The 56,191-nt window shown below is 57.8% G+C and carries 55 protein-coding genes and 3 pseudogenes (1 of these 58 cut by a window edge); 29 read left to right on the top strand and 29 right to left on the bottom strand.

From position 1 onward, the window contains the following. Positions 1-33: 33 nt before the first annotated feature. Complete coding sequence (locus ASE04_RS29535; protein ID WP_056826350.1) at positions 34-519, bottom strand: response regulator; 486 nt, start codon at positions 517-519, stop codon at positions 34-36. A gap of 441 nt (positions 520-960) precedes the next feature. On the opposite strand from ASE04_RS29535, the gene ASE04_RS30520 reads away from it, so the two are divergent. The 3 genes from ASE04_RS30520 (at position 961) to ASE04_RS29525 (ending at position 2,316) form a co-directional block, all read left to right on the top strand. Then, positions 961-1,164 (top strand): GMC oxidoreductase, encoded by a 204-nt coding sequence (locus ASE04_RS30520; RefSeq protein ID WP_082597580.1) that lies wholly within the window; start codon positions 961-963, stop codon positions 1,162-1,164. A 92-nt stretch (positions 1,165-1,256) separates the two neighbouring features. Further along, positions 1,257-1,589 (top strand): hypothetical protein, encoded by a 333-nt coding sequence (locus ASE04_RS29530; protein ID WP_056826348.1) that lies wholly within the window; start codon positions 1,257-1,259, stop codon positions 1,587-1,589. A gap of 109 nt (positions 1,590-1,698) precedes the next feature. Continuing rightward, on the top strand, positions 1,699-2,316 hold the full coding sequence (locus ASE04_RS29525; protein WP_056826346.1) for a flavodoxin family protein: 618 nt from the start codon (positions 1,699-1,701) through the stop codon (positions 2,314-2,316). Between the two features lie 142 nt (positions 2,317-2,458). On the opposite strand, the gene ASE04_RS30515 is transcribed toward ASE04_RS29525, so the two are convergent. After that, complete coding sequence (locus tag ASE04_RS30515; RefSeq protein WP_082597562.1) at positions 2,459-2,656, bottom strand: hypothetical protein; 198 nt, start codon at positions 2,654-2,656, stop codon at positions 2,459-2,461. Between the two features lie 321 nt (positions 2,657-2,977). On the opposite strand from ASE04_RS30515, the gene ASE04_RS29520 reads away from it, so the two are divergent. The 3 genes from ASE04_RS29520 to ASE04_RS29510 all read left to right on the top strand — a co-directional run bounded on the left by ASE04_RS29520 (position 2,978) and on the right by ASE04_RS29510 (position 4,351). Next, the gene (locus ASE04_RS29520; protein WP_056826344.1) at positions 2,978-3,193 is read left to right on the top strand and encodes a hypothetical protein; all 216 of its coding nucleotides are present in this window, start codon (positions 2,978-2,980) and stop codon (positions 3,191-3,193) included. Continuing rightward, entirely contained in the window at positions 3,190-3,423 is a 234-nt protein-coding gene (locus tag ASE04_RS32340) for a DUF6894 family protein (RefSeq protein ID WP_056826341.1), read from the top strand. Before ASE04_RS29520 ends, ASE04_RS32340 begins: the two co-directional genes overlap by 4 nt. A gap of 436 nt (positions 3,424-3,859) precedes the next feature. Then, positions 3,860-4,351 carry a YciE/YciF ferroxidase family protein gene (locus tag ASE04_RS29510; protein WP_056826339.1) on the top strand — a complete coding sequence of 164 codons (492 nt, stop codon included), beginning with the start codon at positions 3,860-3,862 and terminating at the stop codon, positions 4,349-4,351. A gap of 412 nt (positions 4,352-4,763) precedes the next feature. On the opposite strand, the pseudogene ASE04_RS30510 reads toward ASE04_RS29510, so the two are convergent. Continuing rightward, positions 4,764-5,612 (bottom strand): annotated as a pseudogene (locus ASE04_RS30510) (alpha/beta fold hydrolase); the annotation flags it as partial. 488 nt (positions 5,613-6,100) lie between these two features. Then, positions 6,101-8,281 carry a putative bifunctional diguanylate cyclase/phosphodiesterase gene (locus ASE04_RS29490; protein WP_056826330.1) on the bottom strand — a complete coding sequence of 727 codons (2,181 nt, stop codon included), beginning with the start codon at positions 8,279-8,281 and terminating at the stop codon, positions 6,101-6,103. Positions 8,282-8,702: 421 nt separating this feature from the next. On the opposite strand from ASE04_RS29490, the gene ASE04_RS29485 reads away from it, so the two are divergent. Next, positions 8,703-9,419 (top strand): Crp/Fnr family transcriptional regulator, encoded by a 717-nt coding sequence (locus tag ASE04_RS29485; protein ID WP_056826328.1) that lies wholly within the window; start codon positions 8,703-8,705, stop codon positions 9,417-9,419. Positions 9,420-9,446: 27 nt separating this feature from the next. Here ASE04_RS29485 and ASE04_RS29480 read toward each other — a convergent pair whose 3' ends face one another. Next, positions 9,447-10,160: a Crp/Fnr family transcriptional regulator gene (locus ASE04_RS29480; protein ID WP_056826326.1), complete on the bottom strand. Its 714-nt coding sequence runs from the start codon at positions 10,158-10,160 to the stop codon at positions 9,447-9,449. Positions 10,161-10,479: 319 nt separating this feature from the next. Between ASE04_RS29480 and ASE04_RS29475 the strand changes: the two genes are divergently transcribed. The 4 genes and pseudogenes from ASE04_RS29475 to ASE04_RS32330 form a co-directional block, all read left to right on the top strand. Beyond that, on the top strand, positions 10,480-10,758 hold the full coding sequence (locus ASE04_RS29475) for a hypothetical protein (RefSeq protein WP_056826325.1): 279 nt from the start codon (positions 10,480-10,482) through the stop codon (positions 10,756-10,758). Between the two features lie 480 nt (positions 10,759-11,238). Then, complete coding sequence (locus ASE04_RS29470) at positions 11,239-12,159, top strand: hypothetical protein (protein WP_056826323.1); 921 nt, start codon at positions 11,239-11,241, stop codon at positions 12,157-12,159. A 446-nt stretch (positions 12,160-12,605) separates the two neighbouring features. Next, positions 12,606-13,162 (top strand): annotated as a pseudogene (locus ASE04_RS32335) (chemotaxis protein CheB). Then, a pseudogene (locus ASE04_RS32330) lies at positions 13,111-13,332 on the top strand (hypothetical protein); the annotation flags it as partial. The pseudogenes ASE04_RS32335 and ASE04_RS32330, both read left to right, overlap by 52 nt. Positions 13,333-13,464: 132 nt before the next feature. Here ASE04_RS32330 and ASE04_RS32325 read toward each other — a convergent pair. The 7 genes from ASE04_RS32325 to ASE04_RS29425 all read right to left on the bottom strand — a co-directional run bounded on the left by ASE04_RS32325 (position 13,465) and on the right by ASE04_RS29425 (position 18,593). Next, a complete protein-coding gene (locus ASE04_RS32325; RefSeq protein ID WP_443216937.1) occupies positions 13,465-13,896 on the bottom strand; it encodes a DUF6328 family protein in 432 nt (143 codons plus the stop codon). A 146-nt stretch (positions 13,897-14,042) separates the two neighbouring features. Beyond that, the gene (locus ASE04_RS30500; protein WP_082597560.1) at positions 14,043-14,381 is read right to left on the bottom strand and encodes a hypothetical protein; all 339 of its coding nucleotides are present in this window, start codon (positions 14,379-14,381) and stop codon (positions 14,043-14,045) included. A 269-nt stretch (positions 14,382-14,650) separates the two neighbouring features. Further along, on the bottom strand, positions 14,651-15,190 hold the full coding sequence (locus ASE04_RS29450; protein ID WP_056826315.1) for a response regulator: 540 nt from the start codon (positions 15,188-15,190) through the stop codon (positions 14,651-14,653). Positions 15,191-15,489: 299 nt separating this feature from the next. Further along, a complete protein-coding gene (locus ASE04_RS30920; protein WP_156408922.1) occupies positions 15,490-15,801 on the bottom strand; it encodes a hypothetical protein in 312 nt (103 codons plus the stop codon). A 200-nt stretch (positions 15,802-16,001) separates the two neighbouring features. After that, positions 16,002-16,244 (bottom strand): hypothetical protein, encoded by a 243-nt coding sequence (locus ASE04_RS29440; RefSeq protein WP_056826311.1) that lies wholly within the window; start codon positions 16,242-16,244, stop codon positions 16,002-16,004. Positions 16,245-17,313: 1,069 nt separating this feature from the next. Continuing rightward, positions 17,314-17,592: an HU family DNA-binding protein gene (locus ASE04_RS29430; RefSeq protein ID WP_056826467.1), complete on the bottom strand. Its 279-nt coding sequence runs from the start codon at positions 17,590-17,592 to the stop codon at positions 17,314-17,316. 758 nt (positions 17,593-18,350) lie between these two features. Further along, positions 18,351-18,593: a hypothetical protein gene (locus tag ASE04_RS29425; protein ID WP_056826307.1), complete on the bottom strand. Its 243-nt coding sequence runs from the start codon at positions 18,591-18,593 to the stop codon at positions 18,351-18,353. Positions 18,594-19,543: 950 nt separating this feature from the next. On the opposite strand from ASE04_RS29425, the gene ASE04_RS30915 reads away from it, so the two are divergent. Both ASE04_RS30915 and ASE04_RS29420 read left to right on the top strand, forming a co-directional pair. Beyond that, positions 19,544-19,750, top strand: coding sequence for a hypothetical protein (locus ASE04_RS30915; RefSeq protein WP_156408921.1), 207 nt, complete (start codon positions 19,544-19,546; stop codon positions 19,748-19,750). A gap of 905 nt (positions 19,751-20,655) precedes the next feature. Beyond that, positions 20,656-22,005: a molybdopterin cofactor-binding domain-containing protein gene (locus ASE04_RS29420; protein ID WP_244490517.1), complete on the top strand. Its 1,350-nt coding sequence runs from the start codon at positions 20,656-20,658 to the stop codon at positions 22,003-22,005. Positions 22,006-22,060: 55 nt separating this feature from the next. Here ASE04_RS29420 and ASE04_RS29415 read toward each other — a convergent pair whose 3' ends face one another. Next, positions 22,061-22,723, bottom strand: coding sequence for a hypothetical protein (locus ASE04_RS29415; RefSeq protein WP_056826303.1), 663 nt, complete (start codon positions 22,721-22,723; stop codon positions 22,061-22,063). Between the two features lie 1,048 nt (positions 22,724-23,771). Between ASE04_RS29415 and ASE04_RS29405 the strand changes: the two genes are divergently transcribed. After that, positions 23,772-24,020, top strand: a complete 249-nt coding sequence (locus ASE04_RS29405; RefSeq protein WP_056826299.1) for a hypothetical protein — start codon at positions 23,772-23,774, stop codon at positions 24,018-24,020. 1,099 nt (positions 24,021-25,119) lie between these two features. Here the strand turns inward: ASE04_RS29405 and ASE04_RS31855 are convergent. Genes ASE04_RS31855 through ASE04_RS31845 form a run of 4 tightly spaced genes read right to left on the bottom strand, consistent with a single transcriptional unit; the run spans position 25,120 to position 29,105 of the window. Further along, a complete protein-coding gene (locus ASE04_RS31855) occupies positions 25,120-25,341 on the bottom strand; it encodes a hypothetical protein (RefSeq protein WP_244490516.1) in 222 nt (73 codons plus the stop codon). Then, positions 25,338-26,711, bottom strand: coding sequence for a sensor histidine kinase (locus ASE04_RS30485; RefSeq protein WP_244490515.1), 1,374 nt, complete (start codon positions 26,709-26,711; stop codon positions 25,338-25,340). Before ASE04_RS30485 ends, ASE04_RS31855 begins: the two co-directional genes overlap by 4 nt. After that, the gene (locus ASE04_RS31850; protein ID WP_056826297.1) at positions 26,659-27,984 is read right to left on the bottom strand and encodes a PAS domain-containing protein; all 1,326 of its coding nucleotides are present in this window, start codon (positions 27,982-27,984) and stop codon (positions 26,659-26,661) included. The genes ASE04_RS30485 and ASE04_RS31850 overlap by 53 nt, the downstream gene beginning before the upstream one ends. Positions 27,985-28,031: 47 nt before the next feature. Further along, the gene (locus tag ASE04_RS31845) at positions 28,032-29,105 is read right to left on the bottom strand and encodes a CheR family methyltransferase (RefSeq protein WP_443216936.1); all 1,074 of its coding nucleotides are present in this window, start codon (positions 29,103-29,105) and stop codon (positions 28,032-28,034) included. On the opposite strand from ASE04_RS31845, the gene ASE04_RS32320 reads away from it, so the two are divergent. Next, positions 28,992-29,378, top strand: coding sequence for a DUF6328 family protein (locus tag ASE04_RS32320; protein WP_443216935.1), 387 nt, complete (start codon positions 28,992-28,994; stop codon positions 29,376-29,378). The genes ASE04_RS31845 and ASE04_RS32320 overlap by 114 nt on opposite strands. A 116-nt stretch (positions 29,379-29,494) precedes the next feature. On the opposite strand, the gene ASE04_RS30470 is transcribed toward ASE04_RS32320, so the two are convergent. The 3 genes from ASE04_RS30470 to ASE04_RS29360 all read right to left on the bottom strand — a co-directional run bounded on the left by ASE04_RS30470 (position 29,495) and on the right by ASE04_RS29360 (position 32,478). Beyond that, positions 29,495-30,031, bottom strand: coding sequence for a BA14K family protein (locus ASE04_RS30470; RefSeq protein ID WP_244490522.1), 537 nt, complete (start codon positions 30,029-30,031; stop codon positions 29,495-29,497). A 151-nt stretch (positions 30,032-30,182) separates the two neighbouring features. Further along, positions 30,183-30,581, bottom strand: a complete 399-nt coding sequence (locus tag ASE04_RS29370; RefSeq protein ID WP_056826293.1) for a DUF1236 domain-containing protein — start codon at positions 30,579-30,581, stop codon at positions 30,183-30,185. 1,384 nt (positions 30,582-31,965) lie between these two features. Further along, on the bottom strand, positions 31,966-32,478 hold the full coding sequence (locus ASE04_RS29360) for a serine O-acetyltransferase (protein WP_056826465.1): 513 nt from the start codon (positions 32,476-32,478) through the stop codon (positions 31,966-31,968). Positions 32,479-32,583: 105 nt separating this feature from the next. On the opposite strand from ASE04_RS29360, the gene ASE04_RS30910 reads away from it, so the two are divergent. Next, positions 32,584-32,730 (top strand): hypothetical protein, encoded by a 147-nt coding sequence (locus tag ASE04_RS30910; protein WP_156408920.1) that lies wholly within the window; start codon positions 32,584-32,586, stop codon positions 32,728-32,730. A gap of 149 nt (positions 32,731-32,879) precedes the next feature. Here the strand turns inward: ASE04_RS30910 and ASE04_RS29355 are convergent, their stop codons facing one another. Next, on the bottom strand, positions 32,880-33,260 hold the full coding sequence (locus ASE04_RS29355; protein WP_056826291.1) for a hypothetical protein: 381 nt from the start codon (positions 33,258-33,260) through the stop codon (positions 32,880-32,882). A 152-nt stretch (positions 33,261-33,412) separates the two neighbouring features. Here ASE04_RS29355 and ASE04_RS29350 point away from each other — a divergent pair, with 152 nt between their 5' ends. The 3 genes from ASE04_RS29350 (at position 33,413) to ASE04_RS29340 (ending at position 36,304) form a co-directional block, all read left to right on the top strand. After that, a complete protein-coding gene (locus ASE04_RS29350; protein ID WP_056826290.1) occupies positions 33,413-33,856 on the top strand; it encodes a DUF2231 domain-containing protein in 444 nt (147 codons plus the stop codon). Positions 33,857-33,920: 64 nt separating this feature from the next. Further along, a complete protein-coding gene (locus ASE04_RS29345) occupies positions 33,921-35,198 on the top strand; it encodes a PQQ-dependent sugar dehydrogenase (protein ID WP_156408919.1) in 1,278 nt (425 codons plus the stop codon). Positions 35,199-35,494: 296 nt separating this feature from the next. Beyond that, positions 35,495-36,304 (top strand): mechanosensitive ion channel family protein, encoded by an 810-nt coding sequence (locus tag ASE04_RS29340; protein WP_056826289.1) that lies wholly within the window; start codon positions 35,495-35,497, stop codon positions 36,302-36,304. 1,672 nt (positions 36,305-37,976) lie between these two features. On the opposite strand, the gene ASE04_RS32120 is transcribed toward ASE04_RS29340, so the two are convergent. From ASE04_RS32120 to ASE04_RS29310, 5 genes are all read right to left on the bottom strand, one after another. Next, on the bottom strand, positions 37,977-38,405 hold the full coding sequence (locus ASE04_RS32120) for a hypothetical protein (RefSeq protein WP_338012507.1): 429 nt from the start codon (positions 38,403-38,405) through the stop codon (positions 37,977-37,979). Continuing rightward, positions 38,402-39,085 (bottom strand): hypothetical protein, encoded by a 684-nt coding sequence (locus tag ASE04_RS32115; RefSeq protein ID WP_338012506.1) that lies wholly within the window; start codon positions 39,083-39,085, stop codon positions 38,402-38,404. Before ASE04_RS32115 ends, ASE04_RS32120 begins: the two co-directional genes overlap by 4 nt. A gap of 335 nt (positions 39,086-39,420) precedes the next feature. After that, positions 39,421-39,993 (bottom strand): alpha/beta fold hydrolase, encoded by a 573-nt coding sequence (locus ASE04_RS29320; RefSeq protein ID WP_244490513.1) that lies wholly within the window; start codon positions 39,991-39,993, stop codon positions 39,421-39,423. Positions 39,994-40,600: 607 nt separating this feature from the next. Next, positions 40,601-40,960, bottom strand: coding sequence for a response regulator (locus ASE04_RS29315; protein WP_056826283.1), 360 nt, complete (start codon positions 40,958-40,960; stop codon positions 40,601-40,603). Positions 40,961-41,032: 72 nt separating this feature from the next. Then, positions 41,033-41,410 carry a response regulator gene (locus tag ASE04_RS29310; protein ID WP_056826281.1) on the bottom strand — a complete coding sequence of 126 codons (378 nt, stop codon included), beginning with the start codon at positions 41,408-41,410 and terminating at the stop codon, positions 41,033-41,035. A 468-nt stretch (positions 41,411-41,878) separates the two neighbouring features. Between ASE04_RS29310 and ASE04_RS29305 the strand changes: the two genes are divergently transcribed. The 10 genes from ASE04_RS29305 to ASE04_RS29260 all read left to right on the top strand — a co-directional run bounded on the left by ASE04_RS29305 (position 41,879) and on the right by ASE04_RS29260 (position 53,501). Next, positions 41,879-42,238 (top strand): response regulator, encoded by a 360-nt coding sequence (locus tag ASE04_RS29305; RefSeq protein ID WP_056826279.1) that lies wholly within the window; start codon positions 41,879-41,881, stop codon positions 42,236-42,238. Positions 42,239-42,470: 232 nt separating this feature from the next. Further along, positions 42,471-44,408: a methyl-accepting chemotaxis protein gene (locus tag ASE04_RS29300; RefSeq protein ID WP_056826277.1), complete on the top strand. Its 1,938-nt coding sequence runs from the start codon at positions 42,471-42,473 to the stop codon at positions 44,406-44,408. Positions 44,409-44,412: 4 nt separating this feature from the next. Continuing rightward, positions 44,413-45,843: a chemotaxis protein CheW gene (locus ASE04_RS29295; RefSeq protein ID WP_056826276.1), complete on the top strand. Its 1,431-nt coding sequence runs from the start codon at positions 44,413-44,415 to the stop codon at positions 45,841-45,843. 2 nt (positions 45,844-45,845) lie between these two features. Next, entirely contained in the window at positions 45,846-46,919 is a 1,074-nt protein-coding gene (locus ASE04_RS29290; RefSeq protein ID WP_056826274.1) for a protein-glutamate methylesterase/protein-glutamine glutaminase, read from the top strand. Then, positions 46,919-47,785 (top strand): CheR family methyltransferase, encoded by an 867-nt coding sequence (locus ASE04_RS29285; protein ID WP_056826272.1) that lies wholly within the window; start codon positions 46,919-46,921, stop codon positions 47,783-47,785. Before ASE04_RS29290 ends, ASE04_RS29285 begins: the two co-directional genes overlap by 1 nt. Continuing rightward, positions 47,786-49,744: a chemotaxis protein CheA gene (locus tag ASE04_RS29280; RefSeq protein ID WP_056826270.1), complete on the top strand. Its 1,959-nt coding sequence runs from the start codon at positions 47,786-47,788 to the stop codon at positions 49,742-49,744. After that, positions 49,741-49,995: a hypothetical protein gene (locus ASE04_RS29275; RefSeq protein WP_056826269.1), complete on the top strand. Its 255-nt coding sequence runs from the start codon at positions 49,741-49,743 to the stop codon at positions 49,993-49,995. The genes ASE04_RS29280 and ASE04_RS29275 overlap by 4 nt, the downstream gene beginning before the upstream one ends. A 91-nt stretch (positions 49,996-50,086) precedes the next feature. After that, a complete protein-coding gene (locus tag ASE04_RS29270) occupies positions 50,087-50,470 on the top strand; it encodes a response regulator (protein WP_056826461.1) in 384 nt (127 codons plus the stop codon). After that, on the top strand, positions 50,467-51,105 hold the full coding sequence (locus tag ASE04_RS29265) for a chemotaxis protein CheX (protein ID WP_056826267.1): 639 nt from the start codon (positions 50,467-50,469) through the stop codon (positions 51,103-51,105). The genes ASE04_RS29270 and ASE04_RS29265 overlap by 4 nt, the downstream gene beginning before the upstream one ends. Positions 51,106-51,134: 29 nt before the next feature. Further along, the gene (locus tag ASE04_RS29260; protein WP_056826265.1) at positions 51,135-53,501 is read left to right on the top strand and encodes a hybrid sensor histidine kinase/response regulator; all 2,367 of its coding nucleotides are present in this window, start codon (positions 51,135-51,137) and stop codon (positions 53,499-53,501) included. Positions 53,502-53,660: 159 nt separating this feature from the next. On the opposite strand, the gene ASE04_RS29255 is transcribed toward ASE04_RS29260, so the two are convergent. The 3 genes in view from ASE04_RS29255 to ASE04_RS29250 are tightly spaced (each overlapping or abutting the next) and all read right to left on the bottom strand, a layout consistent with a single transcriptional unit that may run on beyond the window. Further along, entirely contained in the window at positions 53,661-54,911 is a 1,251-nt protein-coding gene (locus ASE04_RS29255) for an HWE histidine kinase domain-containing protein (RefSeq protein ID WP_200960785.1), read from the bottom strand. Continuing rightward, a complete protein-coding gene (locus ASE04_RS31340) occupies positions 54,901-56,049 on the bottom strand; it encodes a PAS domain S-box protein (protein ID WP_200960784.1) in 1,149 nt (382 codons plus the stop codon). The genes ASE04_RS29255 and ASE04_RS31340 overlap by 11 nt, the downstream gene beginning before the upstream one ends. After that, positions 55,937-56,191: the final stretch of a PAS domain-containing protein gene (locus tag ASE04_RS29250; protein WP_056826263.1), read on the bottom strand. It continues 438 nt past the right edge of the window; the window shows 255 of its 693 coding nt (coding positions 439-693); the start codon falls outside the window, past its right edge; its stop codon occupies positions 55,937-55,939. Before ASE04_RS29250 ends, ASE04_RS31340 begins: the two co-directional genes overlap by 113 nt.

Here is a 56,191-nt window from a genome sequence, read left to right as displayed (position 1 = left end):
GATATAACCGAGTGCCTCTGACTGGCTATCTATTCAAGACGGAGCGGAAGAGGCTGAGACCCGATCTAAGGTAAGGTTTGCGCGTCTTCGACTGTGAGCAACAAGCATTGCGATCGTCTCCCAATCTGCCGGCTTGCTGCAGACGAGGGCGTCCCGGAAAAATCCAGGCAGCACGCAGTCATCATATCCGCTTACAAAGGCGAAGGGGATCTGTTTCATCCTGAGCAGCCCTGCCGCAGGATATGACATCTCGCCATTGAGGTTGAAATCCAGCAGCGCGCAATCGATTGCAGGGCCGTGTTCGATCATCTGCACAGCGTCTGCGACGGTTGTGGCTGGGCCAAGGACCTCCATGCCAAGTAGCGAAAGTCTCTCGACCGCCTCCATCGCGATGAGAAGGTCGTCCTCGACGACGAGAAAGCGATAACCTTCGATTTTCGACTTCCCTCGACGAAAGCGCTGCCGTTCGGCCGTGGGGTGAGGTTCGAATACACCATCGGACAGTGCGAGCGAGACCATGCAAACTCCTGCTGAGACGGCGTGAGAACCAAATCTGTCAGGATGGCGCGCGGGAATCAATGCGAAGCACCGCCCGTGAGTCGTTCTGTACGAAAACGACGAAACCCGAAGACTGAACGTTTGGACCAGTCATCGGATGTCAGGCTCGGCTCACTTGTCGCTGGCGGCCTAAAATTTGATGGAAAACTCGCGATGAACGATGTTGGAGCTATCGGAGGCTTCACGATGGCGATACCGGAACCGTTCGACGACAAGTAGCGATCAACGAAACTCGCACCAAAGGGTCCGCGGAGCGACAGGGTTTGGAACATCGCCTCCTCGGTCGGTGATCGCCGCCCATCTCGCCATGGATCGTTGCAAGCGTCGAACTGGCGAAAGGGGCCATTGGTTTTCTTTGGCTGCGGCGAGAGCTGCAATCTTTCGTCTGTGCACAAGCGCTCGATGATATCACCAGGTCGGCGTGACGCGCATGTCGAGCAATCGCCGAACGGGGTGGTGGATGGAAATTGCAAGGTCCACGACCTGAAGAACCTGTTCATTGCGAGAGGTTTGATCCTTCCGACATCCGGCCAGGCCAACCCCACATTGCCGGCTGTCGCTTTCGCGTTGCGCCTTGCCGACCACTTGACGGCACCTTGTTGTTGAGATCGCTGTGACGAATTAAATCGCGGTTGAGCGGAACAAGGACCCCGCGCCAGGGTTCGCATCTCGTAACATCCCAAACGAGGAGACACCTGATGAAGATGAACGTTCTGGCTGCAGCCATCCTGTCATTTGGAATGGCGTCCACAGCCTTCGCGCAATCCAATCCAGTTCCGAACAACATGGCTGGCGACAGGTCCACCAAGGATGCAGGCGGCGGCGCCTCCGGCGATGTCCAGATGCAGACCGGTACATCGGCGCCGGTGATTGACCCAAATTCCACCAATAGTACCGCCGGCGGCAACACGAATGCCACAGGAACGGTCGACCGCTCGCGCTGCCCGGTCGACCCGGCGCCCGGCGCCGTGGGTACTGAAGGCGGTAGCGGCGGCGCCTCGGTCAGCGACGCGTGCCCGGACAATCACTGACTTTCTCCCAGGCGGAGGCTCATCGGGCCTCCGTCCATTTCCAACGGACCAGTTACGCTGTCGTCCCCAGTTGCTGCCCGTGGACCGTATCGCAAGGAGGAAATCATCAATGGCTCTGAAGGCAATCGCATTGAACGCAACACTGAATCGCACCGATGCATCTGCGTCCTCCACCGAGCGGATGCTAGGCTTGGTTCTCGAGGCTCTGGAACAATATGGCGTGAGTCACGAGATTGTCAGGCTTGCCGATTTCAACATCATGCCTGGAGTAACGTCGGATGAAGGAGAGGGAGACGATTGGCCCGCCATTCGCAAGAAGCTTCTTGCGGCCGACATCCTAGTCCTTGGTACCCCCATCTGGCTTGGCCAGCCATCGAGCGTCGCAAAACGTGCGCTCGAAAGAATGGACGCGTTCCTCGAGGAGATCGACGACAAGGGCCGGATGGTTTCGTATGGCAAGGTAGGGGTGGTCTGTGTCGTAGGAAACGAGGATGGCGCTCATCACGTTTCGGCAGAAATCTACCAGGCGCTGAACGATGTTGGCTTTACAATCCCGGCAAGCGCCGTCGCCTATTGGGTTGGCGAGGCGATGGGTAGTACCAATTTTCGCGATCTCAAGACCGTGCCCGAAGCAGTGGCACAAAACGTTGTGCTTGCGATCAATGCGGTACACCTTGCGAGCCTACTGCGGAAGAGTGCCTATCCTGGCGTTACGTCGAACGCTTGATCTTGAGAGCCGAGGCAATCAACAAGCACGCTCGGCGCGAGAGTGTCGGTCTTCTGAATGTTGGGGATGTCTGAGGATTTCCGGCCGGTCGATGTTCGTACGGCGTTAATTGACCCTTTCCCACGCACACGGAGTTGAGGGCCTATGCGGCCCCCGCCGGATCGCCAATCGGGATAAGCGCCGGATTTCGCGGCGGATCGTTGGGATTTTTCGTGTCCGACGGATCTTGAACTGGGGTGGGCGGCGGATCCTCGCGCGTACGGTCCGGAATGCCGGGAGCAGGTATTGGTCCACGCGGTGTTTCGGCAGGATTGGGGACGGTCGGGACGGTCGTTGGCATTGCAAATCTCCTATGGCTTAGAAACGACGATGCCGTCCTGAAGTTCCCTTGGCAGCCATGACGATCAGCCCTGCGCGCAAGCAGAGACTTTCGCCAGGCAATGGCGCGGAGGTATCTAGGTCGTAGGATGCCGAGCCCATGAATCGTATCGCAAGTTTCACAGCTCGACGGACGCGCGCTCATGCGCGTGGCTCTGCCTTTGCCTTATCGTCAAGACGTCGCGGCGCGACGCGGGTTCCAGGGACCGGGTCCGCTTAAAAGGCACTCCGGGAACCTTTTAGGACGGTATCGATTAGACAAAGACGTTTTGTGGAGGAAGACATGCAAGGCGACCGCCCCTTCGAGCGGCGTCGCGCTCTACGCGGCGTTGCCTACTCACTCGCGGAATTCCAAGAGAAATATCGCCTTTCGCGCAGTACCGCGGAAGATCTCTTCTTTCGCTTCGGACCATCGGCAATTGAATTGGACATCTTGATGTCGGCGAAGAAGCACACTCCGACCATCCATTCGATTACACGCGATCTTTCGATCCGATGAACAACAACGAGGGAGGGCGCTTCTTCTTTAATGTTATGCTTGGCGACGACTGTGTGGTTGATCAAAGAGGTCTTGTGTTTCCCGACACCCACGCTGCAATTACCGCGGCTCTCTTCGGCTCAAACGCGATCCTCAAGGCGCTCGGTTGCCGCAGGACCGGGCGAGCGCCGCGCAGTTTCGAAATCACCGACGAAGATGGAAAAATAGTCGCGAAAGTTCCCCTTAGGTAGCAGGCTGGATATCGGCGAGGCCGGTACCGTTCCACCTTATTCGAGCTGGAGGTCGAACGGAGCTATCTCCAGGCGGTCCCTCCTGCGCTTCGCTTCAAGCTGGCTGACCGGGATGGTTCCGACGCGGCAAGATATCGGTTCCTCGCCGGTGCTCAGCATGGGGAAGCGAGGTCCAGGCCGCGCTGTGTCGCAGCCCTCGATAGGGTGAGCGTATTGGGGGGAGCCGTCAGTAAAGCTTGCAAAGGCACGGTCCGCAACTCAGGCCGGCTCTGGACGGAAGCCAAGTCGTAGCAGCGTCCGACCTGCAACCGGTGTCTTCGTTCGACCTTACGCGACGGCCGGCCGAAAGATTGATCGGTCATGGGAACATCCAGCACAGTTTTATGTTTGAAAACGCGGTTTGACAGTTAGAGCTCAACAATCAACGAGGACACAAATGGCCACGCCGAAGACACTTGAGGATCTCTTTCTCGATACTCTGAAGGACATTTATTACGCCGAAAAGCAAATCTTGAAGACGCTGCCGAAGATGGCGAGAGCCGCCCAGTCCGAAGAGGGACAGGCTGCCTTTCTGCAGCATCGCGATGAAACGCAGGGACAGATCGAGCGCCTAGAGCAGGTCTTCGAGATAGTTGGCAAGGCGGCGCGCGGAAAGACGTGTGAAGCCATCCAGGGGATCCTCGCCGAGGGCGAGGAGATCATCGAGGAATTCAAAGGATCGCCGGCCCTCGACGCGGGCCTGATCTCGTCTGCACAGGCGGTCGAGCACTATGAAATTGCACGCTACGGCACGTTGATCGCCTGGGCGAAACAGCTCGGAATGAAGCAAGCCGTACCGCTCCTCGAGCAGAACCTCGCCGAGGAGGATGCAACCGACAAAAAGCTGACGGTGCTGGCGGTCTCCGCTGCCAACGCAAAGGCTGCCTGACGCGATGTCGGCGGCCATCGGGCGGCCGACCATCGTTCACATAATAAGAAGGAGGATTTAAAAATGCCATATGTCGCTTCTCCAAGCTACTGCGAGACCGAGGAGGCCCGCGCCAGCAACCTCCTCGACTGCCTTGAGCCCGCCCGACGGTTTCTTGACGAGACCTCGCGGGCGTCTAATACGGAAAAGAAGGAAAAGCTGATCCTTGCAGCCACCGAAGCGGGTTGGAATGAGGACGAGGTTCGCAAAACGCTCGAACGGGAAGGCACCCCGATTTCACAGCAGCCGACTGGCGTGCAGGCCATGGCGACAATAGGGTTGATACCACGTTCGGCCAATACGCCCTAGCTGCCACTGGCTGGCCGAGCCATACACGATCGGCGAGGCCGTGTTTATGTTGTGCCTGCTTTGAAAAAATCCGAAGCGCCACAGCGAGTGCCTGGGGATTTTCCTCGGCCACGTGGTGTCCGCTCTCTATCGAATGGCCTTGAACGTCGGTGGCCCAATCACGCCAGATTTCGAGAGGATTACCGAAATGCTCCTCAAGGTCGTCGTAACGCGACCAGAGACAAAGGAGCGGACAGGCAAGGCGGCGTCCTCCGTGGCGGTCTTGCACATCGTGCTTCCAGTCAACGCTAAGCCCGGCTCTGTAGTCTTCGACCATGCCGTGAACAACGGCGGGATCGTTGATTGCATCCATGACGTCGTTGAAGGCGGCCGTTCCCATGCGGTCCGGCCGGATACTGTCATACCATTTGGATGCGTCTTGGTTGATGGCGGCCTCTGGCCGATCGTTCTGGGCGAAAAAGAACCAGTGGTACCAGGATCTGGCAAAGCGCCAGTCCATGCGCTCGAGATGTTCGACAATCGGAATGCTGTCGATGACTGCAAGCCTTGCGACAGAACCGGGTGAATCCATGGCAAGACGAAAGGCCACATAGCTCCCACGGTCGTGACCGGCAACGAAGAAACGCTGGTGACCGAGCCGCTTCATAAGCTCGATGCAGTCGACCGCCTTTTGTCGTTTCGACGATCCCTTGCTGTCGGGTTCATCCTTCGGTTGGAACGATTTGCCGAAGCCCCTAAGATCGGGACAGACGATGGTGAAATCATCAGCAAGCCGATCTGCGACGGCGCCCCAGGTCATGTGCGTGCGGGGGTGCCCATGCAGCAAGAGAAGTGGTGGACCCGAGCCGCCATGGCGCACCCTCAAGGCGCCCGGGCCGACATCAATCATCTCCAACTTGAAATCAGAAAACATAAACCACCTGAGAAATTGGAAGGCTGGGCGCTGGCTTGATGGTTGCACTCTAAGAGCTCGAGAGGCCGTTTTCACACGAGGGTTCCCCAGACACCGTTGCACCCCAGCCCTCCCCCAATTCGACGAAGGCAGGCTCCGTGTCGGCATAGAGATGTTGCCTCGCCAATCGACAGACAGCGTCAGCCGCCGATTCCCCACCCGGGAAGATCGTGTCCTTGCCGCCGGGCAGCAATTTTGCGGGATAGTCTCTAATTTGGTCACCAACTCGGTAGAGACTGACAGCGACCGATCCCGTGACCGGATTTTCTGGGTAAGGGCGCGATAGACGTGCATTTGCATGTACTTTCGGAGAGGGCCTAATGCGTTCCTGCGTCCGTGATAACCCTGGCTAAAGTGACAAGTTCCCGATCTCGTGGTCGCATTGATACCGAGAGGCGTTCGGCGCTGATTACTGAACCGAAGGCAGCCTCTCGCGTGAACCAAACCTGCTAGCGCCAGGCCGCTACCCGCTTTTCCTCTGCTTGCCGATAGATGTCGCCGATCTTGTCAGAGCCAACCGGGCGAGACAAAAGGAAACCCTGCAGGGCGTCGCATCCGAGTTCACGAAGACGATTTCGTTGTACGTCGGTCTCGATGCCTTCGGCCGTTGCTCGCATCCCCTGCGCGTGGGCTAGATTGATCATAGCTTGAACGATGGCTTCATTGCTGCCGACGGTTCCGCAGCCTTCGACGAAGCAACGGTCGATCTTGATGCGATCGACATCGAGTTTTTGCATGCGACCGAACGAGGAAAATCCAGTTCCAAAATCATCGAGGGCAAACTGCACGCCTCGCCCGCGAAGCACCTCGATATTGTCGCGACAAGCGGCCTCGTCTTCAAGTATCGCGCTTTCCGTGATCTCGATCTCAAGCTGCGTGGGATCGAACGAGAAGCGGTCGATAATATCGCCAACTCGTCTGCCATAGTCCTCGTCACGCAACTCAAGGGCCGAAGCGTTGACGGAAAGCGAAAGCCCCGGCCAACTGACTGCATCGGCCAGGGCTATTGTCAGGACCTGCTCGCCGAGCTGTGTGATCAGACCGGCCTCCTCCGCGATCTGGATGAAGACATCAGGCTGGACGAAACCTTTTGTGGGATGGCGCCATCTCGCCAGCGCTTCGACGCCAAGAAGCTGTCCTTCACGGGCCCCGAAGATCGGTTGATAGTGAACCTCGATCTGGCAGCGATCCTTGAGCGCTGAGCGGAGATCATATTCAAGTTCGCGGCGCGCCTTCATCATTTGATCCATCTGCGCGCCAAAGATGACAAACCGGTTTCGACCGGTGGCCTTTGCTTGATAAAGGGCGATGTCGGCGCGCCGCAGCACGTCTATGCCGTCCGAAGATCCGTCCGCTGAAAATGCGATCCCGATGCTGAGCCCGATTGCGATCGGTTGGCCATCGATATCGAAGGGCTGACGGATGGCGCCAATCAGGCTCTCGGCAAGCCGTTCAATCGCGGCTAGATCGGTTCCCGGAACGATCATCGTGAATTCGTCTCCGCCCATGCGTGAAACCATCAATGCGGTCTTGGCCGTTGCGCAGAGGCGTTGCGCTACGTGGCAGATCAGGCGATCGCCGACCGCGTGCCCAAGCGTGTCGTTTACTTGCTTGAAGCGGTCGAGGTCGAGGAAGAGGATCGTGGCATCGCAGTTTGCCAGTGTTTTCGAGACCATGGCCGTGAACGCGGCACGGTTCGGCAGCCCGCTCAAGGGATCATGATGGGCAAGGCGCAGAAGTTCGCTCTGGCTTTCCCGTAGTCGCCTGGATCGCCGCTGAAGCGCGAAGACCAATCCCGTCGCGGCGCAAAGGATAATGGCGCAGCCGACGGTCAGGATGGGTTCGGTCGCGCGCAACGCCATATGCCCGGGCCTGAAGGGTCGCCAGGTGAAATAGCCAATGACGACGCCGGACTTCGAGGAGACTGGAAAGGACCGAAGGAGTGGATTGTCTCCAGCTGACATGGCAAACCGCATATCCTTGAAGAAATACTCCTGTCCGAGGGAGGTTGCGAAGTCTCCGTCAAGGTAACGGACCGCGACGTGCAGGTACTCGCGCCCAGCAGCCTGGATAATATTTCCGGTGTCGGACATGATCGGCTTGACGCTGACGATGGCAGGCCGATCGCTGATGCGGAAGACGTCGACCTCGCCGATGCTGAGCGTATGGTCGGTAACCCCGGATGTATCATTCGCGGCCAGTCGCTTGCGCAGCGGTCCGATCAATTCTTGCGCGGCCCCTGAAACAGCGACATAGGCTCTCGTCTCATCTGCCTGATCAATCGAGAAGCCGTAGACAAGCCGATCGTCCGGGCCCACGATAAACGCCTGGTCATGTCCAAAATAGGAATGCATCCAGCGTCCGAGATTGGCGTCGAGCCAATCACGATCATGGGCGGTGACCCGCTCGACCGCGTCGTCCCAGACGGTCGCACTTTCCTGGTCGTGGGCGATCGATGCCTGCATCTTGCTGACTGCGAGCTCGACGAGCCTGTCCTGGCGAACGATCGCCGCCCGGTCAGATCGATCCGTCGCCCAGAACATTGTCAGGTAGATCGTCCCCATTACGAATGCGGCAAAGAGGACGGCAAGCGAGAAGCCAACAAGGAGCGGGGAAGATTTTAGGCGCATCGCAAGTCCATTCCGGTACTACTAAATGCAAGGCTATGGTCTCGCCGTTAAGAATATCAGAAGATTCTCAGGTACGTTTACGTACCAACCGCCGTCGATCGGCTAGTTCGCGACCATGGTTGTCTTGGTAGCTTCTCGACAAATGCCCACACCCTGTGCCACTTCCCCTCATCCTCGGGTTCGCACCACGACCGCATCGTTGGCGGGTGTGCCGATGGAACTTTTGCGCCACGATCCGGTTAGGTAGGCCGGCAAGTCTCAAGCAGCAGGCTTCAATGTCCGTCGTCGAATTCCGCGGCGCGGTCCCCTGTTTGATCCTTGTTGTCGGTGCGCGCCCGTTCTGCCCGTGTGACCGCTCTTCGCTTGATCAGGGACCAAATCTAGGGCGCAGACCGCCCGCCAGTACCAAGAGGATACGTCAATGGTTTCGCCGCATCAGTCCGAAATGACCAACAAGCTTTTGAACATCCTCCCCGAAGAGGACTACGTTGCAATTGCCGCGGATCTTGAATATGTGGATCTGGCGCGTGGAACGGTCCTCGCACACGCTGGCAAACCAATCGACCATATTTATTTCCTGACTACAGGCATTGGGTCTATCATTGCGACGACACCTGAGGGAAATCGCGCCGAGGCCGGAATTTTCGGCTTCGACGGTTATGTGCCGACCTCCGCGGTCGCAAGCGCCGACGATAGTCCGCACGACGTGATCGTCCAGCTGAATTCCCAAGCCTATCGTGTGAGCTACGACCGCTTCCGGGATTTCATGGACGACAATCGCAATTTTGCCAAGGTGATGATCCGCTCCATCGAGGCTTTCTCGGTACAGCTAACCTATACAGCCATTTCAAATGCGATTCATGACGTCACAGAGCGTCTAGCGCGTTGGCTGCTGATGTGCCACGATCGAGTCCCCGGCAATGAGATCGGCCTGACCCACGAGTTCATCTCACTGATGCTCGCTGTACGTCGTCCAAGCGTAACGACCTCATTGCACGTCCTCGAGGGCAACGGCTTTATCCGATCCGAACGCGGAAACATCATCATTCGAAATCGCGCGGCGATGGAGGAATTCGCTCATGACGCGTACGGCAAACCCGAGGCGGAATATCGCCGCCTGATGAAGGATCTTTTCTAGGGCAGCAATCCCTCTGACAAGACTATCTTAGATGTCGCCGATAAGCCTACGGTATTCTTCCTCTGGCTTCCCGTAGGCATCTCCAGCAAACTCTTCCATTCCCCGACGGTCGCGGATCGTTATGCGGCCACGCTCCGATAGGATGAACCTCCAGCCTTCGAGCACGTGGAGCGCGGTGGTGACGCTTGGCCGCCTGACACCGAGCATCAGCGAGATGAAATCATGGGTCAGGGCTATTTCGTCACCGTCGACGCGGTCATGCGACATCAGAAGCCACCGCGCGAGACGCGTATCGATCTGGTAGTTTACGTTGGAAAGCGCCGTATAGGAAATCTGAGAGGCGAATGTCTGAATGAAGCGCGCCAGGAGATTGGCGAAGGTTGGATTTTGCGAGATCGCATTCAGCGTTGCGTCAAGGCTCATGCGATAGCCCCAGCCCTCGACCTGCATCAAGACTTCGTGGACACTGATCGTGCCGCCGACACCAGCCGATGTGGGTGAAAATCCCTCGCGACCAAACATGCCAGCCTCGGCTTGGTGCTTGCCTGAGGACACCGTAATTACGGAGCCGATCCCCGCAGACAGAAAATAGACGTAATCGATTGGGCGATCAGCCTCGACGATGACAAATCCCTGCTTGAGATCGATCGGCTCAAGCAGCGGTGCGATGTTTGAAAATTCCTGATCAGGCAGGCGGGCCAGAAGGCGGTTTTTAATTATCGATTGATCGGGAAGGGACATCGGTACTCGAGGCTGGACTGAGGGTAGCGAGTCGTTGCCGCCCATTGAAGAAAGTCGGCTCTATAACACCGTGCTGTAGCGCATGTTTTTGGGTACGGTGGCGGACAATTTCGCTTGTTCGGCTCTTCCGGGACGAATACTTCGGGGACCAGCGCGCCAAGGCGCGTCGTCCTATCGCACCGTTGTTGCGTGGCATGGAACAAGGTCCGCTCCCGCCTGTTCTATTGGCATCCGCCACGCGGATGCTGATGAAGCGCGCTACGTGGAGCACGGCGATCGGACGTACCTTTCGCCGGGACAACAGACTTTCGGAGGTGGCATGATGCAGGGATCACAAAATCGGGACGGCTGGGTGTCCATCGAGGACGAGGAGCTGCAGACTGCGAATCCTCCCTCACACGCTAAATTTGAGCTGGCTGGCCGCGAGGCCGCGCTTGCCTATGCACGGGAGGAAGTGTCGCGGTTGCGCATCGAGGTAGACGAGATCGCCCATCTCGTAGAGATGGGCCCGAACCTTCAGTCAGAACCTGCCGCCAACCGGCGCCTGACCTATGGAGCCCTCCTCCTGATGGTCGCCGTCCACCTTCTCGCTCGGTAAAAGGCGGTCAGGCCTGGAGGTGTGTTGCTTCCAGTCACGGTAAAGCTCCAGGCCATCAATCAGGGATCTAAACCTAAGCCGCCGTTATCTCGGCGGCATGGTGAGATGAAAGTGACATGGTAATGTTCCAACTAGAGACGATAGCGCGCGGACGAGCGACAATTCTCGCCGGTGATGCAGACTGCACTGCCGGCGTGCCGCATCGCATAGCGTTGGTCTTCACTCCAGCCCTGAGTGCTCCAAGCGACATGCAAGATGGAGGGCGCTTGCGACAATGTGGCAGGGCCGAACCGGTCCGTTGTCGTCGCTAACTGTTGAAGTCAAGGCAGCGGGGAACAAATTTCTCGCGTTCGGGTTTGGAGGCCGCAACAGTTAGATAAAAGGAGTTTTCAACATGGGCCGAGGCCTTCTTCTATGGCTGCTTGGGGTACCGCTGCCGATTATCATCCTTCTTGCTCTCTTTGCCCGATAGGAGCCAACATGTCGTATTCTACAAATTCGTCGGCAGACGCTCTCCCAGTCGAATCTTCACGTTCCGCCACGTCCTGGGGACCAATAGTCGGCGGTGCCGTTGCCGCCACGGGCGTAACGCTGATCCTGCTGCTTCTCGGTTCGGGGGTCGGCCTGACGATGGTTTCTCCCTGGTCCGGTGAAAGCATGTCGGCGACAACCGTCGGCATGACGGCCGCGATCTGGCTCGTCGTTGTTCAGTGGTTATCGGCCGCTCTCGGCGGATATCTAACGGGACGCCTACGCACCAAATGGGCAGCGGTTCATACCGACGAGGTGTTTTTCAGGGACACCGCCCACGGCTTCTTGAGCTGGGCTCTGGCGACGATCTTTGTTGCCGGCTTCCTTGCATCTTCGTTGACATCGCTTGCTGGTGCTGGCGCCAGCGCAGTTGGGACTGCCGCCACCGTGGCGGGCACGACGGCCGGTGCAAGTGCTGCGGCCTCGGCGCAGGGCACTCCCGATCTTTCGACTGCCTATTTCACGGACGCCCTGTTGCGACCCGAACGCGTAAGCGCGGATGCCCGCAACGACGACGCGGCAGCGAGCGCGCAGATTTCCCGCATCCTGTTGCAAGGAGCGGCAGCAGGGAGCGTTCCTGATAGCGACAAGGCTTATATTGCCAGTATTGTGGCTGCTCGAACAGGCCTTTCGGAAGCCGATGCCCGCAGTCGCGTGGATACAGTTCTGAAACAGGTCGATGATGCAAAGACGGCGGCCAAGGCCGCTGCGGACAAGGCCCGAAAGGCGGCGGCCACGATTGCGTTGATCGGAGCAATTTCGCTGCTCGTTGGAGCGTTCATTTCAGCGACTGCGGCCGCGATCGGTGGGAGGCAAAGGGATGATGAAGAAGACCTCCTTGGTCGTGACCTGGCACATCGTCGGATCTAGGCGGGCATAGTCCTAAACCTTGATCGAGTTCATCAGCACAGAACGCCCCGGGCTCAACAACCGGGGCGGGACTGGGCAAGGGCCTGGCCGACAGTATGCGTGCTTGTTCGCATCAATTTGCCCCCGTCCGTTTATAAGATCACACCCTAGCAAAAAGAAGCCGACCTTCAGATTGAAGAGCGCCAGCAGCTTTTAGTGCCAGGTTTTATCTGGGCATCTTTAGCCATAACGAAGCGCGGCTAGCACATGCGTCTTGGGGAGTGCATTTGCGGCGAGACAGACTCCCCGGAAGACCTCGCCCTCCCCCAATGGAACATTGAGAGCCAAGCGTGAGTCGACGGGTCACATGCTTACAGGCTGAATTCTCTTGGTTGGAGCAATGAATGAGCGCGCCTTCGATGGATTTTTCGCTATGACTCGGATCTTCTACTCAGGAGCCAAGTCTTATGACGGACCACGCCGAACCAAGCTCAACCGCTCCGCGAAAGGTAGTGCCGATTTGCGCTATCGGAGCGTCGGCCGGCGGCGTTAAGGCACTACAGGACCTTTTCCGTAACCTGCCTGCCGATCTCGGCTTGGCCTATGTTGTAATTCTGCATCTATCCCCCGATCACCCGAGCGCCTTGAGCGATATTCTCGGTTCCTGCACACGAATGTCGGTGCTGCAAGTGGAGGACGGCCCCTCTTTGCAGCCGAACTGCGTCTACGTCATTCCCCGGATCGCGAACTGCTGATTGAGGACGATCACATTGTCACCCGGCCATTCAACGAGCCCCGCGGAAGGCGGGCGCCGATTGATATGTTCTTTCGCTCCATCGCTGCGGCGCGTGGCGACGGGATCGCCGTCGTGTTGCCAGGTGTGGGCGCCGACGGCGCAATTGGGGTGAAGGCAGTCAAGGAGGCCGGTGGCGTCTTCATGGTCCAGGAACCGTGGAGGCTGGGTTTCCCTCCATGCCTGAAAATGCGATCGCTGCGGGCGTTGCCGACTTCGTTGCTCCTTTGACGCGACTTGCCGAGCGAATTGTAGAGGTTGCCGGGAGCAAGGAGGCCGTCCGGTCGCTGGACATGAACGGCAGCGCGAATGATCTTAGGCGGATCGTCGCCTTCTTGCGGGCACGGATCGGCCACGATTTTGCAAGCTACAAGCGCGCAACCCTCATGCGGCGTGTCATCCGTCGGATGCAGGTCTGCCGAACTAACACGTTACAGGCCTATGCCGACTACCTCATGACGACGCCTGAAGAGGCACAGGAGCTACTATCGGACCTTCTCATATCCGTGACCATGTTTTTTCGTGACGCGCAGTCATTTGACCAGCTGACGCAAAAGGCGATCAAACCGCTCTTTTGCCACGTTCGTATCCTCGTCTCGATGCCAAATGAGCGGTCCGAACCAGAAAGCAATGGCAAGGCAGGTCACGAGGTCGCATGCCGTGATCCCCGCGGGCATTCCAAAGCTTGGACTGAAGGCGAGGCCCGTATCCAGACCGAGTGCAACCGCAAAAGGAAAGAGGACCGCGTAGCACGCGGTTGTCACCAGGCGATTGAACTCCGGCGTCGCTTCGCCTCGCTCGACAATCCGATGGCGAGCGCTCGGCGCGATCAGGATTCCCATTACCACGACCATGATACAAAGGACGCCAATCTCTCCTGTTTTCTCACCTACCGTTCGCTCGTTGAAAGCGTCCTGGAATGGCGCATGGAGCTGAAAACCCAGCAGTATCTGCGCGCCCAGCATCAGCATGCGCAATTCGTCTAACGCTGTCTTCGTCTTGTCTGCCAGGGGTCACGTTATCACCGTGAAAAGGCGGCGGCCGGCGACCGCCGCCTCCTTATGTGTTTCCGCCGCATGGACCGAGGTCAAAGTTACAGCGTCAACCTTGACTACTTGCAGGCGTTTGCCGCGTCTGTCGGGCTCGTTGAAGTGTTAGGCGACGGATTGGATGTATTGCCCGCCTGCTGCCGCTGGCAATCGTTCGCGTTTCCTCCGGAGGCGCCAGAGTTCTGGCCATTCATGTTCTTGTTGGCGCCGCCGGACTGAGTGTTCTGACCGGTGGCATCTCCATTGCTATTTTGGCCAGTTGATGTGCCGCTCCCGGCACTGGTGCCGCCATTGCTGGAACTGCTGCCATTTCCGCTGCCGTTTCCGCCGCTTGATTGCGCCATTGCGCCGCTAGCCAAGCCCATAGAGAGAACGGCAATACCTAGAATTTTCGTGATCATCGGTGCTTCCTTTTTTGCTTAACATACAGCGAACCTTGGGAGCGCACCGTTGTTCCCGAGATTTTCGCTGGCAGGATTGGCAACAGTCGCCAAGAAAATAACCAAGCGCGGAGCCGACCGGGCGGTGTGTCCATCCGGCTTGCAATTTCAGTGTCGAAGCCCGAGTCCCAGCGTCCTTGGGTCCGGTGCCCGACCCAGTCACTGGAGAGACCAGACCAATGATTTTCGGCTCCGGAACGAGCCAGCCGCCCGATTTCATCTTCGCTGACTCAGCTCATCAGCCCCAGCAACTCCAAGCTCGACGCGGGCTTCGAAATGAAAGTCACTCCACTCTCCATGTCTTGATGGGACAATTTGACCAGGCCGGACGTGACGATAATTCTGGTCGATGGCCAACGTAAACGTACCGTTCGTACCAGACCGAGCCCATCCATGCTTCCGGGCATATCGATGTCGGTGAACAGCGTCGTGATATCGTTGCTTCTTAAAATCACGAGGGCTTCGTCCGCGTTCGCCGCCTCAAGCGTCTTGTAGCCGGCATTTTCGAGAAAATCGACAGTCGCGTAGCGAAGTTGGGCCTCGTCCTCGACGATGAGCACGGTGGAGTTGGTCTCCACTTTCTGGAAGGATGGCAGTCGGATGCGGTTGAGAACTTCTTCACCATCGGCCGAGGCGCACGTCTGCTCTAGAAGATCCCGCTCGAGGACCGCTTGGCGCCAATGCACCCCGTCTTGCCAGAATGGGCGGCCCGCCTGTTCCCACAAAGCGTAGGCCCTCTTGGCAATCCACTGCTGTCGGTCATCGGACATCTCGCGCTCTCCTTGGCTTTCGATTGCGCCGACTAACGATGGGAACAGCGCGGGGTTCCCGCTTCAAGCGCACACATTCAGGTTATTTGGGATCACGTTCGTCGGCACCAGCTCCCCAAGCGCGAAGCCACATGGGAATGGAACGGCTATCAGCGAGACACCGAGCGCCGCTTTGCGCAATCTCCTTGCCACTTCGAGATCAGTTCCATTCCAGCAGCAAGAGAAGGAAGAGGATGCCGAACTGAGCGATCGCCTCAATCGTCGCATGCTCCCCCTTCCGCAGATGGAAAGAGATGGTGCTACAGTTTCGGACAGATAAGACCCAGGGCGGAGGGCCCGAGCATGACACCGCCGATGACCTGGCCCATTATGCCGGTCGGCGGGTCCGAACCATCAGTTCTCCAAGCAGCCGCCCGATAATCACAAGCAGAACGATCTGTACGAGAAATGCCCTTCGGACGGCCTCCGACGCGAAAGCCGGCGTCGATACCATGGTCGCCGTCGTGATGCAGATGATGCATGAGTATCGGGAAAAGAGGGTCGCTGACATTGTCAAACGGCCTGAGGCGGAATGTTTTCAGAGAAAGCATTTCGTCCAAATCCCTTTCCATCATCCGATCCGCTGTTCAGAAACTCTGGGCGAATAGCGGTTGAAATCAGCGTCCATCGCTTTGTCGCCCCGCGATTGCGTGCGTAGGCGGCAAACTCAAAGCATGAAGATCACATACGCATCGATCCGGGTGCGATTGACATTCGCCGGGAAAGAACGGCCACTAACGCCGTGCGCCCGAACTGCAACTACTTTTGGTGCTTACCAGTAACGATGAGCGTCATTCGACTGCCTGCCAAAAACATATCCGACACAGATCCCGAGCGCCGCTATCCCGACCAGCACGCCAGTTGCCGTGTGCGGATGCCCTGCTGCACCCGCGGCAACGGCCGAGGTTTCTCGCCGGACCGCGCCGGCAATGGTTTTCGCCGCGTAACGGGCGCCCGTGGTCGGTTCGGCCGGTGTGCCGGTAAAGCCGGCGCTAAGTTCATTGTCGCCCACCATCTGATTCTCCTTAAGTCGTTTGAGACGAAACTCTGACCAGGCCGCGATGTTCCGCTAACGAAAGCGGATTGGGTCCAAATCTCGTTTCGGGGTTGGTTGAAAGGGCATTCTTACATTTCGCCTATTGAGCAAACGAGCGTGAGGGATGCCCCTAAGTCTGTCTCCCAACCGCTACATCGCACCGGCAACATTTCGAAAGGCCCGACGGTGGCATCCGTCGGTCCTTACGGTCCATCGGCCAATAGACGTGCAACTGGATTGTTGCTCTACATAATACCCTAACTGTTCCTGACTTTGGAAAGAAAAGCATGGGCTGAGGTGCCGGCCCCCTTCGCATTCGGGCCTCCGCGCGGATCGCGATGGGTGCCGATCCGAACGCTTCGAACGATCGTCGCCGCGAGGAGTTCTTCCTGCTTTGGGGGCGGGTTCATACGTGAACGTGCTCGCGCTCGCATTCTTCGTCGTGGTACGCTCTGCAGATCATCGCAGCGCTTGACGGCCCCGCCGAATTTCCACATCACAACAGGTGAGGTAGGCGAGGACGAGGACTCCATGCCGTTTTGTCTGGTGACGAAGGATTCGGTTGTTAAACGCGGAGAACGAGGAGCCGGCCGCTTGGAGCGTCCTCGAGGCTCTTCGTCAGGAAAATGCGGTGGCATTTACGATGAAGATCGAAGATGGGCCTATGAAGCGGGTCGTCGTTCCGGCGCCTGAGCGCCCCGAAGCATCCCCGTCGACGAAAAGTGCTCGCCAGCTAGAACGGCCCACTGCAGTTCCCGATGCGCCCGACGGCTTGAAGCCATCTCCGGCGACCGTCGGACACGCGCAGGGATATTCGAGAGCAATGATGATTGTCGCCGCCGTCGTCTTCGTAGCTGGGACGCTCGTGGGGTGGGCCTACCACGTGTTTATTGCCTCACATCTATGCCGGCCGGTGTTTGGTTGCTTGAGGCGGGCGAGGGATCAATAATTCTGGGAGCTTCAACGCAGAAGGGCACAAACGCGACTTGTCGCGGCTATAGGGGCCGGCAAAAAACAGCCCCGCCCAAAGAGCGGGGCCGTCAGCGTTTTATTTGTTTAGGGATTCTTTAAGCGCCTTGGCGGGCGCGAAGGTGAGCTTCTTTGCCGCGGCAACCTTGATGCTCGCGCCCGTTCCCGGATTACGAGCTTCGCGCTCGGGCGTTTCCTTTACCTTGAACTTGCCAAATCCCGGAATGGAAGTCTCCGCGCCGGCGGTTGCCGCAGTGGTAATCGCCGCGAAAACGGCTTCGACGATCGCCTTGCTCAGCGCCTTCGTGAGGCCCTGTTCGCCTGCGATCTTGTCTGCAATCTCGTTTGTGGTTGTCATCATCTTTCCCCGTGTTGCGAGGCAAAGATAATTTTCATCCGATCAGCATGTTGTCACTTTCCTGTTGTTCATTTTGTTCCGAATTGAGACGATTTCCACAATTTCCGCTGATTAAAGGGCTGCTGCCTGACCCAAGGGGCTCTGACAAGATGCTCCTTCAGGGTGAGGCGCGCCATTTGTTCACCCAAACCTCGCGAATCTCTTGGATCGAAGGATGTCGATCAGGAGGAGGCCGCTCGGTTACCAAAGACCAGCCCGCCGATTGAACGATAGAAAAGCGGGTAGGCTTCAGAAGGACGCGACCAGCGGACTTTTGGTCTCAGATAGGTTTTCGTTACGCCAACGAACCGAGCCTTTGTGCAGCAGTGTAGCTGTAGCCACGGAGGATTGTGCACTCCCTCAGCGGCTCGACCGTCTCTGGATGGCGCAGAACCTTATGTCTACTTACACTTATTCATTCCTGGTTTTTTAGGGCTGATGCTCGCGTCCCGGTTCGCAGACCAACGTTCGGTGAAATGACTTCGAAATGGTCTGGAACATCGGCGTCCGTGTAGCTTTTTCTCTCACATGATTCCAGCCGGGGAAGAACATGAATGCAGAGACATTTCTGGAAGCACACCGTCTCGGCGGGTTTGGACGCGTTGAATGTTGCGGTCAATGGTCTGACGGCGCTCGAACGCCATTTCGTTTTGAAGGGCTTGGAGAAAATCGGCGGTCGCTTTGGTTATGTCTGGTCCCCTCCATAATAGGACTGACGTTCACTGGTTTCGAGTGCCGTCATTGTCGGGGGCCAGGCAACCGCGGTTGAGGAGGTCGCGCGCATTCAAAAAGTCGGCAAATTTTGCAGCCTCTTCGGCGGTCAGACCCCCTAACTTCCAGCCGTTCCAGTCCGCCTGCCAGCCGGTGAATATATCGACGACCGAATATCTGTTGTCCGATTGTACGAGCCCAAATCTAAGGTGAGGGATAGGTTTCATGAACTCGGTTTTTTCGCTGCTCATCGATCGAACGACCGGTGCTGAATACTGCCGGGCCGACTGCCCTAATTCGACGGCCGCGGAGATGTCGTCTTTTTCTATTGTTGTAAATAGCCGCGGCCAACTGAAATCGCCTCTGTACGATCCGGTACAGACTCGGTGGCGCCGCCAATATCGAGTACCCGGGCGATGGGGACGAGCTCAACTTCGGGCCGCCGGCCAAACGACTGGCAGCGATCCTGTCCTTCAATTTATTTCCTCCATTTCGATCGCCCCTTGCGGGCGGCGCGTGATGAAAATGACAGCGCGCACTTCCATCGTTGGTTCGCCAGAAGATTTGAACTGTGGCGAGTGAACCTGCGACAGTGAATAACCTCGTTCGACCGGTCGACCGTCGTGGCCGAGAAGCGCAGGAGGCTATGTGACCGGAGAGGAAAGAGACGGCAAGCCATCATCAGCCTGCCGTCTCAACCTCCGAGCATCCGCCGCTCGCGCTCAAGGAGGCACTTGAGTATATGTCCACGCACGCATTATCCGAATGCCGGACCGCGGAGAAACTCAGGCTGTCGCGTTGCGGTTACATGTGGTCGGGAGGATCAATTTTGACGGACTTCACTAGCGCCTTGTGCCAACGCAGATTTTTCGGTCTGGAGACTGTGCATATCCTGTGGAACCATTGGGGAGAAACGCCGCAGCAACCGTGCGGAAGACCGAAGCCGCGTTTCATTTGGCACGTCTCCATTCATCAATAAGGGGCTGGCTGTCGGCCTCCGCCGCAAAATGTGGCCGACGCAGCTCCGGGCTTCCACAATCGTCATAGAGCGCCCTCTTTTCGCACATGATTTCGAGGAACCCGCCTTGCGGTCAAAGAATAACCCTGGAACGCGTCGTTCGAACAAATATGCAAATCGGCTAATATATTATTAACGAAACTCGAAGACCTTGTTCTTGCTGTTTAAGCCGTGGGGACTTCGATGTTTGTTGTATCCATTCTCGACGATGGCGATGAAAGAAACTTTGTTGCTACGGATATACGTATTTCTACCGACGATATAGTGATCGAAGCTGGAGGGGACCGCCATCTGTTTCGACTTATCGACGTAATTGACATCCTGCCGATCGGAACGATAGCTCCGTCTGTTTCAAGAAGTCCTTCCTTTCGCAGCCGGCGCGCCAGTTGACGGCCGGATATCTAAGACCAGACTCACCTTCCATAACACGCACGACAATGGGCGCCGATGGTAATTTCGCTATACCCGCTCAGGCACTTGAGGCATTTGGCGGTTCAGGCATGTTCAGAAAGCGGCTCGTGGACGTCGGCTGGCTTCGGTTTTTGCTGCCCGTCCGGTGCTCGGCGACGATGCGCGTCGCATAACGGGCGGGCCCGCGGGAATGCCCCGGGGTTGGAACCGACCTGGCTTCCCTGGCCCTTGCCGCGCGAACAAGCCGGGTTAAAAATTGGCGCAAACCCGGAAAGCTCGACGCAGCCGCTGGCGTCGTGCTTTCCGATCCATTGCGAGTGGACGTGCAACGAAGTTGCTTTCGGATAACAATCACCCAGGGCTCAGGTTCCACCTATTTTTTTGAATCGCCCATCGGACCTCACGGTGATCGTGATGGTCGCCGTCTGCTCCCGTTGTTCGATCCTACACTTGGCCGTGGCCTTGCAAACCCGGCTGAGCGCACAAGATCACGATTGAGAATGGCCACGCGATGCCATCTAATTGGCCTGCGAAATGCCTTCACAAGAATTTACGCCGATTGCCGACGAAACCGCCCTCGAATTTCTGTATAGCAAAACGCTGACGGGAGGGAGGCCTTCTTCGAGCCTTGTATCGCCGGACTCGGTCCGAAAAGGCTCAAGTGAATTGATCCCGCAAGGAACGAAGATTGCATGCTTGGAAAGCCGAATTCGCACGGGATATCGTAGTGCCAGCGGCAAAGCGTGGGAACTGCAACGGGGCCCGGGAGTTTTGATATCGAGTGGGAATGCAAGCGATGTCCAAAGCCGGACCAGCACCAAAACGAATTCTCGGGCGCTACCCGCGACGGCCACATTACCGCCTTCCGGCATGAGGGTTTTGAGGTGACGTCCCGCCCAGACCCATACGTGGTCGGCGGAACGACCACCACTGGCCGCATCTACAATTACGGTTCGGTCCTGACGAAGGTCTTCCTTGTGAAGGCTGACCGGCCGACGCCAAGCTATATGCGTTCACCTCCTGAAACTCCGTATGTCTATGCGCTCGAAAACGCGATGGATGAAATGGCAGCCGCACTCAACATGGATCCCGTCGAGTTTCGCCGCGTCAACGATGCAAGCACGGACGCAATCGATGGAAAGCCATACTCCAGCCGATCTCTGATGGAGTGCTACGATCAGGCCGCAGGCGAATTCGGTTGGTCGAAACGGGACCCAAAGATCGGCGCCATGAGAGATGGCGATTGGTTGATTGGCGTTGGCTGTGCCACCGCCGTCTATCCCACCAACGTTGCGCCTTGCGCCGTGCGGATAAAGCTGACGAACGAGGGCCAAGCCCGCGTTGAGACGGCATCTCATGAAATTGGCACCGGGATACGAACGGTGGCGACCCAACTGACGGCGGAGCAACTCGGTCTCGACCCGCGCGCCATAGAAGTCGAGATGGGCGATACCCGCCTTCCGCCGGCTCCTGTCGCAGGCGGTTCGAATACGACAGCGAGCGTTTCTTCCGCCATCATCAAGGCATGTGGCGAGATCCGCGAAAAGCTCGCGCGAGCTGTGGTGACGGCCAATGACGGGCCGCTCGCCGGTCGTGATCCCGCGGCAATAAGATTCACGGATCGCAAATTGATCGCCGGCGATGCATCGCTGGAGCTCAAGGAGGCCTTCAACCGTCTAGGGGTCAGCGTCATCGAGCAGTATACCGAGTTCCGACCGGACGCCGCTTCCTCCGACGCGGTCTCCAAACTTTACAAGGGGAAGACGGAGCTCGTGAGTGGCGAGAAGGGCGACAAGATGAAGTACGCCTTCGGTGCCGAGTTTGTCGAAGTCCGTATCCATCGCTTGACGCGAGAAGTTCGCGTGCCCCGCATCGTTGGTGCGTTCGCCGGCGGAAGGATCATGAATACCAGAACCGCGCGAAGTCAGTTGATGGGTGGCATGATCTGGGGGATCTCGTCGGCACTCCATGAAGCAACCGAGTTCGATCAACGCGCCGCCCGCGTCGTCAATCGGGATCTGCAGGACTACCTGGTGCCGGTCAATGCCGACATTGGAGAGGTGAAAGTCATTCTGGTGTCAGAAACCGACAGGGACGTTAATCCGGCGGGCGTCAAGGGACTGGGCGAGCTCGGTAATGTCGGTACAGCGGCGGCGATCGCCAGTGCAGTCTACCACGCCACCGGCAAACGCATCCGCAGACTTCCTATCCGTATTGACAGTCTCATCTCCTAGGGCGCGGGTGAGGGGCCCGAAGCATTGGTCGGATGCGAGAACATCCTCTCCTCGACTAGGTCAAAGCAGTTTCGGGCGCTGCGGTCCGTCCGAATAGCGGCGTCACATTCGATGGTTCATCGCGGACCTGCCCTGCGCTTTGCACGCGGCGCCTCCAGAATTCGTCCATTTCCCGTATTTTTGACACGAAGCCCTTCCGTGGATTGTAGTAGTCGGGTCGTGTCGGCAAGGGCAATTGGTACGTTGTGCAGATGCGCTCAACCAGGTCCATACCTCTCAACCCGAGGCGGGCGTAGTCGTCCTGCCGATGTTCAAAGAGGTCGTTGAACTGTGGCGGTTCTATGTCGATAGATTCCAGAGCATCACGAACATTCCGCAATCGGTTCGGCAGCCACCTGATCTCGTCTGAGAGCTCGCGATCCAGTAGTGACCAGTCCGCATCCTTCGGTAGGAGGAGAACTGGATCGTCCGCGTGAAGGAAGAAATTTTCCGGCTCGTCCACATCGTATTCGGGGAAATCGTGGGCCACGATGTAACAAGCGCCGACAAAGTCATCGATTGCCAGGACAGACTGCATTGCCAGGTCGCGTGCGGCGTCGCCGTGTTGCGTTACTCGCGTCCGGTCAATTCCACGAACCACCCACACGACGACGCCGATCGAAACAGCGGCAACGGCGAAGCCAGCCAAGAGCAACAGTGCAGAATCAAACGGGCTCATAAGGCATCCTTCTGATAGCTAGCAGTAGCCGAAAGATATGAGCACGATTCTCCAGATCGGCAAACGGTCTGCAAGGGAATGGACTAGACTTTGCCCAGGCAATTTTTCCAGAGCGTCACGATCATCACGACCTAAAAAATGGCGAGGAACGCTTATGGGTCCAACAAAATCGTTTGCTACAAACAGCTTATAGAATTCGCCTCTGCATTGAACGCGGATGTACTGGCAAGATCATTGAGGCGTGTGAAGGAAGGTCGGCATCGGAGGCACCGGCCCTTTTTCTCATCTTGGGCGGCATCACAAAAGCCTGTCACCGATCATTTCGTCCGTGTGGCCGGTTCCCGGGGCCTCCATCGATCACGCCCGGCGAAGGAAGCGCTCGAAGTACGATGAACCAATCCGAAGCTCCAGCGTTTCAAAAAAAACGAGGAGTATGCCGTGCTTTATGAAGGACCCTTTCGCTCAAATGCAGCCCCTGACAGTCGCCAAACAATTGCTCTGGAGGCCGCAAACGATGCGGTATCCGAGTTCGTACGGTTCGTTCGTGACACTGACGTCGGGAACGATCTCGTCGACGAAATTGAACTTCCCATTCCTAAACATATGCTGGTGGAAGCCTTCTCGCGGGTCATCGCGGCGGAGGACCGACCGGATGTCCGGGCATTGTTGGTAAAGGCGGGACTGACCTTGAGCCAGTATCACGTCGGGCTGGGTGAGCGCATTAAGGTGCGACCGATCCCTTCCGACACAAGGCAACGGTCCCCCGATGTTTTGCTCGCTCGGAGATTCACCCGGACCCTTCTTCTTACCGCATCCGAGCGGACGCGATTGACGGACGTATATAGAACCGCCCTAAAGCGCGGACGTCACTAAGGAAGACACGCGGAAGACGGCAAGGTTTCACGCCCGATATTGCGTGTTCACGAGAAGTGGTGCGGCTCGCTTTTTCATCGATTTCGCAACCAACCCCACGCGACTAAAATATTGACTCCTACTAAAAAGAGAACATAATAAGAACATTCAAGCCTTGGAAAGGAGAAGCGCGGCTATGACCAAGACGCCGATAACGCGGTCGTGGGCGGATGAAATATCGGGCACGTACTGGACGATGCCTGCGCAGGCATCGCTTGCCGAGATCCACCCGCTATTGATGGCGGTCTTGCTCGTTATCGCTGGTTATCAAGACTGGTCCATCTATTCAGCAGACGCTTACGACATGGCGTGGGGCGGTCCGCTTGGCAGTGTCGAGGTCGCTTTCGAAACGAGTGCGTCCCGATTGAGAGCTTCTACCCATTGATGAAAGAAGCCGGTCGGGTGAATGCTTACCGAGCAGACACCGATTTTGCCGTCGAAACCGCGCTCGCTTTCCATGACGATAACGAAGGCGACGATCGCCACACTTCTCAACGATATAGAGCATCTCCCGATTCCAGTCGGCGCTGGCTGATGCAGCCCTGAGCCAAGGTATGACCCGAGGCTGGAAGCCAAAATTCGAGCGCGACTTGCGACGCGAGTAATCCGTGTGAACAATCCCGTCAAACACGCCAGGAGATCAAGATGAGTGATATTGACCGCCAAACACCTAAACGTGCGCCCAAGCTGGTCGCCCACAAGTGTCATTGCGGTGACTGGGCTGGTTTCGGTTTCTGCAAGGGGGACAGCCAGGACTGGTGGTGCTGGAAACACTATCCGTATAAGACGTCAGCGAGACTGGAAGCTGCGGAACTTGCCGCTAAGCTTGCGAGAGATGCTGCCTCGATCACAGCCGTTGATTTGCCCTTACGGACAGTGAATGACTTTCCTGGCTGGGAGGAGGCGGCACGGACCGCATCAGACCAGGTACGTAGCTGTGACTTTGGAGGGAATGGAACCCGCACGGACTGGGAAATGTGCGGGTTCCGGAGAAATATGCACTGCCTGCTATTCTGCCGCTACTTCAGAACACATGCGACATGCCTAATATACGGCGCCGATAGTTACCAGACTGCTAACGCAGATGGGATTACCTTTCCACGGACGACTTCGAATCGTCGGTCTGATCTCCAGACAAGAGGCTAATCGGGGCGGTCTTTTTGAAAAGGCTCATTCCTGGAGCGGGTTTCCGAAAAGGTCCACCGGCACCGCAGCCTTCTGTCGCTCAACTGTAGATGGCCCATCAGTGATCTTGTCGCCGAACGACCGAGTGCCACCCGACCGCCCCGACCATCGCCCGCGCCTTCGCTCTCGCGCAAAACCAGGCCGGGTCCGCTCACACTTTAAGAACATCTGATAGGGTTTGGATGATATGCCGGAACTCTACGGGTTTTTGAAGGCGCACAACTTTCTCAAATCTTTCCGGAATAACTTCCTGATCGTATCCAGTGATGAATAGGAAAGGCACGCCATCCTTCATGAAGTCACCGGCCAGTTCGAAAGAGCGCCCACCACGCAGATTTATGTCGAGAACCGCAGCGTGGTGTCGCATCGGCGATCTCTGCTCGCGCCGCGCCCTCCGTCGCGCATGGGCCTAGCACCTCCGCTCCCGCCCCCTTCAAGGCGCGGGCGGTATCGGTTGCGAGATAGTAGTCATCCTCGACGACCAGGACACGTTGTCCCGAGAGGTCAGCTTGTCCGGTCATATCGATCGCTCCCCCAAACACAATCGCACGCCGCGGAGCGCGCTCGTCTCCAAAACGCTCCCCCCGTCTTGCAACGGGAACTCCAAATGGCATTGCGCGCCGCCATCCTCGATGACGATTTTCCCATGGCCCTTCAGCTCATACGGGATGCGTCCCTCAATCAGTTCGCTGCCGAAACCGACCCGTTTGATACTTGACGGCGCGGTGCGAGCCGGCGCGCCGCTCTCGTTCCAGTCGAAGCTAAGCCACCGAGCGCCTTGCTTATCGATGATTTTCCATCGTACGCGCACCACGCCCTCCGACGTGGACAGGGCGCCATATTTTCTAGCATTTGTCGCGAGTTCATGGATGGCCAACGTCATGGTCTCAGCGGCTTTCGGCGAAAGTGTCACGTCCGGCCCGTTAACATCGATCTGATCCTTGTTCTGAGCAAGCGCGGCCAGTTCGTCTTGTACGACGCTTGCTATTCCGGCACCGGTATTTGGACCGCGAGTAAGAAGCGCTTGCACACGGGCGAAGGCACTTAGCCGGCCAGCCAGGACTTCCTTATATTCTTCGACGCTAGCGACGCCCTCTGCGGTCCTTGCCGCGATCGACCGGATGATTGCCATGATATTACGCACACGATGCTGTAGTTCGGCCAGCAACACGCCTTGATGCTCGATCGCCAGCTTCGATTCAGTAATATCCTCGGCGATGCCACCGATCCTGGGAATGTTGCCATCGTCACGAAGCGGGAAATCAGTATTCCTAATCCAGCGAAATACGTCGTCTGCGGAGCGCTGTATGCGAAACTCATGCACAACCGACTCACCATCGCGCGCCGCCTCCATGTGCCTAAGAGCACTCTCCCGATCTTCTGGAACGATCAGCGAAGCCCACAGCTTCATGTCACCGAGGAAGGTACCCGGCTCGACTCCATAAATCTTCGCGATCGCGGGACTGACGAACTCCATCTCCAGGCTTTTTGCGTCCCTTATCCAAAGCCCTGCAGACGAGGCTCCAGCAAACTGCTGGAACCGTTCTTCGCTTTCGCGCAGGCGCGCCGCATCGATGTCACGCGCGATAATAATCGCGGCGCTCTGGGTAATCAAATCAGCGAGGCGGACGTCATCTGCCGTAGCCGCGCGCGGTTCGGGCCAATAAAGGGCGAAAGTGCCGACGTAGGCGCCGGTCGATGAATGGATCGGGAAGCTCCAGCATCCCCGGTACCCGTGGCGCATGGCCATATGGCGCCACGGTAACCAACTGGGATCTTCCATGACATCGGCGGTCAGGACAGGTCGACCGGTGTGTGTCGGCAGACCACAAGCCAGGCTATCGGCTCCAATCTTGAAATTCTCCACCTCGGCCGCGTAATCGTCTGCCATCCCGGTGATATGACGCAGCGCCGTGCCCTCGGCATTGGCCCGGTAGAACGCAAACCGAAGATCGTCGTGGAACAGTTATCGCAGTACGGCCACTAACCTCTAATGACTGTTCAAGCGGCCCGCCCTTAAGCGCGAGTTCAAGCGCTTCGCGTTGACCCGCCAGCGTTGCCTCGACGCGCTTTCGCTGGGTGATGTCTGAAAACACTTGGCATATGCGACGACTGTCGGCTCCGCCGATACGAACTATGTACACATTCACCCAGCGGTCGGTCAGCTTATTGTGGTGTTCCATCCGAATCGGCTCGCCACTTTGACGAACGCGCTCGAAGAGCTCCATGGCCTCCAACCAGTATTGGTCGGTCACGGAATGCAACTCGCTCCCGAGCTTTCCAACCACACCGCTGAAGCCCGTCAATTGTTCAACGGCAACGTTTGCTTCTATGTAGCGGATGTCGGTAGCATGACCAGTCTGGTCTTCGATGAGATCGACGACCAAAAATCCCTCATCGATACCCTCGAAAAGCGTGCGATATTTCTCCTCGCTATCGCGAAGCGCCTCCTCAGTTCTGCGACGCTCGGTGATATCGACGAAAGTGACGACGGTGCCGTCGATGCGGTCCTCGATGGTTCGGTAGGGCCGAAGTCGCATGACGAACCATTGACCGCCGCGGCTGCGGATTTCGCGCTCCAATGGAGTCAATTTTTTCAGGACCTGCTGGGCGTCATGTTCAATGTTCTCGTACTCGAGGCTGTGTCGGAAATCTGTAATGGCTCGGCCGATGTCAGCGCGAGTGACGTTGAACAGGTCCGCCACCGGAGGGGTGAACATCTTGATCCGCAGATCCGTGTCGAGGAACAGGGCGCCGATCTCAGTCGCCGTTGTGAGGTTTTGCAAGTCGCTGTGCGCGACCGAAATACTCGCCAGTTTGCTTTTCAGCTCTGCGTTGACTGTATGCAGCTCCTCATTGATGGACTGAAGTTCTTCCTTAGAGGTCTCCAGCTCCTCGGCTGTGGAGCGATATTCCTCATTGATCGACTGCAGTTCTTCATTCGAAGCACGCAGGTCCTGAACGGTCACCTCCTGGCTGTTACGGCTGGCGACCAGAGCCTCCTGCGCGAGCTTCAACTCTGCGTGCAGCCGCCGGACTTCGTCTGGCCCAGCATCCGGCGCGATGTCCATCGCTTCGCTCTCAGATACAGCTGCACCTTCCATGAATGACACCAGCGCTTGCGCTCCCATGTTGGCTGCGGCCGGCACGGGTATCACGTGCATTGCAACACGCCGCGTTTCGCTGTCAAAGGCCACGAGCGTCGGATGCGTCAGGGTCGGCTGCTTCTGATCAAGAGCGCGGGCCAGTGCCAGGCGAGATCGAGCCGCAGTTCCGGCCGGACAATCGCTGGGAGATTATTGGACAACGTTCCGCCGGAATGGAGGATGAATCTGCCAACGCTCGGCGAGAAGTGCAGAACATTGTGCATATCATCGACGAGTGCGGTCGGCGGTGCGATCTGCTCCAGCGCCGAGAGGTGCATCGCCGCAGTAAGATTGGTGTTGTCGGCCCGCGTTGGAATTGTCTCCGTCGGCAAAGCCAATCGCTCCGGTGTCGAGAAAGGCATGACCGGCAGCAACTGGGTAGTTTGGTGTCGAGCGCAATAGATACGAGCGTCTCGATCCAGCGGCGCAAACAGCTCTGCCGCCGAATCGGCCGTTTCGGCCGAACCAAGGAACAGATAACGCCCCGGTCTGAGGCAGTAGTGGAAGACAGCGTGCAATTGCTGCTGCATAGCACGTTCGAGATATATCAGAAGGTTGCGGCAAGCGATAAGATCAAGCCGCATGAACGGCGGATCTTTAATCACGCTGTGTTTGGAGAAGAGGACGCTTTCTCGAACTTCCTTGCGCACTCTGTAGTGCGTCCCTTCGTCCGTGAAGAAACGGGCAAGTCGCTCTTCTGAAACGTCTGCCTCGATGGAGCGTGGATAGCGACCCTCCCGTGCTGTCGCCAATGCCCCCTCATCAAGGTCAGATGCAAAGATTTGTACTCTTGGATGCAGCTTTCGCCGGGCCGCTTCCTCATGCACCAGGATGGCGATACTGTAGGCTTCCTCGCCAGTAGCGCAGCCGACCGTCCAAATTCGGATTCCGTCATCGCCTTCGGGATCGAGATCGTCACATCCAAGGAGAAAACACCGACCGGCGCCAATATCGATTTCGTTTTGACGGAGGCTCGTGTGGTGTTGCCCGGCGCCCAGGCGCTCTTGGGGTTCTAGCTCGCAATTGTGCTGACCACTGCCTTCGCGGGTCTCGATCGCTCTGCGAGAGCCATCCACTGCTTTGCTCTTGGATGCGTGGCGATCGCAATCGTTCTCCTGGTGACGCCGGCAGCTTATCATCGGATTGTTTACAAAGGAGCGGAAGTGGCAGCGTTCTATCGCACCGCCAGCCGCCTCCTTTTGATGGCGACAGTGTTCCTGGCGCTGGGGCTCGCAGCGGATGTTGACGTGGTAATCAGAAGGACTACGCAGCATCAAGCTTTCGCAAATACAACGGGGCATCGTGATCGGGCTAACTCTTGTCGGCTTTTGGCACGTTTGGCCGCTCTAGGAGCGTACACGCAGGAGCAACGCACGACGAAAGCGTTGGGGGTCTCAGTGGTCGAAAAGTGAGGCGGATGCCTTCGTGGTTTATTTCCTTCGCTCTGCCTGAACTGCGTTTTGCGCACCCCGGTCAATTCGTTTAGATATTTCTCATCGAGTATCGCTGAAACCCAAAGCGTGCTTGATCACCGGTCGGCCTCGGAGAAGTCCGCCTGTCTGACCCAAGCGATCTCCGGTTTGGCAGGCGGAACGCAGGTGCGGCGGGGACCATCGTAAGGCTGGTAAGTGTTGTCCGATGCTCGGTAGGACTGAAATCGCTCGGCACACCAAGCGGCACCACCGCCCGCTGCGTATGAGGTAGTAACCGTCGCGACCGCGCTTTGAGCTGGCGTTGCCACCGTATATGGTGAGACACAAATCTTATTGTCCCCGCTGTAGGCCCGATAGCTGTTAGAGGTGGGATCGTAAGAACGATAGCGCGATCCGCACCACGCCACGTGTTCAGCGGAATAGCTTGGCGTCGTCGCGTTCGGTGCTTCACTTGGCAAGTCTATCGCAGCGACTGCGGACGGGACCCTCGGCGGGTCTGTAACATAACTGGAATAAACAGCGGGAAGGCGTTCATAGTTTTGGATGGCCGTGTCGATATGGACGGGCGCGTTTGTCCAAAGCTCCGATGAGGACGAGAGTGTGTTCAATGAACGGGGCTCCGAACCGGCCATGATCGCGGACGCGGCGGAGGAGAGTGCGATGCAGCCGCCCACGGCACTGGAAATGCAAAAGACTAGCGAAGCTATGGTCTTCATCCTTCGTCTCCCAAGCAGAATAGTTAAACGGGAGGGACGCGGCAGTCGCCGCGCCCCTCGGAGACGGTCAATTGATGACTTGGATTACCTTGCGAGAAGACGGCTCGACGATGACCCGCTCCTCATTGACGATCGCATAGGCGTATTTCGGGTTTTCGGGGACAGGCGTCACGACAACCGCTTCAGGCAGCGGCTGACCGACGACGACCTTTTCTCTTACAACAATCGCGGTTGTCGGAGCCGGCGCTTCTCTCACGTAGGTAACGACCTTTTGTGGCGGCGGATCGATTATTGTGCCAACGACAGCGCCGGCCACGCCACCGACTGCTGCGCCAACAGGACCGCCAACGATCGCACCGGTAACAGCACCGCCTGCAGCGCCATTGACTGTGGAAGATTGGGCATAGGCAACACCAGACATCAAAGCGGCAGAGGCGGCTACGCCAATTATCACCTTATGAAACATCTTAGACCTCCTTCTAGTCGTACGCGGCCCGTTTCAACCGCGGCAGAAGAACGGATGGTTGGGGATCGTGTTCCCTATCTCCGACTTTGGTCCGGGGTTTAGAACCGCTGCACTGCCCATTGGTTATCAACGGCAACTGTCGTCCGCAGCTGACGTGACAATACGCAGCGGCAGAACCTTGGAGGAACGTCAAAATGAACAACCTGATTTGGCTCGTCGGTGCCGTCGTGATCGTCATCGCTGTCTTGAGTTTTTTTGGACTACACTGAGGCCGTTCGAAAGGACGACGTAGACAGTCTTCAGTTTTGGACGGCCTTCTCGAGTGGATCGTGTCCCTGGCCATGAGACCTCCAGTTCGCATACCACCCTGCCCGATCGCTTCTAGCGTTTGCCAAAGTTCGGGCGAACCATGAGCGATGATACCGCCACGTTCGGCAGCAACGCTCCGGCGGGCGTTATCTCTGGGTGCGTAAAGAGAATGTGTGCCAGGGAAACGCGCGAAAAGACCAATGTCCCGGAGCAAGCAACTCTCGATCCGGTAGCCCAGCCGCCGTCAGCCGGGATCACGATACTCCTCACGATCGCACGTCGCGAAGCCCACCTCCTATCCTCTTGCCAGCTTCTCGCTGTTGAGTGCAACGATCGAGAAAGCGCGGTCGATCTATGAAGTGTGTGACACCGTGGGCTTATCGAACGAAACGCCCGTCAAGCGCTCGCGCGCCAAGTCAAGAAGGTCGGGCTGCTCCCTTACACCGTCTCGCCAAAATCCCAACAATACGGTTGCAACGTGCAGCACCTTGCGGCGGTCGCCCTCGATCTTGTACTCGCGACAAAGGGAGTTTCAACGCAAAGTTTATGACTGCAAGGTCTGCGTAGTGCGCGTGAATCCGGAGATTGTTTTTTTCAGTCATGGTACACTTCGTCGGCCCCATGCGACGATTAGCAGAATCGCGGCAAGTCACTATGACGGACGGTGAAAAAGTTTGCGGCTTCGAAACCATTTAGAGGTTCACCGCATAGCTCGGATCGGTAATCGCGTTTGAATTCGTTAGCTTCTGTCTGTTTTTTCAAAGATCCGGAATCCCCAATGCAAGGATTAGCGAAGCCCCACCAACTCAACCCTTGGCAGAATCCTTCCAGTGTTCCCGTTCGGAGCCGCCGCAAGGTAGAGACCAACTTTGTTATCCTGAAAACGTCGCGCCGCAACAGCGTGCGGAATGCATTGATGCTGAGTGTTGGAAACTACTAAAGGTACACAATCGAGTGGCGCGAACCTGCGGCCCTGACTATCCAGCCCAATACTGCCATTCGGAACAGCATGAGGGAGACGGGAAAGCTCCCCCATGACATATTTCCTTATGGGATTGGCTCTTGATGAAGCAACTCACTCAGTGGGAGTTCTCCTCGATGTAATTATCGCGGGTACTCCGATGGCGGTAGACCAGGCGGGCACGTCGGTTAGCACAACGGTGTTGGCCCCTATCATGACGTGGTTTCCGATGCGGATGTCGCCGAGGATGACGGCACCGGCGCTTATGTCCACGTTGTTACCGATCGTCGGAGCGCCGAGCTCTCCGGCGTTTCGTATGCCGATAACAACCCCATTTCCTATCCGACAATCATCGCCAATACGCGCATAACCGCTGATGACGATGCCGCCGAAGTGATCCATCAGGAGATTTCTCCCAACAGGGGCTTCGCAAGGCAACTCGATCCCTGTAAGCACCTGGATCGCCCTGAACATCACCTTATATGCCAGCGAGAAGGCTTTTCGAAACAGAGACGGACGAATCCCATATCTCCATCTTCCGAATCTATAGACGACCATCACCCAGAAGCCTTGCTTGGTCCAGTTTCCCCCGTAGGCACGAAGGTCGGCACGAATATTGTCGAACACAGCCTCTCCGTTCATAGATCACCAAACAGATCGACGCAGGCTCTCCGCGCGATAACGGCTGGCCACTTAGCGTGCGGAAAACGATGGAACTGTCCAGTTCTACAAATGGCTGAAATCAGTCCGCTGCAGATGAGCGAGCGCGTCGCATCGTTCCACCTGAACGATAGAACGGGAGGCATCGGTCTACGCGAGCGGCACGACAGCCCCGGCGGCTACGCTGAACCGACCGCAATCCTCGACCGAGCTTTCTAGCATGGCAGCGAACCGCATGGTGGCACAGTTGGACAGAATAGAAAGGCCGCCCGCCCGGCGCTCGGTAGCTTGCAAGCGCGAAGCAGGATGACTGAGTTAAGCGCAGATCATTTGCCGACCACCGCCGCGGCTGGCGAAAAGTTGCGCTCTTATTTTTCAGCGCGGCTGAGAAGAATGCGCATTTCCTCGAAGCGGCGTTTGCGCTCGGCGTCGTCAACGCTCGGCGCATAGCATGTGCTTGAAGCGCAGAAGCGGGCCAAGTTGTGTGGCTTGTCTGACTTATCGAACTCGCATTCAAATATATCGGTCATCTCGGCAGGCGCCGTTCCCTGCCTCGTCGAGTAGGACATGCGAACACCCGGCGGCTTCAATTCCGGGAAGGATTGCACTGTGCCGATGGCTAGCTGGTCGGTCATGAAAAAACTCTTGGCAACGGATCTGCAAGTATCCTCGAGTTCCGGTGACTGCGCTATCGCTGCTGCCGGCATAACGAACATGGCAAACGTAAGAAATATGATCGGCTTACGCACTGGTTACTTCCTCCATTGTTTCCGCCGTTAAAAGTAGTGCGGTAAGGGCGAAAGCAAATGGCAGACCTATTTCGTCGAACGTGGCTGTGGCGGGAACAATCCGCAAGATTACCAGTTGACTAGCGAGTTGCCAGTCTCTTCGGGATAATGCCATGACCAATGTCGTCTCTCCACCCGTGCCGCAGGCTTTCAAATCTCCTCTCCGCTCGATACCCCTTCATTTCGCCGCCGCGTGCTTCACTGGCGCCCTATTGACGGATATCGCCTATTGGCAAACGATGCAGATGATGTGGACTAATTTCTCCGCTTGGCTTCTGCTTGCGGGCGTCGTGCTCGGTGCGGTCGGGTTTGCCGCTGGGGCGATCGATGCGGCGAGAGGCCTTCTTGCCTTGAGAACCGCGGCCGGGCGGGTCTATGTCGTTGGCGGACTCCTCGTGCTTGTCGCCGCGATTTTCAACTCGCTCGTTCACAGCCGCGACGCTTGGACGTCAGTGATGCCTCTCGGATTGGCGCTCTCGATAGTCACTGTCGCGCTGGCGCTGATTGTTGCAGCGCTCGGAGCTCGCGTTCAGCGCCTCACCGCAGGAGGATGGTAGTATGTTGTTACTTCTGTCGCGGCCACGCCGCCCTGTTACGGCGTTTCTGTTCGCGAGTGCCGGCATGTTGGCGCTCGCGGGATGTAGCGACAAAGAGCCCGATCCGGCGGAGATCGGACCCAATCCGAAGCTTCCGGCGCAGGCCTCGTACTTCGTGCCGCCGATGAACGTCGCAAAGGTGGTCGGGTGGAAAGATGGCGAGACACCAAAGGTCGCGGCGGGACTCAAGATCCAGGCCTTGGCTACCGGGCTGTCCCATCCGCGTTCCGTTTATACTCTTCCCAACGGCGACGTTCTCGCGGTGGAATCCACAGCGCCAGAGGGGGAGCCTATCACCCGGCCGAAAGATCTGATCGTGGGATGGATACAGGCCCTCGCGACAGGTGGCGGCGGAGGTGGAGGTAAGGCCAGCAATCGTATTACGTTGCTGAGGGACGCCGATGGAGACGGCGTCGCTGAGACAAGGGAGGTGTTTCTCGATCATCTGAATTCGCCCTTCGGGGTGGTTCTAGTTGGAAGCGATCTTTATGTTGCCAACACCGATGCCATCGTTCGTTATCCCTATCGCACGGGTGCTACCAGGATGACTGAACCCGGGACCGTTCTTACCGAGTTGCCCGGCGGACCGATCGACCACCACTGGACGAAGAGCCTAGTCGCAAGCGAGGACGGAAACGTCCTTTATGTCGGGGTCGGCTCCAACAGCAACATAACGGAGAATGGTATCGAAGCGGAGGAGAACCGCGCAGCGATTTGGGAAGTCGAACGTCAAACTGGTCGCCACCGGATTTTCGCGGCCGGTCTGCGCAACCCAAATGGACTAAGCTTGGAGCCGCAGACAAAGGCGCTTTGGACGGTTGTGAATGAACGCGATGAGCTGGGCCCGAACCTGGTGCCCGATTACATTACATCGGTAAAGGAGGGTGGCTTCTATGGCTGGCCCTACAGTTATTACGGGCAAAATCTCGATCCGCGAGTGATGCCGCAGCGTCCAGATCTGGTCGAAAAAGCGATCGTTCCCGATTATGCGCTGAGTTCGCACGTGGCGCCGCTTGGCATGACGTTCTACAACGCCGACAATCTGCCCCAGCCCTATCGAGGCGGCGCGTTCGTAGGTGAGCATGGAAGCTGGAACAGGCATTCCTTCAATGGCTACAAGGTCGTGTTCGTGCCATTTACCGATGGAAAGCCGAACGGATCGCCGCAAGACGTGGTGACCGGCTTTCTCGACGATCAAAGCCAAGCGCGAGGCCGCCCAGTTGGTGTGGGCGTTGATAGCAAGGGGGCGCTGTTGGTTGCCGATGATGTCGGCAATACGATATGGCGGATAGCTGCCCAATGAACGGATAACTCCTGGCGAAGGGGAGCCTGTGACGATGACGAGCTCAGGCGGGTTGCACTGCGCGCGGCAAAAAAAGGATGCGAAGGGAGTGGCGACCGTTGCTCCGGTTCGTTCATAGAGTCCACTAGGCGCCTGCGGTTCCCGGAACCGCCGGGCCATCACATCATTCAAGACTTCGAAATCATCGCTCCCGTCCATCTGATCGATGCGGTTTTGGGGTACAGCGGAAACAGTGGAACCGGGTCGCGTCTTAGTGGGTTCCCTTCCACAATTTACAAACACTGAGGGCCAGGTTCATGGAAACACCCGCCGCCAACATCATTGTCGCCACCCGCACGGCGTTTACTCAAGCCACTGCTCTTGCCGTTCAGTACGGTTTCTCCATCGTTGGAGCCCTTCTTCTGCTTGTTGGCGGTTGGATGCTATCTGGAATCATCAGCAGATGGGCTTATCAGGGCATATCCCGTATCCACGGAATCGATGAAACGTTGGCGAGGTTTTTCGAAAACGTACTGCACTACGGACTCCTTGTTCTGGTCTTTGTCACCGTACTTGGGCAGTTTGGCGTCCAGACCGCATCCATTATCGCCGCGCTCGGTGCCGCTGGCCTGGCGGTTGGATTGGCACTCCAAGGCACGCTCCAAAATATCGCGGCCGGCATCATGCTTCTCGTCCTGCGGCCGCTGAGGGTCGGCGAATATATCGAGACGGGCAGCGTGAAAGGCTTCATCGTAGAGATCGGCCTGTTTGCCACGGAGATGAAGACTGCCGACGGCTTGTATCTCATGGCACCAAACTCCACCCTTTGGAACACGCCAATTACCAATCACAGCCGCGAGTCCAATCGCCGGCAGGAACTTTCTGTCGCCATTGGCAACGATACGGATGCCAATGCGGTCAAGAAGGAAATACTCTCAATCGTAGCGGCTGATGAACGCGTGCAAAAACAACCCCAGCCGCGCGTTTTCTCAAATGACCTGACTGCAGACAAGACAGTTCTCACGTTGCAATATTGGGCGCGAACCACACAATGGTCCGAGACACGTTACGATATGATCGACAGGTTGAAGGATGGGCTGTCTGCTAAGGGCATCGCTCTCAAGTAGGTGATCGGCGATCGGGTCAGTCGGCCGTTTCGCCCACAGTATCCACAACGGCGGCCGCAGGCGACATCCGCAAGGTGTTGACCGTTTTGGTGTCCTCGGACGTTATCGCAGGTCGTCGGCAATTGGCGCGCGGTGTCCATTTTCTATCTCCATCGCGGCTTGCGGCTAACATTGTGAATGAGCTCCGCCGGCGTCGCGAAGCGCCTAAAAAGCTTCAGAAGCCGAACTTCCTCTGCCTTCTCGACATGGTTTCGTTTACAGAAATCTCGGACTCCCCAAACCCGTATCGACGCCTCCTTGGCAACTGCCGGCTCCACGTGCTCTGTCATAGCGCTCCTCCAGTTCGGTATATCAACATACCCATTTAGGCATATTAGGATAGGCTAAATACAGCGATGCATAAGCGGCTGTTTGGTTTGTACGGTTTCCGACAGAAGCTTCTGGGTGTTTGGGCGAAATCTACGAGCCCCCGCGGCGAGTGCCCACACTCTCGATCGCGCTCTCGGTATACATTGTTATCGCGAGCCGCCGTCCATTTCGGATAACTGGCACGAAGCAACTCAATGTCGGCACGTGCCAGCCGCGACAAGGCTAGAGCCCCCGCCTAGGAACTGCGTCCCGGCGGCACTTTGGCAGGAGAACTTCAACGTGAACCAATCCCTGCTCCCGTAGGTCTGACCAGAAGGTCGCAGGTATGGCAGCGTTGAAATGGCCACATTCGCCTCTATGTCGGCTGGCTTTACCGCGCCGGAGACGACGGAAGAGACGACCTTAACGCCGGGAGCCGCGAAGGACGGCCAAGCCAGGGGACGGCGGAAATCGATTACCGGCCTGTGATGCGGATCCCTCGAACATGAAATAGCCTATACGCGTGCGCGGATGCAGCGCCGCGCTCGACCTGCAGATGAGCGAGATCGTCGCTTAGCTCGCCGATCGGTTCAGGAGGGGTTAGGTGCCTACAGAGGTCATTTCTAAGATTGAAGTCTGCTGACCGCCTCCACCACTTCTCGCAGCGCGACCGGCTTTTGAAGGCGTTCGATATTTTCCAGCTCCTCCGGGATGACATCCGGATCATATCCGGTGAAGAAAAGAAACGGTATCCCGAGCTCGACGAGACGGTGCGCAATCCGAACTGCGGGCCGCCAGCTCCCAGATTAAGGTCAAGTACGGCGGCTGTCGGCGTCTCATCCTCAAGAAGACGGAATGCGTCCTCTGCAGTCGGAGACGGCCCGAGGACGACTGCTCCCGCGCCCGAAGGGCGGCGGCCGTATCCGACGCGACGTAGTAGTCGTCCTCCACCACCAGGATCGTTTTTCCAGTCAGGTCCGGCGCTCTGGTCATGTCTACGGTTCCTCCATATAGGCGGATGAGTGCGGGCGCATCCGTCTCCTAGTGCTTTGTGCGTCTCGAAGAGGGAACTCGATATGACTGCGCTCCGCATACCTTGGGCGAGAGCGTGACGTCGGTACCAGTCATCGCGTACCAACATCGAGACACTCCCAGAACATTGCGCCAGTTAGTCGATTTGAGGGCACGCCCGCGCGAGCCGTCGGATAGGTTTCCTCGCGGGTTTCAGACGGTAGCGAGAGTTCAGCCATCGCGGCGCCCGTTGCGACGGAGCAGGCCTAAACTCACTTCCGGCGCCTCTTCCTGATGCGCAAGAGGGGCCGAGCTAGACGGTGGCGCACGGCTCGTGAATCGGACAGCCATTGAATTGCTCGCGAAATGCCGCCGAGTGCTCGTAGGTTGCCTTGCGGGCGCGATTGATGTTTCCGAGCGGACGGTGCGCTTCAATCCCTGTCCATATGCTGAAACGCATCTCTTCGTCGACCCTTTGGACCTGTTCTGGATCCCAGCTATTCTGAGGTTCGGCACGGAGGGTCGCCACTGGTACGAATGGCGCGTCGACTTCCTTCCACTCGACAGTCGGATCCTCAACGGGCTGCTTGTCGAGATCACGACAAAGCTGAACTTGAAACTCCCACTCGCAGGTTAGATGCGACATCCCAGCTTGGAGCGCTTCGCGGATCGCATCCTCGCGGTCGCCGGCGTCAATCTGTTTGCCGGTCAGCTGTGTCAGGTCTGCCGAAACTGGCCTCAACCTGAACTTGGCGATATAGTCGCCGTATCGAAACGGCGTGACGCTGAAATAGGTTTCGCCGAGCGGATCGACATTGGTGCGCCGCCCATGGACTGAACCGTTGTGCTTGACACTCCCACGGTTTCGAGTGCGGTATTGACACCTTGCGGGACGGTGGACATTGCCTTCTTCGTTCCCTCCATCCTGTCCGTTGTTTTGGCAAGCATTTTAAGGCTGCCCAGAAATTTCTCCGCCGTTTTCGCCTGGAAAATCGGCCCGTTGACCATTATGAAGTCCTGCGTGTCTCCCTGGGCGCCCGGCAGGCGCTCACCCGCAACGCCAACAACCTTGAGAGCGACCCCGCGCGGAAGCGACACGGCGTCCGGCAAAATGTCGCCGGCATTGGTCGAAATCCTGAGATGGGCGTCGTATGCGCCTGGCTGAGCAAAAACACCCAGCGCGAGTTCCAGAGCAAGGCCGGCATGCACCGTAAAAGTAGTTTTCAGGATCCCATGGGCTTTCGCATGCACCGCGCGGACAGCGTGACCGTAGTCCGTGGAAGTTTTCCCGAGGATGACGTCGAACGTTTCGTTCAGTTCGCGGATCGTCTTCTGCTCGTCTGGTTGATGCTCTTCGACATCGGCTGAGTAGTGGACTGGAAATGCTTGGGCCACGAGAAATCCTTTCGGCGAGTGATCCACATCAAAGCTCGATCCTCGCGAAATGTTCCCGGCACTATGCTTTCAGAAAGACCGAAAGTTCTCTGGCGACCGCATCGGGATCCTCGCGCTGCGGAAAGTGGCCCACATTTTGAAGTAGGATGCGCTCGAACGGTCCCGAAAACTTCTCATGGAGGTCCTCCGATATCTCGGGAGGGTTGACCCCATCCTCCCTGCCCTGGAAATAAATTGCGGGCAACGAAAGGCTTTTCGTTTCCCTCACCCTGTTCTCGAGCCAGGCACTGCGTGGATCGAACTCGGCCTCGCCCCAGCGTGCCCGACAGCTCTGAAGCGTGACTGCGACCCAGTCCGGATTATCAAGGATGCGACACGCGCTCAAAGGTCGCCTCGTCGAACCATCCGTCCGGTGCCCAGTTTTGCCAGTGCAAATGGGCAAAACCATTGCGATCTTTCGCAATCGCTTCGGCCCCCCGCTTAGTCGCCATGAACCAATGATACCAATAGCGTTGTGCCTGCGAGAACGGCGGCAGCTGCAAACCGCCCATGCGTGGCATTGAGGACAGGAGGGCAATTCTGTCGACACGCTCAGGCCAGCCGATCGCCAGCGCTTCTGCGATGTTCGATCCCCAATCATGACCCACCGCGGAAAATCTTTCGATGCCGAGGCCGTCCATTAAAGCAATCGCATCCATTGCAAGAACGGCGCTGTTTGCCGTGCGAGGCAAATCCTCAGATTTGAACGTTGTCGCTCCGAAGCCCCGCAATGTCGGGATGACCATCCTTAGACGGTTGCTAGCCAGCCGGGAGACAACGGCCTCCCATGTCGACGCATCGTCCGGCCATCCGTGCAGAAAGAGCACCGGGTTACCATGCTGTGCACCCGTTTCGATGAATGCGATACGGAGGCTTTCTGTGTCGAGATGAGGCAATGGACACTCCTTCTCTGCACGAACAGGGTGGGCGACAGTTTGTTCCCTTTCGGGGTTGCGTAGACTGCCTCACGACCGGAGGCCGCTGGATCGCGGAAGACCGAAAATTGGTCACCGTCTGCCGGAAACATTGAAGGCTCATCAGGTTTGCTGGCTTCCAACAAAGAAGAAATCCTTGTCAAGGAGCCGGATTTGAGAAGACTCCTCCTTGCTGTCGCTCTGCGATTTGATGGAAACGAGGAATTTACCCCTGCCTGATTGCAAGGAATCGCTCCCCGAGCGCCTTTAACGGAAGCCGGTCGGTCGGCCACCCAAGTTCATGTGAATGCATCCTCGTGTACATGCTTGGTTGATAGCAGTGAAACTGGCGCCGCTTGTTGGCCCGGGGCTGCGATGTTTCACGAGTCTCTTATTAGGAAGACGCCGTCGTAGAAACGGGTGCCTGGGACTTCTCAAACCACATCAACCGGGAGAAAATTTCCGAACCGCCGCAGCTATACAAGCGTTTGAAGAGCCGGCATTCGCGGCGTGACTCCGTCACGACCCGTTGGTCATTTCGATTGTTGAGGTGCTACCGGCCTTCCCAAAACGGCCCCGCGGCCAGGGTTCAAGCCGGGGCCATCTTGATGAGTTGGTCGGCAAGTCTCGTCGCACTGTATGGCTTGGAGAAAAAAACCGCATCACGCGGGAGATCAGCTTCATCGGGACGCTGTTTGCCTGAGACAACGACTATCGAGACATTTGGCCATCGGTCGTGAACTACTTCTGCCAGCTTCAGGCCGTTCATACTGCCGGGCATGTCGATATCGGTCATGACAATGCAGATGTCGATAACGGCTACCAGTATTTTGAGCGCGCTGTCCGCATCCTCTGCTTCCAGCGTCTCGAACCCGGCATCCTGCGCCAAGTCCACGGCGAACATACGGACCAGCGGTTCGTCCTCCACGATAAGTATCTTGGCTTTCATATCAATGTACTTCCTGGTTCCCGTCAGCGAGAACATTCGTGGGGCCATACGGTTCCAAGACAAAATACCTCTCTAATGGGAGGTTCTATGCTCGGCAATGGCGACCGCCAGCGTCAACACGGCCGCATCCGGCCGGCATGGCTTCATGACTCTCCTAACACGTTGGAATCGATCTGGTACGACGTCGTCATACCCGGTGACGAAAATGAACGGCAGGTTACGCGACCTGAGAACGTCGGCGACTGCGTAGACCAGATCGTTATCAAGACGAATATCGAGTATGGCGGCTTCGATACCGTCGTCCACAGCGCGAATGCCGTCTTCAACACTTGGGAAAGGTCCCACGACCGAACTGCCGTGAACCTCGAGGGCCGCAGCCATGTCGCTTGCCTGTAGGTAGTCGTCTTCGACCACGAGAACGCGCCGCTTTCGCAAACTGGTGAAAAGCATACAATCCTCGCCAGGTTGGCACCGAGGTCCATAAATCTTCCAAATCTATCTCGCGTGCCTTCAAGCAATTTCAAGACCAAGAGAGAATTGTCGTGTCATCTCGATCGTCTTCCGGCCATACATGTATGTGAGGACAGTCCCGGTGGCCCTGCCAAGCTAATTGAAGGTCTCCACACGCTCTGATTTCTGCCGAGTGCGTTAGTATGGTTCGGCCTGTGCCGGAGCGGCTCAAATTCTCCGATATCCTAACGCTTTCGACAACCACGTTGGCGAGGTGTATTTGGTCGAGAGATGCTCGCGAAGCCACGCTCGCAAGCAACTTTCTTTCCCTGAACCGCGGTCCTCCCGAGCGGCGGCGCCCAATGTCTCCGTTCGATAGCGTACTAAAAAACGCAACGGCTTCCGACGCGATAACGTACCTTGCTAAGGCAGGCCGTGATTTGCGTTATCGAAGGGAGAACAGCCGCGATGAACCTTGGAACCGTTCTTGTCCTTGAAGATGAGCCTTTCATTGCGCTTGACATGGAAGATATGCTTAAGGGCTACGGAGCCTGCTCCGTCATCTCTTTTGATACGCGGGCCGAGGCATTGATATGGCTGGCGTCCAACCGACCCCGGATCGCAGTCGTGGATCCGAGGCTAAACGATGGAGTCTGCACCGATGTCGTCGAAGCGCTCGCGGAAGCGAGTGTGCCCTTCATTGTATATTCCGGGGCGGAGGTCGATGAGACCGTAAGGTATGCCTTCGAGAAAGGGGCATGGCTGGCGAAGCCAACCATGCCCGAGATGCTCGAGGAAATGCTGGGCCGTCTCATTGCCGCCGGCTGAATGGACCCGACATTTCGTTACGAAACTCCCGCTTACTGGCAGGCTTTCACTTCCGCTCATTCGCGGGAGTAAAAGCCTTCATCACAGACGCCAACTCACACCCAATCGGGGCACGAGACATTGCTTTGCTCTTCCTTTTAAGTCATAAAAATCAAATGAGTTAGCTGCCCTGTGCGTACTTGCGCTCTCCTTTGCAAGCATGCATCTGCGGCCTAGAGACAACGGACAATCCATGGCACTGGTAAAAACCTCCCGACTGGGCGTACAGCCGGCCACGAATAAACTGGCGGCTTCAGGACCATCAGCAGATGGCGATGTCGGCGCCTCTTTAGGGTCGCGCCGTTCTCAGGATCGTTCGCGCCTTCGCCGGCAGAAGGCAGCCGAGCGGATCGGGGCGGCGACAGAGGAGTTGTCGACTGGTGTTGGCCAGGCGGCTGCGGCCGCCGAAGAACTTCGTCGCGCGCTCGAGCAGATCGCCAGCGGCGCGGAAGAAGCGGCGGGTGCCGCGCATGAATCACTCGCAGCGACCACGCACTTGTCTTCGAGGTTTAGCGATGCCCGCTCCGAAGCCGAGGCCGCGCGCGCACGCGCTGAGGAGCTTCAGGGGTCGGTATTTGAGGCCGCGGCCCAGATCGATACGTCAGTCACCGCCGTCGACACCAATGCTTTGCGGCAGATCGCCTCGATTGCCGTCGTTGAAAAACTGCAGTCGCAGGCCGAGACGATCGGTGCGACGACGGTTGCGGTTGCTGATATATCCGATCGCACTAACTTGCTGGCCTTGAATGCGGCGATCGAGGCCGCCCGCGCGGGCGACGACGGTCGAGGATTTGCCGTTGTCGCCGACGAAGTCCGTTCGCTGGCCGAAATTGCCGAGCGCAGCTCGCGTGATGTCAACCAGCACGCAGAAACGATCGTTCAGGGCGTGCGCCGGATCGCCGACAGCATGAACTCCTCGGCTGCTAAGTCGCGCGAGCAAGCGGCTTCCGGACGCGCGGTCGCCCAAGAGCTGCAGGCGATCCGTTCGGGTCTGACCGCGCTTTCGCAGAGCGCCCAGACAATCCTCATCGCTGCTGTCGAAGCGGAAGTGGCGACCCGGGAGGCGCAGAAGGGCGCCGAAACTGTTGCGTCTGCCGCAGAAGAACAGTCCGCCGCGGCGACCGAGGCGCAACGCGCCGTGCTGCAACAGAGTACGGCTTTGGAGGAAAGCCAAAAGACCGCTCAGGCGCTGGCTGCTCTTGCCGACGATCTGATCAATGAGGGAAGCCGGGGTTCGCGGGCGGAAGAGTTGAGTTCCGCCGCCGAGGAGTTGTCTGCGACCGTCCAGGAACTTTCCGGCGCCGCCGGCGAAATCCTGATTGCCATCGAGCAGATAAGCCGGGGCGCTGAGGCCCAGGCCGCGGCCACGCAGCAGGCCAACGCGGCGATGGCGCAAATCGAAAAAAGCGCCTCTCAGTCTCAATCAAGTGCCGAACATGCGAGCGAGCGCGCCCGAGAAGTCAAGACCCTGCTCGCGAAGAACAAGGCGGTTTTGACGGGCATTGCGACCGGCATTTCTGACGCTCTGATGGAAACCCGCGATGCGTTGGCGGACCTCAATTCTCTCGGCGAAATTGGCTTCAAGATTGAGCGGACCGTCGACCGGATCGTGCTTGTCTCCGTGCAAACCAACATGTTGGCCGTCAGCGGTTCGGTGGAAGCCGCCAGAGCCGGGGATGCGGGGCGCGGGTTTTCCGTCGTCTCCAGCGATATCCGCAAACTCGCCCAGGATGCGGCCGAAAATATCGATGGCGTGAAGGATATCGTGCGGGCGATCCAGATCCAGATCGCCGCCGTCCAGCGCGAACTGGAAACAACCATTGCCGCATCCGAGGCAGAGATAGCCAAGAGCAGGCTCATTGTTGATCTTCTTTCCGTGGCGGAAACCGACATAGAAGCGATGGTTCGCGGAAGTTCATCCATCCTGGAAGCTGCGCGGGCGATTCTCATTGCCGCCACTCAGGTCCAGGCAGGCACGCAGCAAATCGCTTCTGTCGCTCAGGAAGCGAGCAGCGCGTCCGATCAAGCAGCCACCGCGGCGCGACAACAGTCTCGTGGAGCGGAAGACCTGGCAGCCGCGGTAGAGGAAATCGCATCCTTGGCGGACGAACTCCAAGTGTCAGGAATCTGACACGATGGAAATCTCCCCCTTGAAGGCGGACTTGCGACGTCGGCTCGTGTTCAAGGTTGGGCAGCGGCAGCACGAGATCGACGCCGACAGGGTCCTGGAGGTAGTCAGAATTGGCCACATCACCCGGGTCCCGAATGGTCCCGCGGCTCTGATAGGCATCGCCAATCTACGGGGCCGGCCGATGCCAATCCTGTCGATGGGGCGGCTGATCAGCGGCGATGAGGTCGCCTCTCCTTCCGACGGCAAGGTCATCGTCTATGATCAGGGTGGAGCGGTCGGTCTGCTTGTCGATGACGTGCTCAAGTTATCGGACGAAACAACCGCCATACCGCTCGATGGCTTGGATGGTCTTGTCGATGCCGCATTCAAGACGGCGCGGCGTACGCCTCTCGGGCGGGTGGCATCCGAGGTACGTGACAGGAGCAGCCGAACGAACGTGACGCTGCGACCATTTTTAACGTTTCGCGTCGCAGAGCAACTCTGCGGGCTGCCTCTTGAGCGTGTGCGCGAAATCGCAATGATGCAGGACGCGGTCGCTGTTTTGGCGAATGGACAGGAATCAGTGATAGGGCTTATATCATTGCGCGGCAGTGTCCGGCCTTTGATCTCTTTAGCGTCGTTAATGGGCCTGGAAAGCAACAGATCGACAGCTGAAACACGGATCGTGGTTGTCGAACACGGGGGCGACCTGATCGGTCTTGTCGTCGGCGAGATGGACGTGATCCTTCGACTGCCCGAGCAAGACATCGATACCGTGCCCGCCATATTGCAGCGCGGCCGCGGCGACGCGCAAATCGCGGCGATCGGCAGGGTCGCGGAAGGCGGACGTCTGATCTCGATACTGTCGCCGGAAAAGCTTTTCGGTCACGACGAAGTCGCAAAGGTCATCGAAGAGAAAACAGGAGCCGTACCAATGGAAACAGCGCCTGACGCGGACGATGCAGTCGAGCATTTCCTCATCTTCCAGCTTGGCGAGGAAACCTACGGTCTTCCCATCGTCTCGGTGGACGAAGTTATCAGAGTGCCTACCGATGTCACGCGGATGCCCGGTGCGCCTTCCTTTGTCGCAGGCGTCATCAACCTGCGCGGCAGAGCCATTCCATTGATCGATCAGCGAAGCCGCTTTGATAGCCCGGTTTCAACGCAAATTAGCGCAGCCCGCGCGATCGTGGTGACAATCGGGCGACTTCAGGCGGGCTTCGTGGTCGACGCGGTGTCGGAGATCAAGGCCCTCCCTGCTTCGGCACTCTCCGCAGCGCCCGAGTTTTCTTCCGACCAAACAGATGTTTTCGATCGGATCGCGCATATCGAGGCGGATGGCCGGATGGTTCTTTTGGTCGACCCACAGGAGCTTCTGACCAACGCAGAGCGGGACGTGGTCGCCGCGATCACTGAAGGCAAAGCCGACATTGAGGAAAAGACGGGCAGCATTTGACTATGATCCGTCTCCTGATCGTTGAAGATTCCGCTTTGATGCGGAAGTTGCTCGGCCAGATCTTCGGCGCCGAAGCCGATTTCGAGGTCGGGTTTGCTAGCGACGGCGAGGAGGCGTTGAAGATCATCTCGACCTTTAGGCCTGACGTGGTGACCTTGGATATTCATATGCCACGGATGAACGGTCTAGCTTGTCTCGACCGCATCATGCTCGAGTATCCTTGTCCCGTGGTGATGGTGTCCTCGCTCACAAATGAGGGGGCGGACGAGACTTTGAGGGCGCTGGAGATCGGCGCGGTCGACTTCATTGCCAAACCGGCTGGCGCCATTTCCCTCGGAATCGAGGAGCTGGCGCCGCGCCTTGTGGAAAAGGTTCGCATCGCGGCCTCCGTACACATCCGGCGCAGCCGCCGGCTGGCCGAGCGCCTCCGCCTTTCGCGGGCCCGACCCATATCCTCCCCAAAGCCGCGAGATACCGCGTTCCCTCCTCCGAAAGAGGCCACTGAGCATGGTCTGGTGCTGATCGGCACGTCGACCGGCGGACCGCCAGCGTTGGATGCGGTGCTTGCCTGCTTGCCGTCTGATTTCAAATGGCCAGTCGTAGTCGCGCAGCATATGCCTGCTTCCTTCACAGGTGCCCTCGCCCGGCGTCTCGACAAGATATGCGCGATGACGGTTTCAGAGGTCCTTCGGCCGGCGAGGCTTGAACCGGGTAACGTCTACATCGCCAAAGGCGATGCCGACATCCTGATCTCTTCGCGCGCAGGAGCTCTGGTGGCGATGGCGGCACCCAGCGATCCCGAGTTTCGGTGGCACCCAAGCGTCGATCGGATGGTACGCTCGGCGATGAAGCACGTACCGGCCGAAAGTTTGATCGGTGTTCTGATGACCGGCATGGGAAACGATGGTGCTGCGGCCATGGCCGACCTTAGGTCGGCGGGCGGTCATACGATTGCGGAGGCACAGGAGACCGCTGTGGTGTGGGGAATGCCGGGCGAGTTGGTGCAGCGCGGCGGGGCAACCGAAGTGAAGCGGCTGGGCCGGATCGGGCAGCATCTTCTGGATCGGGTCTGCTGATGGCCGTACCTCCGTTCGCCTTCCAGGACCACTGGGCGCAGCCGCTGTCGTCGGGCGACCTCGAGGAGATTTGCGCCCTCATATACAAACGAAGCGGTATGGTTTTCGGTGAAGCCAAGCGCTATTACATCGAGCGACGCGTCTCCGATCTCATCCGCCAGCGACGGGCGCAGTCGGTCAGGGATTACATCTTGATCCTGCGCGGCGATCTTGTTGAATCTGAACTACTGATCAACAGCTTTACGGTCAACGAGACCTATTTCTATCGCGAACTGCACCAGCTCGAATGCTTGAGCAACTCAATCCTTCCCGACCTCATTCGTTCGAAAGGACCAGGTGACCGCATTCGTATCTGGTCGATGCCATGCTCCAGCGGCGAAGAACCCTATTCCATTGCGATCTGGCTGCTTGAGAGCTGGCCTTTGGTCGATTCCTACAATATCGAAATCGTCGGTTCTGATATAGATACCGAGATCCTGCAGCGCGCCGTCGAAGGTTATTTCGGCCGGCGGTCGCTTTCTAGGCTCCCCCGGAATCTTCTTGATCGCTATTTCGAGCCTGAGCAGGATCAGCAACGCCGGTTGATCGGTGATCTGAGGGAATCCGTCACCTTCACCAAGGGCAATATCGTCGATCGCCACAGCCTGACCGCGCTTGGTGGTTTTGATGTGATATTCTGCCGCAATCTGCTTATCTATTTCGACGAGGATGCGCGCGAGGTTGCGGCGCGGAACATTCATGAAATGCTTCATCCGGGCGGCTATGTATGCCTTGGCCACACCGAGTCCATGTCGAGGATATCCGAGACCTTCGAACCCGTCCGTTTCCCCGATGCCATCGTATATCGCGAGACGAGAGAGTTATAGATGGACGAATTGATCGAACAATTCGCCATCGAGGCGCGCGAGCTGGTTCAGCGGGCCTCTGACGACCTGATGGCGCTCGAGACAGACGCCGGCAATCGCGAACACCTCGAAAGCGCTTTTCGGGCAATCCATACACTGAAAGGCTCGGTCGCCCTATTCGATCTGGTACCGATGCAAGACGTGCTGCACCACGCCGAAGATCTTCTGTCCCAGGCACGTGCGGGCACCATCGCTGTGGACGCGACACTGATCGATCCGTTATTGTCGGTAATAGAATGGGTTGACGACAGCATCGAAGCGATCGTTGAGACTGGGCATCTGTCTGATGCGCAGGACAAACAGGCCCTGCGGCTTCTCGGGCTTTTGGCCAGCGAGATGACGGAGCGTGAATCAGACGAAGCGACCCTACCCCTGACCGCTATACCGGATTGGGCGTTTTCGCTTGCCGAGCGATTTTCTCCTTCCGACACTTCGGGATCCACGATCGCCATTCGCTATGAGCCGCATCCGGAGTGCTTCTTCAACGGCGACGACCCTCTGGCGACGATCTCGCGCCTGCCCAACCTTCGACACGTGACACTTTCCCTCAAGGAGCCGTTTCCCTCAAAGAACGATTACGATCCCTTCCGCTGCAGTCTGGTGATTGAGGCTGTCACCGATGGGCCGCTGTCGGATCTGGAGGCCGTGTTCCGGCTTATCCCCGACCAGGTTTCGCTTATTGAGTTGCCGCGGCCCGACGATCAGCCTGCATCCATGGCAACCGATGACCCGCCGGCACGCCTCGCTGATCGCCAGACGACAATGCGGGTGGATACGGCGCGGATCGACAAGCTGATCGAGATCGCCGGCGAACTGGTAACGGCCAAAAACGGCCTTGCGCCACTGGCCGAGGATGCCCGAAGCCGGGGTGACGGCGCTCTGTCCAGGCGCATTGGCTCCAGCCACGCGGAAATCGAAAGGCTTGTGGCATCGCTCTATAACGCCGTCACCCAGGCTCGGATGGTTCCCCTTGAGCAGACCTTTCGCCGGTTTCCGCGGCTCGTCCGCGAAACGTCGGTTAAGCTTGGCAAGGCGCTTGATCTTGTGATCGAAGGAGAGACGGTCGAAGCCGATCGGGAAATCGTCGAAAATCTGTTCGAGCCGCTGCTCCACCTTGTTCGAAACGGGCTCGATCACGGCATTGAGCTTGAAGGCGAAAGGCTGCGGTTGGCGAAACCGGCGAGAGGACGTATCCTTCTTCGTGCACGGCGACGTGGCGACCAGATCGAGATTGAAGTCACCGACGATGGCCGTGGCATGGACGCGGAGGTCATTCGCAAGGCCGCCGTTGACCGTGGTCTGTTGACCTCACACCACGCGGCAGCGTTGCCCGAGAGCGAAGCCCTCCTCCTTGTCTTTGCACCGGGCTTTTCGACGACCTCGGAGGTGTCCAAACTTTCTGGCCGCGGGGTCGGCCTGGATGCGGTCCAGCGAGCCATCCGGCGGCTTGGAGGGACGCTAGACATGCAAAGCACCCCGGGATCGGGAACCACCTTTACGCTCCGGCTCCCGATCAGCTTTTCAATGACGCAGCTCATGGTCGTCGAGGTCGGCGGCGAGCGATATGGCATCCCGATTTCGGAAATCCTCGAGACGCAGAAGCTGCCAGCGGCGGCCGTCCAGCCGATCAAGGAAGGTCGCGCATTCATCCTGCGCAATCGTACCATCCCTTTGCTTGATCTGGCCGAACTGCTGCAGGTCCCGCGTACCAGAGCCGCCGTCCAAGATTTCAAAATCTTGGTCGTTCAGGTCGGCGATGATCAAATCGGAGTGGCGGTCGACGCAATCGCCGAAAGAGCCGAAACCTTGACGCGGCCGCTCTCGGGCCTTCTCCAGGGCGTCACGGGTGTAGCTGGTACTACGTTGCTCGGCGACGGCAGGGTCCTCCTCGTCCTGGATCTCGCGGAGCTGATACGATGACTGTTAGCGTAGTCGACAACTCAATTCGGTTGACCGGTCCATGTGGCGTCGAGGAAGTTGAAACGCTGGTGGGCTACATGGATCTCCATCCGGACCTATATATCGATCTTAGCGCCGCGACGACGATCCACACCGCCCTCTGGCAGGCAATGATGGTTTTCCGGCCAAGTATCAGGGGCACCCCTGCCTCGTCATCGATATCAGACAAGGTCTTTGCTGAACTAACCGCAAACCTTGGAGAAAGCCGCTAAGAGCGGTCTGTTCAACTTGCGAAGGCATGTTCGGACAAATAAGTGCAGCATAGGAGCGATCTCTTTGGTCGCAGAAATTTTCGAGGGTAAAATGACGGTAACCGTTCTGGTCGTGGATGATAGTAAATTGGCTCGAATAGTAGCGGGCAAAGCAATCGCAGCCTTGCAGCCCGAATGGACACGCGTTGAAGCCGGTAGTGCTGCGGATGCGTTGACCCTTGTTGGCTCCCAGCAGGTCGATGTCGCCATCCTGGATTTCAACATGCCTGAAAAAGACGGTCTCGAGCTAGCGTCGGAGCTCCGCTCCGCGCATCCCCACATGCCGATCGCGGTCATCACCGCCAATGTTCAGGATGAGATTGTCGCCAGGGTTCGTGCCCTGAACGCCACTTTTGTCGCCAAGCCGGTCACTCAGGACGCCCTCAGTTCGTTCATCTCCGGAGCCGCCCTTCGGCTTAAAAAGTCAGGCGCATGACAGAGGATACCATCGACCTCGACGAACTCGAGCGGGACGCGCTCACCGAGCTCGTCAATATAGGTGTCAGCCGCGCCGCAGCGAGCCTGCGCAAGATGGTCAAGAGGGAAGTCCTCCTTTCCGTGCCATCGGTCGAGATTGTCACTCGGAAGTCGGCAGCGTCACTGATTGGGCAACGGGAAAGCGAGTCCCTGATCGCTGTTCAGCAGCAGTTTGAGGGTCCCTTTTCTGGCCGTGCGTTGCTGATTTTCCCTCAGAGCAATGGGCTTTCGCTCGTGCGCGCTATTGTCGGCGACGAAATGGACGAGGCCGAACTTCTGGACATGGAAGACGAGGCGCTGGCCGAGACCGGCAATGTGATACTGAACGGCTGTCTTGGCTCCATGGCAAACATGTTGCAACACAGCCTGAAGATGTCTTTGCCCGATGTACGGCGCGGGGACAGCGCGTTGCTGTTTGAGGATTACGATATCAGCGGCGAAGGAAGTTTTGTACTATTCCTCTACATCAACTTCTCGGTAAGAGAGCGCGATATACGGGGTTATATCGCTATGATCATGGATCTTCCATCCCTGGTGAAGTTGAAGCAACTCATTGGCGACTTCATCGAACGGGTGATGACTGAAACCGACTAGCATAAGCTCGGTGAAAATAGGCTGACTAAATGATTGATAGTGCCGACGGTCCGAGACTTGAACATCTGCGTGCAGAAATAGACGCAGCACAGCGACGTCTTCAATTGGTGCTTGATGCGGCCGGGGCGACCTGTGGGTGGGAATGGGACATCGCTGAGAAACGCCTGGTTGCGGATGCGCAGTTTGCAGCCATAACCAATCAAGATCCAGTCGAGCTGGCCGATGGCGTCTCGCCCGATCGTTTTTTTGCCTCCATCCATCCCGACGATCTCAAGCGGGTTAAGATCGCAGTGGCAGGAATTCTTGCTGGCTCTGAAGTCTTCTTCAAGGAATACCGGCTGCTGCGCCCCGACGGTGGCTATCGTTGGGTGCGCGCCAATGGCCGCGCTGTCCGCGGGGCGGACGGCGAGCCGGCAAAATTCATTGGGTCATTGATCGACATTACCGCACAGAAGCGCGTCGATGAACAACTTCGAATAGCGCAGTCTGCAGGCGGTATCGGTACGTTCGAGTACATCGTCGGATATGGAACCATAAGTGTATCTCAGCAGCTCTGCCGGTTGTTCGGCCTGCACCCTACCAAAATCCTACCGGTCAGGACGCTCAACGGTCTTATCCATCCTGACGACGAGCAGATCATAGATCTCAACACTCCTGATGACCTTCAGAATGAGCGGAATATCGAGTTCCGGGTCACGCGCGCAAACGACGGAGAAGAGCGCTGGCTCGCGCGCCGCGGAGAGTATGTCGATGACATCCAAACCAGTGGGAGCCGCTATGTCGGCGTCATTTTCGATATCACGGAAGCCAAACGGACCCAGGAAAGCTTGCGCGAGGCGAATGAGACGCTTGCCGAGATCGCGCGTGAAAGCCTGCGTCAGCGAGACCGCGTCTGGAAGAATTCGCGTGATCTTCTGGTCGTGGTCGATACCGACGGTGTATTTCGCGATGTCAGTCCGTCGTGGTTCGACATTCTCGGTCACGCGCCTGACGATGTGGTAGGCAAAAGAGTACTGGACACCGTCTGGCCTGAGGACCGCGATCGGACAAGGCCCGATCTGCAGAGGGCGTCGGAGAACACCCACACGGAGCTAGAGGTGAGGATGACACACCATGACGGATCCCCCCGGATCATTTCATGGATGACGTCCCGCGAAGATGACCGCGTCTATGCGTATGGCCGTGATGTGACGGCCGAAAAACAGCAAAAGGTCGTCCTCGAGGACACCGAAGCCCAGCTGCGACAGGCACAGAAGATGGAGGCGGTCGGCCAACTGACCGGCGGCATTGCGCACGATTTCAATAATATGCTTACCGGCGTGATCGGCGCGCTTTCCATCATCAAGCGGAGAATAGCGGCCGGCAGGACGGATGATCTCGACAGGTTCATCGATGCAGCCACATCCTCTGCCCATCGCGCCGCGGCCTTGACCCATCGCCTTTTGGCATTTTCACGCCGCCAGTCCTTGGATCGAAAGCCGGTCGACGTAAAGCAACTGGTCGGGTCCATGCAGGAACTGTTCCAACGTACGCTCGGCGAACAGGTCGAGCTTTTGATCAATCTTGCTCCCGAGACGTGGAAAGCCGTCACCGATGCCAATCAACTTGAAAGTGCGATCCTTAACCTCGTTATCAATGCACGCGACGCCATGCCGAATGGGGGCCAGCTGACGATCGAAACCACCAACATCGTTTTCGCCAACGGCGACCTCGCCCGTGGCGAGACGTTGAAGCCGGGAAGTTACGTCGTTCTTGCTGTCAGCGATACCGGCACGGGAATGTCGCAGACCACTATCGATAAGGCTTTCGATCCGTTTTTTACGACGAAACCCATCGGCCAGGGAACGGGGCTCGGACTGTCCATGATTTATGGTTTCGCGCAGCAATCGGGAGGGCATGCCCGAATTTATAGCCAGGTGGGGATTGGAACGACGATCAAGCTCTATCTTCCTGGGGACCTGGCACACGACGGGCCCGCAACAGTTGCGGTAGATACGGAACCCGCACTGCCTCGGGGCGAGGGAGAGACGGTTCTCGTCGTCGAGGATGACGATTCCGTACGTATGCTCGTCGTAGACGTCTTGACCGAGCTAGGTTACCGCGTGATCGAAGCGATCGATAGCACCCAAGCTTTGCCTGTCATTGAGGGCGAGGAGCGTATCGATCTGCTCGTCTCCGATGTCGGTCTTCCCGGAATAAACGGTCGGCAGCTCGCGGAAATTGCCATTGTTGCTCGTCCCGACCTGAATGTTCTGTTCATTACAGGCTATGCCGCAGCCGCAGCCGCGCGTGCCGAGTTCCTGGCGCCTGGGATGGAGATGATCACGAAGCCGTTCGCAATGGACGATCTTGCTCAGAAGGTGAAAGAAATGCTGACAGCAGCCAGCAACCGTTAAGCGGGCTCGCTAAAAAAAGTTGTTTTGAAGGGCTGGGCCGGCGACGCCTAATTCAGACGAGTTAAGCGCTACTTGAACGGCTTGAAACCTACATCTTGCCGTTGCCGCTCCCTTTGGCGGCTATGCGTCAGAAGCAGTTTTACGCGGAACTCGCTCCTGCTAGAGTCTGCTCACGGCCTCAATGATATCACGCAATGCGATCGGCTTTTGGAGCCTGACCACACCGGCCAGTTCGTCCGGAATTACATCTGGATCGTATCCCGTCAAGAAAACGAACGGCGTACCACGCTTGACAAGCTTGTGAGCGACCTCGAACCGCGGACCTCCGCCGCCAAGGCTCAAATCGAGCACAACGCAAGTCGGCGTTTCTTCCTCGAGCAGGCGCAACGCGTCCTCCTCGGTTGGACAGGGCCCGAGGACCTGCGCACCTGCTCCTCGCAACGCTGCCACCGTGTCGGACGCGACGTAGTAATCGTCCTCGACCACGAGGACGATCTTCCCGGTCAGGTCAGGCGCTCCGGTTATGTCGACAGTTCCTCCATATAGTCGGGTCTTCGCGGGTGCGTCGGTTTCCAGAATGCTTTCCGCTTCGCGAAACGGAAACTCGATATGGCAGTGAGCACCGCCCGCCTCGACCGAGTTTGTTCCTGTACCACGTAGCTCGTAAGGGATTTTCGCCTCGATCAGCTCAGAGCCGAAACCGCGGCGTGTCGGTGGCGGCCGCCACGGCGCGCCTTGTTCCACCCAGTCAATGGCGAGCCACGGCTTTCCCCGCTTCTCTAGGGCGGTCCAGGTGACCGATACCTTGCCTGAATCGACCGACAATGCACCATACTTCAGAGCATTGGTGGAAAGCTCGTGGAACGCAAGTGTCAGGACTTCGACGGCCTTGGGGGACAGCATAAGGTCGGGACCGGTGAGTTCATATTGGTTTTCGGAATGCGCCTGCGCTCCGATTTCGCTTTCAAGGATGCGGCGTAGCGACCCGCCGGCATTGGCTTGACGCGTGAGCAATGTCTGAACCCTGGCCAAAGCCAGGAGCCGACCAGCGAGCGATGTCTTGTAGTCTTCGACATCAACCGCTCCGTCGGCAGACCTCACCACGGTGGGACGGATCATTGCCAGGATGTTTCTAACGCGATGCTGCAGTTCGGCTACCAGCACGCCTTGATGCTCGACGGCGATTTTCGTCTCGGTGACATCTTCCGCGATACCGCCAATGCGTTCCACATTGTCCTTCTCATCATAAAGCGGGAAGTCTGTGTTCCTGATCCAGCGAAATGAGCCATCGTTCCGCCGGATGCGAAATTCATGGATGGCAGGCTCACCGCGACGAGCTTGCTCGATGTGACCAAGCGCGGCATCCCGATCCTCAGGTACGATCGTCGCGGCCCAGCGTTCAATGCGCATCGCGCGCAGTGCCATAGATCGTGGCGATAGCCGGGCTGACGAACTCCATGCTCAGTGTTTCGGGGTTCCTGATCCAGAGACCGGACGCGGAGGCGTTGGCGAACTGCCGGAAGCGTTCCTCGCTGTCACGCAGCGCCGCCTCGGCGCGCTTGCGCTCGGTTATGTTGGTAAAGAGGACCGCCACCCGATTGCGTTCACGATCCAGTGTGAAGATGTTCAGGTCGAAAACACGATCCAGCGTCGGCTCAGCTTCTTGGACGCGAATCGCCTTCCCGGTGTCCAGCGCCTGCCCGTAGAGCTGGGTCCAGCGTGGATTCGGCGCACCAAGCAACTCGGTCGCCGTTTGGCCGACCGGCCAAGGCATGCTGGTGTGGGCGAGAAACGCCGGGTTCACCTCGACGAAGCGGAAATCGATCCAAGCTCCTGCCTTGTCCTTCAGAACGTCGACGACTGCGTAGGCCTCGTCCATGGACTCGAACAGCGCGCGGTAGCGTTCCTCGCTGTCGCGCATCGCGTCTTCGGCCGTCTTACGATCGGTGATGTCGCGCCAGAATACCGCAACACCCCCATCCGGTGTGGGATAGGCGCGCACGTCGATCCACATGGTGCGCCCATCTGGCCAATCATAAAGATACTCAGTTGCTCTGGGAACGCGCTCCTGCGCCACGCGCCGATAGAGCGAGCCGAGTGGAGAGTACTCGGTCCCTGGGAACGCGTCCCAATGCGATCGGCCAATGAGTTCTTCGCGTGTACGACCGTCGAGCCTTAGCGTCTCTTGATTGACATCCCGGATCGTAAATTCGGCATCGAAGATGGCAAAGCCCTCGGCCATCGCGTCGAGCACGCCGCGCAGTCGCGCCTCACTATCTCGCAGCGCCGCTTCGGCGCGCTTACGCTCGGTGATATCGTCGTAGAGGATCGCGAATCGGTCGCCAGCGAGGGGATAAGCCTGGACTTCGAACCACCTCCCAAACGCGGGTTCCTCGCGCTCGAACCGCATGGGCTCGCCGGTACGGACCACGCGGTCATAGGTCTCGATCCACACAGGATCGAGTTCCTTGACAAGCTCGCGCGCGGTGCGGCCGACCGCTTCGCCCGCCGGGATGCCGGTTAGCCGTTCGAATTGTGGATTGACCAATTCGGTGCGGTAATCGACCGCGCGCGCTGGCGTCGCGGATCAACTCGTTTTCGAGATAACCCTGCCGCATCGTTTCAAATAAATTGCGGTAGCGCGCCTCGCTCTCGCGCAGCGCCTCCTCGGCGCGCTTGCGGGCATCGAT

It is taken from the genome of Rhizobium sp. Root708, from assembly GCF_001429725.1.
Lineage (GTDB): Bacteria > Pseudomonadota > Alphaproteobacteria > Rhizobiales > Rhizobiaceae > Rhizobium.
The sequence above is the reverse complement of the archived record's forward strand: the minus strand, read 5'-3'. Positions and strand labels throughout refer to the sequence as shown.

Excerpts from the sequence above, each read along its gene's own strand:
- ASE04_RS29535 (WP_056826350.1), bottom strand. The coding sequence starts at position 519 with ATGGTCTCGCTCGCACTGTCCGATGGTGTATTCGAACCTCACCCCACG.
- ASE04_RS30520 (WP_082597580.1), top strand. The coding sequence starts at position 961 with ATGATATCACCAGGTCGGCGTGACGCGCATGTCGAGCAATCGCCGAAC.
- ASE04_RS29530 (WP_056826348.1), top strand. The coding sequence starts at position 1,257 with ATGAAGATGAACGTTCTGGCTGCAGCCATCCTGTCATTTGGAATGGCG.
- ASE04_RS29525 (WP_056826346.1), top strand. The coding sequence starts at position 1,699 with ATGGCTCTGAAGGCAATCGCATTGAACGCAACACTGAATCGCACCGAT.
- ASE04_RS30515 (WP_082597562.1), bottom strand. The coding sequence starts at position 2,656 with ATGCCAACGACCGTCCCGACCGTCCCCAATCCTGCCGAAACACCGCGT.
- ASE04_RS29520 (WP_056826344.1), top strand. The coding sequence starts at position 2,978 with ATGCAAGGCGACCGCCCCTTCGAGCGGCGTCGCGCTCTACGCGGCGTT.
- ASE04_RS32340 (WP_056826341.1), top strand. The coding sequence starts at position 3,190 with ATGAACAACAACGAGGGAGGGCGCTTCTTCTTTAATGTTATGCTTGGC.
- ASE04_RS29510 (WP_056826339.1), top strand. The coding sequence starts at position 3,860 with ATGGCCACGCCGAAGACACTTGAGGATCTCTTTCTCGATACTCTGAAG.
- ASE04_RS29490 (WP_056826330.1), bottom strand. The coding sequence starts at position 8,281 with ATGCGCCTAAAATCTTCCCCGCTCCTTGTTGGCTTCTCGCTTGCCGTC.
- ASE04_RS29485 (WP_056826328.1), top strand. The coding sequence starts at position 8,703 with ATGGTTTCGCCGCATCAGTCCGAAATGACCAACAAGCTTTTGAACATC.
- ASE04_RS29480 (WP_056826326.1), bottom strand. The coding sequence starts at position 10,160 with ATGTCCCTTCCCGATCAATCGATAATTAAAAACCGCCTTCTGGCCCGC.
- ASE04_RS29475 (WP_056826325.1), top strand. The coding sequence starts at position 10,480 with ATGATGCAGGGATCACAAAATCGGGACGGCTGGGTGTCCATCGAGGAC.
- ASE04_RS29470 (WP_056826323.1), top strand. The coding sequence starts at position 11,239 with ATGTCGTATTCTACAAATTCGTCGGCAGACGCTCTCCCAGTCGAATCT.
- ASE04_RS32325 (WP_443216937.1), bottom strand. The coding sequence starts at position 13,896 with ATGCTGGGCGCGCAGATACTGCTGGGTTTTCAGCTCCATGCGCCATTC.
- ASE04_RS30500 (WP_082597560.1), bottom strand. The coding sequence starts at position 14,381 with ATGATCACGAAAATTCTAGGTATTGCCGTTCTCTCTATGGGCTTGGCT.
- ASE04_RS29450 (WP_056826315.1), bottom strand. The coding sequence starts at position 15,190 with ATGTCCGATGACCGACAGCAGTGGATTGCCAAGAGGGCCTACGCTTTG.
- ASE04_RS30920 (WP_156408922.1), bottom strand. The coding sequence starts at position 15,801 with ATGGAAAGGGATTTGGACGAAATGCTTTCTCTGAAAACATTCCGCCTC.
- ASE04_RS29440 (WP_056826311.1), bottom strand. The coding sequence starts at position 16,244 with ATGGTGGGCGACAATGAACTTAGCGCCGGCTTTACCGGCACACCGGCC.
- ASE04_RS29430 (WP_056826467.1), bottom strand. The coding sequence starts at position 17,592 with ATGACAACCACAAACGAGATTGCAGACAAGATCGCAGGCGAACAGGGC.
- ASE04_RS29425 (WP_056826307.1), bottom strand. The coding sequence starts at position 18,593 with ATGAGCAGCGAAAAAACCGAGTTCATGAAACCTATCCCTCACCTTAGA.
- ASE04_RS30915 (WP_156408921.1), top strand. The coding sequence starts at position 19,544 with ATGTTTGTTGTATCCATTCTCGACGATGGCGATGAAAGAAACTTTGTT.
- ASE04_RS29415 (WP_056826303.1), bottom strand. The coding sequence starts at position 22,723 with ATGAGCCCGTTTGATTCTGCACTGTTGCTCTTGGCTGGCTTCGCCGTT.
- ASE04_RS29405 (WP_056826299.1), top strand. The coding sequence starts at position 23,772 with ATGACCAAGACGCCGATAACGCGGTCGTGGGCGGATGAAATATCGGGC.
- ASE04_RS31855 (WP_244490516.1), bottom strand. The coding sequence starts at position 25,341 with ATGACCGGACAAGCTGACCTCTCGGGACAACGTGTCCTGGTCGTCGAG.
- ASE04_RS30485 (WP_244490515.1), bottom strand. The coding sequence starts at position 26,711 with ATGGCAGACGATTACGCGGCCGAGGTGGAGAATTTCAAGATTGGAGCC.
- ASE04_RS31850 (WP_056826297.1), bottom strand. The coding sequence starts at position 27,984 with ATGCACGTGATACCCGTGCCGGCCGCAGCCAACATGGGAGCGCAAGCG.
- ASE04_RS31845 (WP_443216936.1), bottom strand. The coding sequence starts at position 29,105 with ATGATAAGCTGCCGGCGTCACCAGGAGAACGATTGCGATCGCCACGCA.
- ASE04_RS30470 (WP_244490522.1), bottom strand. The coding sequence starts at position 30,031 with ATGGCCGGTTCGGAGCCCCGTTCATTGAACACACTCTCGTCCTCATCG.
- ASE04_RS29370 (WP_056826293.1), bottom strand. The coding sequence starts at position 30,581 with ATGTTTCATAAGGTGATAATTGGCGTAGCCGCCTCTGCCGCTTTGATG.
- ASE04_RS30910 (WP_156408920.1), top strand. The coding sequence starts at position 32,584 with ATGGCTGAAATCAGTCCGCTGCAGATGAGCGAGCGCGTCGCATCGTTC.
- ASE04_RS29350 (WP_056826290.1), top strand. The coding sequence starts at position 33,413 with ATGACCAATGTCGTCTCTCCACCCGTGCCGCAGGCTTTCAAATCTCCT.
- ASE04_RS29345 (WP_156408919.1), top strand. The coding sequence starts at position 33,921 with ATGTTGGCGCTCGCGGGATGTAGCGACAAAGAGCCCGATCCGGCGGAG.
- ASE04_RS29340 (WP_056826289.1), top strand. The coding sequence starts at position 35,495 with ATGGAAACACCCGCCGCCAACATCATTGTCGCCACCCGCACGGCGTTT.
- ASE04_RS29315 (WP_056826283.1), bottom strand. The coding sequence starts at position 40,960 with ATGAAAGCCAAGATACTTATCGTGGAGGACGAACCGCTGGTCCGTATG.
- ASE04_RS29310 (WP_056826281.1), bottom strand. The coding sequence starts at position 41,410 with ATGCTTTTCACCAGTTTGCGAAAGCGGCGCGTTCTCGTGGTCGAAGAC.
- ASE04_RS29305 (WP_056826279.1), top strand. The coding sequence starts at position 41,879 with ATGAACCTTGGAACCGTTCTTGTCCTTGAAGATGAGCCTTTCATTGCG.
- ASE04_RS29300 (WP_056826277.1), top strand. The coding sequence starts at position 42,471 with ATGGCACTGGTAAAAACCTCCCGACTGGGCGTACAGCCGGCCACGAAT.
- ASE04_RS29295 (WP_056826276.1), top strand. The coding sequence starts at position 44,413 with ATGGAAATCTCCCCCTTGAAGGCGGACTTGCGACGTCGGCTCGTGTTC.
- ASE04_RS29290 (WP_056826274.1), top strand. The coding sequence starts at position 45,846 with ATGATCCGTCTCCTGATCGTTGAAGATTCCGCTTTGATGCGGAAGTTG.
- ASE04_RS29285 (WP_056826272.1), top strand. The coding sequence starts at position 46,919 with ATGGCCGTACCTCCGTTCGCCTTCCAGGACCACTGGGCGCAGCCGCTG.
- ASE04_RS29280 (WP_056826270.1), top strand. The coding sequence starts at position 47,786 with ATGGACGAATTGATCGAACAATTCGCCATCGAGGCGCGCGAGCTGGTT.
- ASE04_RS29275 (WP_056826269.1), top strand. The coding sequence starts at position 49,741 with ATGACTGTTAGCGTAGTCGACAACTCAATTCGGTTGACCGGTCCATGT.
- ASE04_RS29270 (WP_056826461.1), top strand. The coding sequence starts at position 50,087 with ATGACGGTAACCGTTCTGGTCGTGGATGATAGTAAATTGGCTCGAATA.
- ASE04_RS29265 (WP_056826267.1), top strand. The coding sequence starts at position 50,467 with ATGACAGAGGATACCATCGACCTCGACGAACTCGAGCGGGACGCGCTC.
- ASE04_RS29260 (WP_056826265.1), top strand. The coding sequence starts at position 51,135 with ATGATTGATAGTGCCGACGGTCCGAGACTTGAACATCTGCGTGCAGAA.
- ASE04_RS29255 (WP_200960785.1), bottom strand. The coding sequence starts at position 54,911 with ATGCGCATTGAACGCTGGGCCGCGACGATCGTACCTGAGGATCGGGAT.